This is a genomic window from Pedobacter sp. HMWF019, from assembly GCF_003061025.1.
Lineage (GTDB): Bacteria > Bacteroidota > Bacteroidia > Sphingobacteriales > Sphingobacteriaceae > Pedobacter.
Window position 1 is genome coordinate 15,059 of sequence record NZ_QAIL01000141.1, and the last position, 57,671, is coordinate 72,729.

At 41.5% G+C, this 57,671-nt stretch carries 40 protein-coding genes and 2 tRNA genes (1 of these 42 cut by a window edge); 20 read left to right on the forward strand and 22 right to left on the reverse strand.

All coding sequences use genetic code 11. The features are described from left to right. Nucleotides 1-285: 285 nt before the first annotated feature. Nucleotides 286-747: a type I restriction enzyme HsdR N-terminal domain-containing protein gene (locus DBR11_RS09000; RefSeq protein WP_108551775.1), complete on the reverse strand. Its 462-nt coding sequence runs from the start codon at nucleotides 745-747 to the stop codon at nucleotides 286-288. Nucleotides 748-803: 56 nt separating this feature from the next. Here DBR11_RS09000 and holA point away from each other — a divergent pair, with 56 nt between their 5' ends. Together holA and DBR11_RS09010 are read left to right on the forward strand one after the other, a co-directional pair. Continuing rightward, complete coding sequence (holA, locus tag DBR11_RS09005) at nucleotides 804-1,829, forward strand: DNA polymerase III subunit delta (RefSeq protein ID WP_108551777.1); 1,026 nt, start codon at nucleotides 804-806, stop codon at nucleotides 1,827-1,829. Between the two features lie 101 nt (nucleotides 1,830-1,930). Beyond that, a complete protein-coding gene (locus DBR11_RS09010) occupies nucleotides 1,931-4,471 on the forward strand; it encodes a zinc-dependent metalloprotease (protein ID WP_108551779.1) in 2,541 nt (846 codons plus the stop codon). A gap of 80 nt (nucleotides 4,472-4,551) precedes the next feature. Here the strand turns inward: DBR11_RS09010 and DBR11_RS09015 are convergent, their stop codons facing one another. Together DBR11_RS09015 and DBR11_RS09020 are read right to left on the reverse strand one after the other, a co-directional pair. After that, nucleotides 4,552-6,342 (reverse strand): right-handed parallel beta-helix repeat-containing protein, encoded by a 1,791-nt coding sequence (locus tag DBR11_RS09015; protein ID WP_158275248.1) that lies wholly within the window; start codon nucleotides 6,340-6,342, stop codon nucleotides 4,552-4,554. Nucleotides 6,343-6,358: 16 nt separating this feature from the next. Beyond that, nucleotides 6,359-10,411 (reverse strand): two-component regulator propeller domain-containing protein, encoded by a 4,053-nt coding sequence (locus DBR11_RS09020; RefSeq protein WP_108551783.1) that lies wholly within the window; start codon nucleotides 10,409-10,411, stop codon nucleotides 6,359-6,361. Between the two features lie 187 nt (nucleotides 10,412-10,598). Between DBR11_RS09020 and DBR11_RS09025 the strand changes: the two genes are divergently transcribed. The 7 genes from DBR11_RS09025 to DBR11_RS09060 all read left to right on the forward strand — a co-directional run bounded on the left by DBR11_RS09025 (nucleotide 10,599) and on the right by DBR11_RS09060 (nucleotide 25,330). Beyond that, nucleotides 10,599-13,271, forward strand: coding sequence for a glycoside hydrolase family 2 TIM barrel-domain containing protein (locus tag DBR11_RS09025; protein ID WP_108551785.1), 2,673 nt, complete (start codon nucleotides 10,599-10,601; stop codon nucleotides 13,269-13,271). Between the two features lie 16 nt (nucleotides 13,272-13,287). After that, the gene (locus DBR11_RS09030; protein WP_108551787.1) at nucleotides 13,288-15,042 is read left to right on the forward strand and encodes a right-handed parallel beta-helix repeat-containing protein; all 1,755 of its coding nucleotides are present in this window, start codon (nucleotides 13,288-13,290) and stop codon (nucleotides 15,040-15,042) included. Between the two features lie 240 nt (nucleotides 15,043-15,282). Further along, nucleotides 15,283-18,249: a gliding motility-associated C-terminal domain-containing protein gene (locus tag DBR11_RS09040; RefSeq protein ID WP_108551791.1), complete on the forward strand. Its 2,967-nt coding sequence runs from the start codon at nucleotides 15,283-15,285 to the stop codon at nucleotides 18,247-18,249. A 2-nt stretch (nucleotides 18,250-18,251) separates the two neighbouring features. Further along, nucleotides 18,252-19,127, forward strand: a complete 876-nt coding sequence (locus DBR11_RS09045) for a PorP/SprF family type IX secretion system membrane protein (protein WP_108551793.1) — start codon at nucleotides 18,252-18,254, stop codon at nucleotides 19,125-19,127. A gap of 128 nt (nucleotides 19,128-19,255) precedes the next feature. After that, nucleotides 19,256-22,423, forward strand: coding sequence for a TonB-dependent receptor (locus DBR11_RS09050; protein ID WP_108551795.1), 3,168 nt, complete (start codon nucleotides 19,256-19,258; stop codon nucleotides 22,421-22,423). Between the two features lie 10 nt (nucleotides 22,424-22,433). Beyond that, nucleotides 22,434-24,251: a RagB/SusD family nutrient uptake outer membrane protein gene (locus DBR11_RS09055; protein ID WP_108551854.1), complete on the forward strand. Its 1,818-nt coding sequence runs from the start codon at nucleotides 22,434-22,436 to the stop codon at nucleotides 24,249-24,251. Between the two features lie 14 nt (nucleotides 24,252-24,265). Then, complete coding sequence (locus tag DBR11_RS09060; RefSeq protein WP_108551797.1) at nucleotides 24,266-25,330, forward strand: DUF5013 domain-containing protein; 1,065 nt, start codon at nucleotides 24,266-24,268, stop codon at nucleotides 25,328-25,330. Nucleotides 25,331-25,621: 291 nt separating this feature from the next. On the opposite strand, the gene DBR11_RS29535 is transcribed toward DBR11_RS09060, so the two are convergent. Continuing rightward, entirely contained in the window at nucleotides 25,622-25,801 is a 180-nt protein-coding gene (locus tag DBR11_RS29535) for a hypothetical protein (RefSeq protein WP_158275249.1), read from the reverse strand. A 189-nt stretch (nucleotides 25,802-25,990) separates the two neighbouring features. Between DBR11_RS29535 and DBR11_RS09070 the strand changes: the two genes are divergently transcribed. Both DBR11_RS09070 and DBR11_RS09075 read left to right on the forward strand, forming a co-directional pair. After that, nucleotides 25,991-26,404 (forward strand): EVE domain-containing protein, encoded by a 414-nt coding sequence (locus tag DBR11_RS09070; RefSeq protein ID WP_108551799.1) that lies wholly within the window; start codon nucleotides 25,991-25,993, stop codon nucleotides 26,402-26,404. A gap of 80 nt (nucleotides 26,405-26,484) precedes the next feature. After that, on the forward strand, nucleotides 26,485-27,057 hold the full coding sequence (locus DBR11_RS09075) for a hypothetical protein (protein WP_146186495.1): 573 nt from the start codon (nucleotides 26,485-26,487) through the stop codon (nucleotides 27,055-27,057). Nucleotides 27,058-27,061: 4 nt separating this feature from the next. On the opposite strand, the gene DBR11_RS09080 is transcribed toward DBR11_RS09075, so the two are convergent. Both DBR11_RS09080 and DBR11_RS09085 read right to left on the reverse strand, forming a co-directional pair. Continuing rightward, nucleotides 27,062-28,249: a sodium:proton antiporter gene (locus tag DBR11_RS09080; RefSeq protein ID WP_108551803.1), complete on the reverse strand. Its 1,188-nt coding sequence runs from the start codon at nucleotides 28,247-28,249 to the stop codon at nucleotides 27,062-27,064. Nucleotides 28,250-28,265: 16 nt separating this feature from the next. Then, nucleotides 28,266-28,787, reverse strand: coding sequence for an acyl-CoA thioesterase (locus tag DBR11_RS09085; protein ID WP_108551856.1), 522 nt, complete (start codon nucleotides 28,785-28,787; stop codon nucleotides 28,266-28,268). Between the two features lie 80 nt (nucleotides 28,788-28,867). Here DBR11_RS09085 and DBR11_RS09090 point away from each other — a divergent pair, with 80 nt between their 5' ends. After that, entirely contained in the window at nucleotides 28,868-30,358 is a 1,491-nt protein-coding gene (locus DBR11_RS09090; RefSeq protein WP_108551805.1) for an alpha-amylase, read from the forward strand. On the opposite strand, the gene DBR11_RS09095 is transcribed toward DBR11_RS09090, so the two are convergent. Both DBR11_RS09095 and DBR11_RS09100 read right to left on the reverse strand, forming a co-directional pair. Beyond that, nucleotides 30,355-31,590, reverse strand: a complete 1,236-nt coding sequence (locus DBR11_RS09095; protein WP_233260699.1) for a DUF5103 domain-containing protein — start codon at nucleotides 31,588-31,590, stop codon at nucleotides 30,355-30,357. The two genes, DBR11_RS09090 and DBR11_RS09095, sit on opposite strands and share 4 nt — an antisense overlap. A gap of 29 nt (nucleotides 31,591-31,619) precedes the next feature. Then, a complete protein-coding gene (locus DBR11_RS09100; RefSeq protein ID WP_108551809.1) occupies nucleotides 31,620-33,539 on the reverse strand; it encodes an ABC-F family ATP-binding cassette domain-containing protein in 1,920 nt (639 codons plus the stop codon). 145 nt (nucleotides 33,540-33,684) lie between these two features. Between DBR11_RS09100 and DBR11_RS09105 the strand changes: the two genes are divergently transcribed. After that, nucleotides 33,685-34,713: a quinone-dependent dihydroorotate dehydrogenase gene (locus tag DBR11_RS09105; protein WP_108551811.1), complete on the forward strand. Its 1,029-nt coding sequence runs from the start codon at nucleotides 33,685-33,687 to the stop codon at nucleotides 34,711-34,713. A 129-nt stretch (nucleotides 34,714-34,842) separates the two neighbouring features. On the opposite strand, the gene DBR11_RS09110 is transcribed toward DBR11_RS09105, so the two are convergent. From DBR11_RS09110 to DBR11_RS09120, 3 genes are all read right to left on the reverse strand, one after another. Next, the gene (locus DBR11_RS09110; RefSeq protein WP_108551813.1) at nucleotides 34,843-35,019 is read right to left on the reverse strand and encodes a spore protein; all 177 of its coding nucleotides are present in this window, start codon (nucleotides 35,017-35,019) and stop codon (nucleotides 34,843-34,845) included. Between the two features lie 35 nt (nucleotides 35,020-35,054). Continuing rightward, nucleotides 35,055-35,128 (reverse strand) — tRNA-Cys (locus tag DBR11_RS09115). A gap of 49 nt (nucleotides 35,129-35,177) precedes the next feature. Then, a complete protein-coding gene (locus tag DBR11_RS09120) occupies nucleotides 35,178-35,927 on the reverse strand; it encodes an RNA methyltransferase (protein ID WP_108551815.1) in 750 nt (249 codons plus the stop codon). On the opposite strand from DBR11_RS09120, the gene DBR11_RS09125 reads away from it, so the two are divergent. Then, nucleotides 35,912-38,287 (forward strand): BamA/TamA family outer membrane protein, encoded by a 2,376-nt coding sequence (locus DBR11_RS09125; protein ID WP_233260700.1) that lies wholly within the window; start codon nucleotides 35,912-35,914, stop codon nucleotides 38,285-38,287. The genes DBR11_RS09120 and DBR11_RS09125 overlap by 16 nt on opposite strands. On the opposite strand, the gene DBR11_RS09130 is transcribed toward DBR11_RS09125, so the two are convergent. The 4 genes from DBR11_RS09130 to DBR11_RS09145 form a co-directional block, all read right to left on the reverse strand. Then, nucleotides 38,284-38,814 (reverse strand): hypothetical protein, encoded by a 531-nt coding sequence (locus DBR11_RS09130; protein ID WP_108551817.1) that lies wholly within the window; start codon nucleotides 38,812-38,814, stop codon nucleotides 38,284-38,286. The two genes, DBR11_RS09125 and DBR11_RS09130, sit on opposite strands and share 4 nt — an antisense overlap. Continuing rightward, nucleotides 38,811-41,129, reverse strand: coding sequence for a patatin-like phospholipase family protein (locus DBR11_RS09135; RefSeq protein WP_233260701.1), 2,319 nt, complete (start codon nucleotides 41,127-41,129; stop codon nucleotides 38,811-38,813). Before DBR11_RS09135 ends, DBR11_RS09130 begins: the two co-directional genes overlap by 4 nt. Nucleotides 41,130-41,172: 43 nt before the next feature. Continuing rightward, entirely contained in the window at nucleotides 41,173-41,661 is a 489-nt protein-coding gene (locus DBR11_RS09140) for a TspO/MBR family protein (RefSeq protein WP_108551862.1), read from the reverse strand. A gap of 66 nt (nucleotides 41,662-41,727) precedes the next feature. Continuing rightward, nucleotides 41,728-41,799, reverse strand: a tRNA-Arg gene (locus tag DBR11_RS09145). A 216-nt stretch (nucleotides 41,800-42,015) separates the two neighbouring features. Between DBR11_RS09145 and DBR11_RS09150 the strand changes: the two genes are divergently transcribed. The 4 genes from DBR11_RS09150 to mgtE all read left to right on the forward strand — a co-directional run bounded on the left by DBR11_RS09150 (nucleotide 42,016) and on the right by mgtE (nucleotide 45,774). Next, complete coding sequence (locus DBR11_RS09150) at nucleotides 42,016-43,065, forward strand: sensor histidine kinase (RefSeq protein ID WP_108551819.1); 1,050 nt, start codon at nucleotides 42,016-42,018, stop codon at nucleotides 43,063-43,065. Nucleotides 43,066-43,080: 15 nt separating this feature from the next. Beyond that, nucleotides 43,081-43,845: a LytTR family DNA-binding domain-containing protein gene (locus tag DBR11_RS09155; protein WP_108551821.1), complete on the forward strand. Its 765-nt coding sequence runs from the start codon at nucleotides 43,081-43,083 to the stop codon at nucleotides 43,843-43,845. A 125-nt stretch (nucleotides 43,846-43,970) separates the two neighbouring features. Further along, nucleotides 43,971-44,210 carry a hypothetical protein gene (locus DBR11_RS09160; protein ID WP_146186496.1) on the forward strand — a complete coding sequence of 80 codons (240 nt, stop codon included), beginning with the start codon at nucleotides 43,971-43,973 and terminating at the stop codon, nucleotides 44,208-44,210. A gap of 187 nt (nucleotides 44,211-44,397) precedes the next feature. Next, nucleotides 44,398-45,774, forward strand: a complete 1,377-nt coding sequence (gene mgtE / locus DBR11_RS09165) for a magnesium transporter (RefSeq protein ID WP_108551825.1) — start codon at nucleotides 44,398-44,400, stop codon at nucleotides 45,772-45,774. A 57-nt stretch (nucleotides 45,775-45,831) separates the two neighbouring features. Here mgtE and ychF read toward each other — a convergent pair whose 3' ends face one another. Then, entirely contained in the window at nucleotides 45,832-46,926 is a 1,095-nt protein-coding gene (ychF, locus tag DBR11_RS09170; protein ID WP_108551864.1) for a redox-regulated ATPase YchF, read from the reverse strand. 127 nt (nucleotides 46,927-47,053) lie between these two features. Between ychF and DBR11_RS09175 the strand changes: the two genes are divergently transcribed. Then, nucleotides 47,054-47,569: a DUF5362 family protein gene (locus tag DBR11_RS09175; protein WP_108551827.1), complete on the forward strand. Its 516-nt coding sequence runs from the start codon at nucleotides 47,054-47,056 to the stop codon at nucleotides 47,567-47,569. Nucleotides 47,570-47,614: 45 nt separating this feature from the next. Here the strand turns inward: DBR11_RS09175 and DBR11_RS09180 are convergent, their stop codons facing one another. From DBR11_RS09180 to DBR11_RS09205, 6 genes are all read right to left on the reverse strand, one after another. After that, nucleotides 47,615-48,316, reverse strand: a complete 702-nt coding sequence (locus DBR11_RS09180) for an SRPBCC family protein (RefSeq protein WP_108551829.1) — start codon at nucleotides 48,314-48,316, stop codon at nucleotides 47,615-47,617. A gap of 157 nt (nucleotides 48,317-48,473) precedes the next feature. Further along, nucleotides 48,474-51,614 carry an efflux RND transporter permease subunit gene (locus DBR11_RS09185; RefSeq protein WP_108551831.1) on the reverse strand — a complete coding sequence of 1,047 codons (3,141 nt, stop codon included), beginning with the start codon at nucleotides 51,612-51,614 and terminating at the stop codon, nucleotides 48,474-48,476. Between the two features lie 28 nt (nucleotides 51,615-51,642). Then, nucleotides 51,643-52,740 (reverse strand): efflux RND transporter periplasmic adaptor subunit, encoded by a 1,098-nt coding sequence (locus tag DBR11_RS09190; protein ID WP_108551833.1) that lies wholly within the window; start codon nucleotides 52,738-52,740, stop codon nucleotides 51,643-51,645. A gap of 7 nt (nucleotides 52,741-52,747) precedes the next feature. Then, nucleotides 52,748-54,022 carry a TolC family protein gene (locus DBR11_RS09195; RefSeq protein WP_108551835.1) on the reverse strand — a complete coding sequence of 425 codons (1,275 nt, stop codon included), beginning with the start codon at nucleotides 54,020-54,022 and terminating at the stop codon, nucleotides 52,748-52,750. A gap of 82 nt (nucleotides 54,023-54,104) precedes the next feature. Further along, entirely contained in the window at nucleotides 54,105-55,466 is a 1,362-nt protein-coding gene (locus DBR11_RS09200) for a HAMP domain-containing sensor histidine kinase (RefSeq protein ID WP_108551837.1), read from the reverse strand. Beyond that, a complete protein-coding gene (locus DBR11_RS09205; protein WP_108551839.1) occupies nucleotides 55,463-56,143 on the reverse strand; it encodes a response regulator transcription factor in 681 nt (226 codons plus the stop codon). Before DBR11_RS09205 ends, DBR11_RS09200 begins: the two co-directional genes overlap by 4 nt. Before the next feature lie 108 nt (nucleotides 56,144-56,251). Between DBR11_RS09205 and DBR11_RS09210 the strand changes: the two genes are divergently transcribed. Beyond that, a protein-coding gene (locus DBR11_RS09210) for a glycoside hydrolase N-terminal domain-containing protein (protein ID WP_108551841.1) crosses the window boundary here: on the forward strand, nucleotides 56,252-57,671 show its 5' portion. The gene runs 1,022 nt beyond the window's last position; only the first 1,420 of its 2,442 coding nucleotides appear in the window; its start codon is at nucleotides 56,252-56,254; the stop codon falls past the right edge of the window.

Genomic DNA, 57,671 nt, shown 5'->3' on the forward strand with positions numbered 1-57,671 from the left:
TCAATGCCTTCTCGCAGACACAGTAGATTTTGCTTGCGCCATAAGCAGGGGGGAGATCCAGGTAGGATGCAGAGAAGGAAATGGTGTTTGTGCTGTTTTTTAATATGAATAGGATTTGCGAATTGCAGGTATGAAACTTTGCAAAAAAAAGAGGAATGCTGTTGAGAGGCCTTGGCGGGTTTGCGCCCCCTTCAGGGCGCCTAAGCCGGCGCAGCCTTGAAACAGCATTCCTCTTTTTTTCTATTCTTTAAGCAAAGCCAATTGTATTTTTTTATCAACGCCAGTTTACAGGGCAGGATACAAAGGCAACTCTTCTACGAAGAGAAAACGGCTTTCCAGGTGGTTGATCAGTGCGTAGCAATGCTTCAATCCATTGGTAACGACAAGCCATTTGGCCTTGTGTACAGAATTGTATCTGGCGGCCTGGTCAAAGACAGCTTGGGAGATTTTAACGGAGGGCGCTTTACACTCGATAACCATGATGCGTTCGCCGTTTGTGTTGTAGATTACGATGTCTGTTCTTTTTTGTAGTTTGTTCAGTGTTAAGCCGCCTTCAATCTGGATGAGTGATTTTGGGAACTTTCTCTCTAGGATCAGGAACTGGATAAAGTGCTGGCGTACCCATTCTTCTGGCGTCAGCACAAGATGCTTTTTGCGGATTTCGTCGAAAATATAGAGCTGTTCTTCCTTCCTGGTAATTTTGAAAGGATAGGCAGGAAGATTAAGCGGAACAAGGTTAAATGCCATTTGTGCAAAAATAACCTTTAATATTTAGTTTTTAGCCGTTACATTTGGATAATTATATGACTGCTTCAGATATTATAAAAGACCTCAAAGCCAAAAAGTTTAAACCTGTTTATTTATTGCATGGTGAAGAACCCTATTATATAGACCAGATTATTCATTACATGGAAGAACATGTGCTGAATGATATGGAAAAAGGGTTCAACCAAACTGTGCTATACGGCAAGGACACCGATATGGCTACGATACTGAATGCAGCGAAGAGATATCCCATGATGTCTGATTACCAATTGGTGGTGATTAAAGAAGCACAGGATCTAAAATGGGGAAAAGAAACAGAAGGCAGCAGTAAAGAAGCAGAATTTGTACAAAGCTATTTTGAAAAGCCCCTGACTTCAACCATTCTGGTGCTGGGGTACAAATATGCCAATTTCGATAAACGGAAAAAGCTTTTTAAATCAATATCAAAGTCAGGTCTGGTTTTTCAGTCGGATCCGGTAAGAGATTATAAACTGGCACAGTGGATAGAGGAACTGGTTAAAGAAAAAGGCTATAAAATAGCTCCTCAGGCTGCTGCTTTAATGGCTGAATATCTGGGTACAGACCTTTCCAAGATCGCTAACGAGGTGGAGAAACTCATGCTCAACATCAGCAGGGAAACCACTATAGATACCGATCTGGTACAAAGAAACATCGGGATCAGTAAAGAATACAATGTATTTGAACTGCAGAAGGCGCTGGCCGTAAGAGATGTTTTGAAATGCAACCAGATTATAAATTATTTTGCCAATAACCCCAAAGCCAATCCAATGGTGATGGTGATGGCCAATTTGAATTCTTACTTTTCTAAAATACTTAAATATCATTACCTGCCCAATAAGAGTGATGCGGCTAAAGAACTGGGTGTAAATCCATATTTTGTGAAAGATTATGAAACCGCGGCCAGAACTTTTAGTCTCAATAAAACCTTTGATATTATTGCCTTGCTTAGGGAATATGATTTGAAAAGCAAGGGGGTAGACAGCAGCGGCAATACAACAGATGGTGAACTGTTAAAAGAATTGTTGTTTAAAATGATTCATTAATTTATCGCTTTGTAACTGCAAAGTTATAAAGGGAGTATGCTTGAATACCGTTAAAGCCGCTTATCTTTGCAGGGAACATTCAAATAACCCTAACTGAATTCATGAAAAAAACCTTATTAATACCGGCCATGGTAATGGCGGGTATATGCTCTGTTTATGCCCAAACCAAACCGGTTATACCTCCGGTGGTGGCAGATTCTACAAAAAAAGGCCCAGGTGCTTTTGGTGATCCGAAAGCTAAATCAGGACCGAAACCCTATGCTACGGTGATTACCGACAAGGCAGTTACCCGTAAAGGGATGATCACGGTTCATAAACTGGACGATAAATTTTTCTTTGAACTGGCAGATTCCACGCTTGGAAGAGAAATTCTTGTCGTAAGCCGGATTTCAAAAGCAGGGGCAGAAGTGCGTTCTGCATCCGGATATGCAGGAGATCAGATCGGTAGCAGTGTGATCCGCTTTGACAAGGGACCTAACAATAAGATTTTTATGCGGAAGCTGTCTTTCAGGACATATGGCCCTGATAGTACTACTGCAATGTACCAGTCTCTGCAAAATTCCAATATTCAGGCAATTGCCGCTTCTTTCAACATCGCTGCCTATACAACAGATAAAAAAGGTAGTGTTATTGATGTGACGGATTATATCAACAGTGATAATGAGATCTTCAATTTTGGTTCTCCAATGGCTAAAACCCAGTTCCGCATCGGAATGCTGAATGCGGATAGAAGTTATATCCAGAATGTGCGCAGTTTTCCCAAAAATGTAGAGATCAGTACGGTTAAAACTTATTCTCTTGCAGCAGCACCAGGTCCGGGCGGCCCTCCTTCAGGCGGTGCTTCGGGGTCTACAACCATGGAACTGAACACTTCACTGGTGATCTTACCTAAGGTTCCTATGAAAGCCAGGTATTTTGATCCGCGTGTGGGTTATTTTGCTGTGGGGTATACCGATTTCGATCTGAATCCGCAGGGTGTAAAAGAAGTTCAGATCATCAAAAGATGGAGATTGGAACCTAAGCCTTCGGATATGGCTAAATACAAAAGAGGGGAGTTGGTAGAGCCGGTTAAACCGATTATTTTCTATATTGATCCTGCTACACCAAAAAAATGGGTGCCTTATCTGATGGCTGGCGTTAATGACTGGCAGAAGGCTTTTGAACAGGCTGGTTTTAAAAATGCCGTGCAGGCAAAACTGGCACCTACTGCCAAACAGGATTCTACCTGGAGCCTGGATGATGCAACGCATTCTGCGATTGTGTATAAACCATCTGAAATCGCTAACGCCAGCGGACCTAGTATTGCTGATCCAAGAAGTGGAGAAATTATTGAAAGCCATATCAACTGGTATCATAATGTGATGAAGCTGGTACACGACTGGTATATGATCCAGGCGGCAGCGATCGATCCAAGAGCACGTAAAATGGAATTCAGCGACGAATTGATGGGAGACCTGATCCGTTTTGTATCCTCACACGAAGTGGGACATACCCTTGGTTTACGCCACAATTATGGATCAAGCTCCACAGTTCCGGTAGAAAAACTGCGCGATAAAGCTTTTGTGGAAGCCAATGGACATACGCCGTCTATTATGGATTATGCGCGTTTTAACTATGTGGCGCAGCCTGAAGATAAAATTTCTCCTAAAGGAATCTATCCGAGAATAGGTGACTATGATAAATGGGCTATTGAGTGGGGCTATAAATTGTTGCCAGAAGCTAAAACTCCAGTTGCTGAAGTTCCTGTACTGAATAAGGTTGCTGTAGAGAGATTGAAAAACAAACGTTTGTGGTTTGGTACGGAAATGAATCCAGATGATCCGCGCTCACAGAATGAGGATTTGGGAGATAACGCTATGATTGCAAGTACCTACGGGATCAAGAACCTGAAAGTGATCCTGGCAAAATTACCGGAATGGACCAGAAGTTCAAATGAAGGTTATGACAATCTTGACAATATGTATGGCCAGCTGACTAGCCAGTTTAGCCGCTATATGGGCCATGTGGCAAAGAATGTTGGCGGTATTTATGAAACGCCAAAAACAGTAGAACAAACTGGAACGGTTTACCAAAGAACACCGGCAGCCTTGCAGAAAGACGCAATTGCATTTTTAGATCAGAATCTGTTCCATACGCCTTCTTGGTTATTGAACCAGGATATTCTAAACAATACCGGGGCAGATCCGGTAGAATTGATCAATAAGTTGCAGGCACCAGTATTGGGTAGGTTATTAAGTTCGGCAACTTTATCGAAGTTAATTTCGGCAGAGGCTGCAGATGGAGAGTCTGCATACAAGATAACAGATTTGTTTACTGATCTTCAGGGCAGTGTATTTACTGAACTGAAAACCAATAGTAATATCGACGTTTATCGCCGTAACCTGCAGAAAGCTTATGTAGAAAATCTGATTGCGGTATTGAAACCGACGCCTGCGCCTGCCCCTTCCGGACCTTTATCTATGGGAGGAATGGACAGAAGAATGAGTCCTTCCAGGAACGATGTGGTTTCTGTGGTTAAGGCGCAGTTAAGATCGCTAAATTCGGCGATTAAATCTGCAACTACACAGGCATCTGGTTTGAGTAAGTATCATTTGCAGGATCTTTCTGAAAGGATTGATAGCGCATTGGAGCCAAAGGGTTAATCTGCTTTGAAGGTATATTAAGAAAAGCATCCTGAATTCTCAGGATGCTTTTCTTTTAACAGGATGAATGATACTTAGCCTTAAAATTTCAAATCTTGTCTAAGTTCACCGTTTTCCATGTTGATTAGCGAGATGTTTTTGAGCTTAAAGTCATCAGGTAATTCGTTTCTCCTGATTTGCACCTGTTTGCAGGCATCCAGCAAGAATGGCGGATGCTTGGAGAAGGAGTGATAGGTATTGGTTTTGTAAACTTTATTATTGGTAAAGGAAAGATTTTGAACGGATCTTGCAAACAGCAAAGCCCGATCAAAATGCCTGAAGATGTTGTTCCGGATCTTAATGTTCTGATGGTATGGGAACTGATGTTTCGCTTTAATCGATGGTGTAATGGTAATCACTGCTTCACCCCATTCGGGGCCCGAGGTCAGGCAGTCTTCAAAGACATTATTGCGGATCAGGACATTCCTGTTTGCTCCGGACTCAAACCAGTAATTCAGGTCTCCTTCGATCAGAATTGCAGCTCCAGCGGTATTAAAATAATTGTTTTCGATAATTACATCCTTTGGTGTGGTGACCAAAATGCCTCTTGCCCTGTGTTTTTTCAGGATTCTGCAGTTCCTTAGTTCCAGACTTGCGGTCCAGGTTTTGTTTTCCAGGTAATGACCTTCTCCAATATTTTCAGGGATATTTTTATCCATCGTCAGTTCGTAACTGGTTACGGTTCCTTGATTTCGTAACGTATCGATCTTGACAATTTTGGCTGACCAGTTTCTTTGCATGCTTGCGCTGTCTACAAAGAACAGTTCATCGCCAACCTCACTTAGCCGGAAGGCGGATCTTCCTCTTGCGGATACTTCGATGTTGCGGCTGTCTGTTCTGCGGAGAATCTTAAAATAAGCACCATGGACATTGATAAAGTCGTCACCCATTCCGCTATGTGTGCAGCCATCGATGATAATTTTTCCCTTGCAGTTGACGAAGTGGGAAGCATCGGCAACGATACTGAAAACCCGGCCTTTGTCTTCGTTGACAGTCATGCTGGAGTTGAGCATGGAAATGTTTTCGCTTCTTTCTCCAAGTACGCCATGGCTGAGTGCATGGTAAATCTTTACTTTTTCAATAGTCGTATTTTTACTGTAGGAAATTTCAATTCCAGGGATAATGTATCGTCCATGATATAGCGTTACAATAGTGCCATTTTCGGGTTTTAAGGGCGTTTTTCCACAGAATCTTATCGTGTTTTTTGCAATGATTTCGGCTTTGCCCAAAAATATATTTCCCAATGGGTTGTCTCTGGTTTGGTAGAGGATCTCCCTTTTATCTTTATCATATAAGGTGTGGAGATTTGTAAATTCCGATCTGAGCTGGTTTTCCCAGCCCTCGCCTATAAAAGTGAGTATGCCGTTCTCCATATGGTATGGATATTTTACGGAATCGATCTTCAGATCGATAAACGCATGGCTGGTCTTTATAATTTCTCCCTGAGAAATGTAAGGCCGGTCCCAATCAATGCTAAAATCCTTAAGTTTGACATTGGTGCTGCCCTTAATCAGAAAGGGACGCATTTTTCCATGGAAGACAAACGCCGAACCATGGCCATCAATCAACACATTTTTTAGATTTTTTAATTCGAAACCGTTAATTGAGGTCATCTTGGTTACTGAATCAATGGGCGTAAAATCGTATCTTCCTTTTTGAAAATGCAGTTCTATTGAGAGGTCTTTTGCGTGCTTCTCAAAAATCTTTTTTAGAACCGGGACCATATTTTTTCCATCGGAGGGTTGGATGCCCCAATCACTTAACCTGATTATAACCGGGCACTGGGCCTGAACTGAGAATGCTATGTAGAGCAACAAAAAGGCTGCAACCATAGATTTTTTTGTTTTGTTATGCATTTTCAATAACTCCCGAAGTTTTAATGTATTCTTTTGGAGAAATGCCGTACATCTCCTTAAAATATCTGTTAAAGTGTGCGTTGCTTGATATGCCGATTTCGAACATAACTTCTGAAATTCTTCTTGAACCGCTGGCTAAAAGCTGACCAGCTCTTTTCATGCGGATCTCTCTGATGAACTCTGATGCGGTTTTGCCGATAATGGCGTGTAACCTGCGGTGAAGGTTCATCCGGCTCATTCCAATATGATCGCACATTTTTTCTACGCTGAGGTTATTGTCGGCCATATTTTCTTCCACGTAAGCGACAATCTTGCTCAGCAATTCTTTGTCCGGCGACGGAATGCAGACTTCTGAAGGATTTGTCAGGTCTTGTTTATGAATATTCAGCACGAGTTGGTTTTTCGATTTCAGGATGTTGTTGACTTTCAGGGTGAGCATGGTATAATCGTATGGTTTGGCAATGAAATCATCGGCCCCTGCCAATAAAGCATTTTTTACGCTTTGGGTTGTATTGTTGATGCTGTGCACGATGACCGGGATGTGGCTGGTTTTTGCATTTGATTTTACCCGCCTGCAAACATCGGTACCATCCAGCGAAGGCATCATCAGATCCGTAATAACAATGTCCGGCAGGCTTTTTTGAGCGATTTCTATGCCGTCAATACCGTTGCTGGCCTCTAGAACATGAAAATGTGGCAAGAGACATTCTTTTAAGTAAGCACGCTGGTCTTCATTGTCTTCAACGATCAGTATTGTTTTTTTTGACAGGTTAATTTCATCTTTAACCGGTTTTGACATGTTCCGTGGAACTGCATCTTTTTTAAGCTCACTTTCCTGGATGTTTTCCGCCTTATACCGGGCTTTACTGATGGGAAATGTGATCGTAAATTTAGAGCCGGTATCCAATGCGGTTTCCAGCTCAATTCCACCACCATGCATTTCGATGAGTTTTTTGGAGATGGATAAACCTATTCCTGTACCGGAATTGTAATGTGAAGTACTTTGGTAATACATTTCAAAAATCCTGTCTTTCTCTTCCTCATGGATGCCTATTCCGCTGTCCTGGATCGTAATAATGGCCAGTTCGGCCTCAATTTCCAGCGCAACGGCAATTTTTCCTCCAGAGGGGGTGTACTTAAAGGCATTCGAAATGAGATTGAAGACGACTTTTTCCACTTTATCACGGTCAAACCAGGCCTTTTGTGTTCTTGGGCTCTGGAAATCGAAGCGGATATTGTTTTGATTTGCCTGCCAGTCAAAAGATTCCTTGACATTAAGCAGCGTCTGAACCAGATCTGATTCTCTAACGATTAATTTTTCGGCATCGGATGCTATTTTTCTCAAATCCAGTACCTGGTTGATCAGGGCATGCAGTTTTAAGGAATTTCTGTGTATGATCTTTAACCGCATGGCCGTAAAGTGGTCATATACAGTGGAAACACTGAGCAGGTCTTGCAATGGGCTTAGGATGAGGTTGAGCGGTGTTCTGATTTCATGAGTAATTGTGGTGAAGAAACTGAGCTTGATGTCATTGAGTTCGGTTACTTTCTCTTTTTCCAGTTTTTCTTTGAAAATTTCGTTCTTGAACCGGTTTTTTGTCCTGAAATAATTAATTAAAAGGGAAACGGATACCGCAAAAACCAGAAAATAAAATGTTTTTGCCCACCAGGTTGCCCATGGGGCTGGTGTGATCTCAAAGTCGATGCTCCGGATTTCCTTTGGGAAGGTACCATCATTGTTCGATGAACTGAGCAAGAACCTGTAATGTCCTGGATCAAGGTTGGAATACGCTGCAATTCTTTGATCATAGCCTGTTGTGATCCAGTCTTTGTCGTAACCTTCAAGTTTATAGCGGAATCTGTTGTTTTCGGGTGCAACGAAGTGTAGTGAAGAGAAAGCGAGTGCAAAATCTTTGTGCCTGTAAGAAAGCACAATATTTTTGGTGTAATTGATATCTGCGGATAATATGGCCTCTCCATCAATTTTTTCATTGATTTTTACCTTTTTATTGGAAACTCTGAATTCTGTAAATGCCGTACTGGTCGTGAATGGGTTGTTCCTGATCGTTTTGGGCTGGAAATAGTTCAATCCATTGATCCCGCCAAAATACATGATGCCCAATTTGTTTTTATAGGCGGCCTCGGTCAGGGTATTGCTCTGCAGGCCATCCTGATAGGTATATCTTTTTGCGGTATTGTGGTCAATACTGTATTTGAACAGCCCCTGGCTGCTGCTTAACCAGAGGTTTTTTACATCATCTTCTAATATTGCCATAATCTTCTGGTCGCTCAAAAGTGGTGTATTGACCGTTCTGTAATTGTTGATCTTACCTGTTTTATCCAGTGACAATGCATTTAAACCAGCGTCGGTACCGATCCAAAGGATGTTGCGCTGGTCGCGGTAGATGGACCAAACATGGTTGCTGCTTAAGCTATTGATGTTGTTTTCCATGTGCTTGTACACCAAGATTTTTATGTTTTCCGTACTGTCGTAACGGATGGCGTTCAGGCCGCCGCCAATAGTACCGATCCATATGATCGGGACGTAGGGATCCTGGTAAACTGCATAGACCGAGTTAGATGAAATGCCGTTTGCAAGGGTAAGGGTGGTAAACTGGTTGTTTTTGGGGTTATATTTATACAGCCCTGTAAAACTTGCTATCCACAGATTTCCAAAATTGTCTTCACAAATGGACCGTGCAATAAAACCACTTTTAACGGCCAGTATTTTTTTTCGGCCGCTTGAAGCAATGTTTAAGACCTTATACAGGCCATCGTTACCGCCGATCCAGATGGTTTTGTCTTTGCTCTGCTGGATACTGCAGATCGATGGTGAACTGATTTCGCTTTTGTAAGAATCGATCTGTCGGGTGGCTTTATCATAGATATAAAGGCCCTCATTGAAGGTTCCTATCCAGAGGTCCCGGTCGGTTTCTGCCAATGCAGAAACATATTTACCCTGATAGCCGAATATGCCTTCCCTGTTTTTCATCAAAGGGAAAAAGGAATAGAAATTCTTTGAGGAGAGATCGGTATAGTTTATTCCACTCTGATAGGTACCTACCCAAAGGGTATTCGAGCGGTCTATAAAAAGTGTGTTTGCTGCGTTTTCTGAGAGGTTACAGAACAGCTTTTCAGTGGTGTATTGATTGATCTGCCCGATGTTGGACCGGCTATCCAGGTTGACCTTAAAAATTCCATCTACTTTTGAACCTACCCATAGGTCGCCGTTCAAATCCTGCCGAAGCGAGGTTATCTCTGCCGTTTTGGGCAAAGTATAGGTATAGGGTATTTCTTTAAAATTACTGCTAATCCGGTATAGCTGATGGACTGAACCTACCCAGATATGGCCATTATGATCTTGGAACAGGGAAGAGATCCAGGCATTTTCGATGATCGTTTCCGGTCTGCTTCTTTTGACATCTTTTAGTGCAGCTGTTTTAAATATATAGAGGCCTTTATCTGTTGCGACCCAGATATTTCCTTTTTTATCCGTCAACAGGGATTTGATGTTCCTGTTTTTCAGATCAGCAGGAAAAAAAACCTGCTTCGCTCCTGTAGTTTTCCCTTTAATAATGGCCAGGCCTTTGATCGTTCCCGCCCAGATGTTGCCGGCCTGATCGGTGGTGATGGTCTGCACGGTATTGCTGGCGATGTCGTTCGTTTTGATATCAAAATGTGTCATGCTGTCCAAACGCGGATCAAGTACATTGATGCCCCCGCCATCGGTACCGATCAGGATCTGTTCCTGTTGATTTTCATAAAGGCTCAGTACACGGTTATCTGACAGACTGTTCCTGTTATTGGAAATATGGCGTTTGGTCTGTACCGAAAATCCGTCAAAACGGTTTAATCCGTCATAAGTCCCAATCCAGATAAATCCCTTTTTATCCTGGATGATGGCTGTAATGGAGTTCTGTGACAACCCGTTATTTACAGATAGATATCTAAAGGAATAATTCTGAGAAAAGTCCATTCCATAGGGTTCGGTGCTCTTGCCTGAAAATGGAAACAACAATAGGGAGAGGATAAAGAAAAATCTCATAAAGGATATTTGGTACACAATTGTAACTATTTATCGCGTATAAATAAATCTTTAAGGAGCTATTGTTACATAAGCTCATTTTTTTGTTACGTGTGTAATCTTGGAAGTGGAATTATCGCAATAACATTGTATGTCTGATTTTATGATCTAAATCAGCTTACTGTTAAACACACTAACCAAATATATAATGAAATACAAAAAATCTGCTTATCCTAAGGTACTTCTACTCGCCCTGATGTCTTTATCGATGTCGGCGCCCAAAGTGGTAATGGGGCAAAAAACAGTTGGTCCGAAACCGGCATTTTCAGTGGCCGGATTCTATCCCCAAAGCGATAGTCCACGCAAGGTCTATAATTTTAATCCTGGCTGGCGTTTTTTTAAAGGCAATATAAAAGGGGCTGAACAGGTAGGGTTTAACGATTCGGCCTGGGCGCAGGTTTCGCTGCCGGATGGTCTGGAAATTTTGCCTGAAAATGCAAGTGGAATGCGCAATTACCAGGGGCCGGCCTGGTACCGGAAAACTTTTAAAACCGCATCAACCAATGGAAAAAGCTTTATTTACTTTGAGGGGGTGATGGGGAAGGCTGTTGTTTATCTTAACGGTATAAAGGTAAAAGAGCACTTTGGAGGTTATCTGCCATTTGTGGTAGACATCGATAATTCTACATTGACCAAAAATGGGAACAATGTTATTGCTGTTCTTGCGGATAACTCAAACGATGAATCTTATCCTCCGGGGAAAGCGCAGGACAATCTGGATTTTGCTTATCTGGGCGGGATCTACAGGGATGTTTATTGGATTGAAACACCATCTCTTCATCTCAGCTTTCCTGAGCTGAGTAAAACCATAGCTGGGGGTGGGGTATTTGTAGCGGTAAAAGATGTAAATGGAAACAGTGCCAATATTGAGGTAAGGACGGAGGTACAGAATGAAGGTAATGCAGATGTAAAGCTTTCGGTCCGTTCTACACTTGAGGATAGGGATGGAAAAGTGATATTGACCAAAACTGGTACTTTAAAGGTAATTAAAGGAGGCTCGCAACAGATGATTCAGCAACTGGATGTGAAGAACGTACACCTGTGGCATCCGGATGATCCTTATCTGCATTTTATAAAAACAGAGGTGCTTGAAAATGGCAAAGTGGTAGACAGCTACCGCACACGTTTTGGTATCCGCTTGTTCGAAATGCGTGGCGACGATGGCTTTTTTGTAAATAAAAAATATATTGGTCATAAACTTTCTGGGGTAAATCGTCATCAGGATTATGTGTATGTTGGAAATGCTGTTCCAAATACGAGCCAGTACCGCGATGCAAAACTGCTGAGGGAGGCTGGATCTACCATTGTACGTGCTGCGCACTACCCCTTGGATCCTGCTTTTATGGATGCCTGTGATGAACTTGGACTTCTGGTTACCTCGGCAAATCCGGGCTGGCAGTTTTACAATGACAAAGATCCCCGTTTTGAGAAGTTTCTTGCTGAAGATACCCATAATCTGGTTAGAAGGGACCGCAACCGTGCCGCATTGTTACTTTGGGAAACTGCCATCAATGAGACGCCTTGGCAGCCTGCATCGGTGATGAATAACCTTCACCGTATTGTCCATCAGGAATTTCCTTATCCTGGAGCCTTTACGGCGGCAGATGTAGATGAAGCTAAAAAGGCGGGTTTTGATTTTTATTATCACGGCGGGATGCAGGAAGAAAAAAATTCCTTTACCCGTGAGTATGGTGATGGAGGAGAGGTGGATAATTTCTATTCACAGAATGCAATGAGCAGGGTAAAAAGGGAATGGGGCGAACTTGCGCTGCTCAATCAGGCCAATATCAGGGCTCAGGGGCTGAACGAAATCTTCAATACGCCCCCAAAAAGGATTGGCGCAGCCTTATGGGCAGGTATCGATCACCAGCGAGGTTACCACCCCGACCCATTTTTGGGTGGCTTGCTCGATGTTTACCGCATGCCTAGATATTCTTTCTATTTGTTTAAAAGTCAATACGATCCCTCTTTTAAGCTTCCGGGTATAGAGACAGGACCAATGGTGTATATTGCCCATGAATTGACCCAGGTATCGGGCGGGGACATTACTGTTTTCAGCAACTGTGAAGAGGTGAGGCTGACCTGGCTAGGTAAGGTGATTGGCACTGTCAGACCCGACAGCACGATGAAAAATATGCCGCATGCACCATTTGTATTTAAAAATGTGTTCAATTTCCATGAGATCAGTACAAACTGGAGAAATAAGACGAAGGAGATCAATCTGATTGCAGAAGGCCTGATTGGCGGGAAAGTAGTAGTGAGTTCGGTAAAAAAATATCCGGAAAGAACAACTGGAATTAAGCTGGATATTGACAGCGCCGGATTGGGACTATATGCAGATGGTTCTGATTTTATCCCTGTTCGGGCCACCATAGTGGATAATAATGGTGTAGCCAAAGTTCTGGCTTCGGAAAATGTCCATTTTGAGGTAGAAGGAGAAGGAACGGTTATTGGAAGTGAAGAAAACCAGGCCAATCCGATGAAAACACAGTTTGGTACGGCGACTGTCCTGGTTAGGGCAACAACAAGGGCGGGCAAAATCAAAGTAAAGGCTTATGTAAATGGTTTGAAGGCCGACGAAATCACATTTAATTCTATACCTGCCGCGCTTCCGCTACTCTTTTCAGATCAGTCTAAACCCATAGCAAAAAATCCTGGCCCAATAAGTAAACTTGGCCAGGATACAGGAAACCAAAAAAAATCTGCTGAAATGGGTGAGGTAAAGGACCTTAAAGACAGGATTAAACGCCTGGAGCTTGAGGTGACCAGTCGTGATCAGGATATTATGGAATTGAGAAGCAAAAAAGACAGTAAACATTAATGACGCCCATTTGAACATGAAATTATTTTTAATGAAATTAATGGCTACCCTGGTCTGCAGCCTGATTATTTTTACAGCAAAGGCAGAGGATAAAACGGTGGATATTGCCGATTTTGCGAAATACAGGAGGGCCGATGATGCCGCACCAATGATAAGGGTAGCGATAGCGTATTGCAAACAGATAAGAGCGACCAAACTTATTTTTCCGAAAGCTACTTATTATTTTAAGCGTGATTTAGCTGCTGAGAAATATGTTTTCATGAGTAATAACGATGAAGGCCTGAAGCGTTTTGTTTTCGATCTTTCGGGTATGGAGAACCTGGAGATCGACGGACAGGGTTCGAAGTTTATCCTTACTGGATTTTTGAGTCCATTTTTGCTGGAGAACTGCCGGAATATTTCATTGAGGAATTTCTCGATCGATTATGTGCGTACTTTTCACAGCGAGGCTAAAATCTTAAGTGTAGATAAAAGCGGTATGACGGTACAGTTTGATCGGAAGTTCCCCTACAAACTGGATCATCAGACTTTGATCTTTACCGATAGCGCAGGCGTGGTGTATCCCTGGAGCGATTTACTGGAATTTGATCCTTTAAAAAAGGAAACAGCCTTTATGGCTAATGACCTTTGGGTGGGTTCTAATGTTCCCGTCAAAGAGATAAAACCCGGAACTGTTAAACTTTTATTGCCACAGATTACCGGTATACCCGGAAACGTAATGGTTTTTGCCTCAGCATTTCGTCTGGTTCCTGCCTTCAATATCTCCGGTAGTGTTAATATTAGTTTCAGCGGCATCGATATTTTTCATTGTGGAGGAATGGGGATTGTTGCACAGAACAGCCGGGATCTTTTTTTGGATCATGTCAGGGTAACGCCATCGCCAGGCAGTGGTCGTATTGTGAGCATTACGGCGGATGCAACACACTTTTCAAATTGTTCTGGAAAAATTACAATAGAGAACTGTCTTTTTGAGAACCAAAAGGATGATGCTACCAATATCCATGGCATTTATAGCAAGATCACCAGAATTAATACTCCCTACGAGATTGAGGTAGAACTGGTCCATAAACAACAGTTTGGTTTTGAGTATCTGAAGCCGGATATGAAGGTGGAATTTGCTGATGCTACAAGTATTGTCACCTATGCCAATAACTCGGTAAAAAGCACCGAAAGGATAAATAAAGAGTTTACCAGAGTGGTTTTTGCGGACCCCATTTCGCCCAATACAAAACTGGGTGATGTCATTGCCTGTTCGACGGATTATCCGGAGGTTCTGATCAGAAATTGTGTGATCCGGGGGAACCGGGCGCGTGGAATTTTGTTAAACTCAAGGGGGAAAACAGTTGTAGAGCACAATACTTTTCATGTGCCCGGAGCGGCCATTTTATTTGAAGGTGATGCGAGTTTCTGGTTTGAACAATCGGGTGTAAATGGTGTGACTATCCGGAACAATACTTTTGATAACTGCAATTATGGGGTATGGGGAAATGCCTGTATCCAGGTCGGATCGGGAATCCTGAAGCGTGTTCGTTCGAAAAGCCGTTACCATAAAGATATCAGTATTGTTGGTAATACTTTTAAGATTTTTGATCCACGGATTATTAATGCCTACTGTGTGGATGGATTGATCTTTAAGGATAATAAAATAGAGCAAAGCGAAGCTTACCGTTCGAATTTTTCAGATGGTAAAGCTTTTGTGATCGACGCCTGTTCGAACGTGTCCATTGATGGATATGACATTAGGAATGCGGTAGATCATGTTAAAAAGTAATTCATTAAACCAACCAAATATAATTAATTATGAAAAAAATCTACTCCATTTTTTATCCGATAGAAAACCAATTTCTAATTTATTACGGGCGTTGGAAATCGAGTTCAAAAGAATTCGGAGCTACAGATTGATTTTGCCGGGGATAAGGGGCAGATCCGGACTGCTCCGTTATTTCCAGCTTGGTGTACTGTAGCAGATTGCACGGTAAATTTTATCAAGAACCAACCAAAATTTAAAATTATGAGATTTATTTACATGAGGTTAATCCTGTTTACAGGGTTAATGGGATTCTTTTTGCCTGTCTGGGCCCAGGATATTACCTCTGGTATTGATGCCTGGTATAAGTTTGATTATCAGCCGAACGATACTTATCTAAAAGATTATTCGGGCAACAACAGGCGTATTACAGCTATTAAAGCCGGACAGCAACAGGATTTCGGCAGCAATTTCCAGTGGAATGCGGTAACTATTAATGGTACTCCGCAAAATTCAGTATATTTTCCGGCAGGACGAGATGGAGCTGTCATCTTATCGAATGCAACCGGTAATACCTGGCTGGGCCAATCAGGAGCTGCGGCAAGAACTTTTTGTGCATGGGTAAAAATAGACCCCGGAGCAGACGAGAATGCAGGCCGGATTTTATTTGCTTATGGTGATGACAGCCAGCCCGGTGGAAGATTCGAAATTGACTTAAAAGGACACAAAATCGAATTTGAAAATGCGGTAAATACAGCATCGAACGGGTGGAAAAACAGGAGTGTTGCGCAGCTTAACAACACAGATCATCCTCAGGGTCAATGGTTACATATTGGCCTGGTCTACGATGGGATAGGGAATAGACAAACCGGATTAAAACTGTATGTTAATGGCAAAAGACTGCCTCTGACACCGGTAAGCAATGATGCTGATTTTGCGATCAATACAGCATTGCAATATGCGCCTGAGATTGGTAACTATATGGAGAAGATGGCTATGGCAGATGTTCGTTTTTACAACAGGGCATTAACGAAGGCAGATATCAATGTGATCTGCCCCGACAATACCCCTCCAAACCCGCCCTTTTCGATTGCAAGGTTAAGAGAGATCATTCAGACAGCGGTGGATGATCAGGTTGCCGAAGTCACTATTCCCCCTGGAACCTACACGGGAACTGTGGCAGAAACCGCGTTTATTTCTATAAACGGTGCAAATAATTTAAAGATTATTGCCGACGGGGTAACATTGGTTTGCAGCAAAAAGACCAGGGCACTTTCCTTATCTGACTCAAAGAATATAACCATCCAGGGTTTAAAAATTGACTATAATCCTTTGCCATTTACTCAGGGCGATATCATTGCAACAGGATCTGGTTATGTTGATATTAAGATCCATAAGGGATATGATGTTAAGCCCTATAGCCGGATCGATATTATTGATCCGGCCACCCGTTTCCGGAAGAAGGGAAATGTATTTCTCTGGGGTTCAATAGCAGCACTGATCAGTGATTCTGTTGTCCGGGTAACGCAGCCTGCATTGCCAGGTATAGCCGTTGTTGGCGATATGGCCAGTTTAAGCACGGGAAATGATGATGGTATCCCCCATGCTGTTGCTATTGAGGCAAACCGTGGTGGGATCAAACTACAGAATGTTTCTGTGTTTTGTGCGCCGGGTTTTGGAATATTTGAAGCTGGCGGCGAGGGAGGTACGATATTGGATGGCTGTAAGATTGTTCCGGGCCCACTTCCGTCAGGTGCAGCACAGGAACGTTTGCTGTCTTCTTCTTGGGATGCCATTCAGCATTCACTGACCCGTGTTGGCCCAACGGTAGAAAACTGTGAGGTCAAAGATGCAGGCGACGATTCGTGGAGTGTAACCTGGGATGGTGAATATATGGTGAATGCAGTTTCAGGGAATATCCTGACCCTTTCCAGGACTACCCTGCAGGTGGGTGATTCACTGCGTACTTCTTTGATTTCGGATTTTGCTGTGGTCACCGGGAAATCCGGATCGAATGTGACCTTAGACCGTGCTTCGCCATGGGCGGTGGGGGCCAGGTTATATTCTCCAAACAGAAGATGCGAAAACTTTGTCCTGAGGAACAATAATTTCCGGAGTGCAGGGCGGGTGCTTATTAAAGCTGGGCATGGTCTTATTGAAAACAATACTTTTGATACCGGTCATAGCGGGGTGACGGTGAATACGGAGATTGCACCTGGTGCGTCAAGTATTTATAAGCTGATCATCAGGAACAACATCATCCGCTCAACAGGTTATTTCAATCCGGCTCCATGGAGTAACCAGGCCGGTGCGATATCCATAGCCGATGGTGCGGGGTACGATCTCTCCCCGGCAGGTGTATTCGATGACATCGTTATAGAGAAAAATACTTTTGAAGATGTCCTTGGTGTAAACCTGGTGGTTTCATCGGCGAGTAATGTGAAAATTAAGGAAAATAAGTTTTACAGAACAGGGCTGAGCATGTCAAATTCTACCGGGTCGCAGTATGGCATCAACCAGCATACGGTTGTTTTTCTTAAGAACCTTAAAAATATAGTGTTGGACAGCAATGAAGTGATCGTTCAGGGATTGACCTCTTTGCTGGATTCAACAAATTTAAAGGAGTTTACCAAACTGCGGAGGGGAATCTTTATCCGGTCGGAACAGCCCACAGTGATCTCGGTTTTTTTGACCAGTCCAACGGCAAATGCAAAATTTAAGCCTGGCAGCGATGTTCCTTTGCAGGCGGCTATTACCAGTAATGTTAAGATCGCAAAAGTAGAGTTTTATCGCGGCTCAGATAAACTGGGCGAAGTGACCAAAACGCCTTATGTATTTAATTGGCCTAAAGTAGCCAAAGGCAATTACAGAATTACTGCCAGAGCCATTGGTGAGGATAATGTGGCTTCGGTGTCCCAGCAGATCGATATTTCGGTGGAGGATAAAACTGTACTGGAAAAGGACGGGAAACCAGCCCTGAACCCACGCAACCTCTTAACCCCAAATGGCGATGGTAAGAATGACTATTGGGAAATTGAAAACATAGCGCACTATCCCGAATTGAAAGTTACGGTTTTTAACCGGCAGGGACAACAGGTGCTCAGTTCTGAGTCTTTTGAAAGGTGGGATGGGAACTTCAATGGTTCACCTGCTCCGACCGGGATTTATTTCTATTCGATTACAGAAAATGGTAAAATAGTTAAAAGTGGAAGTATCACACTAATCCGATAACCATGAAATATTTATTAGCAGTTCTGATGCTCGCCCTTTTTGGTGAGAAAAGTTTTCCTCAGGTCAGCTCATACAACCATTATTATAATCATCCTTTTATGTATAATCCTGCATTTGCAGGTATTGAAGATATGGGCCAGCTTACTGCTGTTTCGCGTATGCAATGGGCAGGTTCGGAACGTGTTGTTTCCTCTGCCTTTATCACGGCGGAATTACCACTCAAAAAGAATATAGCCATTGGCGGTCGGTTTTATAGCGATAAGCAGGGATTGATTAACCATAGTGGCGGTCTTTTTACACTTGCTTATCATTTGCCCTTAAGCAGTAACTCAAAACTGAGTTTTGGCATTTCTGCCGGTGCATCAAAGCGGAGCGTCAGCACCGGGAACCTGAATGTGTCCAGTCCGGATGATCCCATAGTTGGGAACCCCGAAAATAATAGGGGAGGTCTTGATGGTGACTTTGGAGTGAATTATAATTATAAGGGGCTGAACCTAGGTGTTGCAATGCCCTCTCTTTTTGGATCGGACAAGGATGACATCCGTTTTGGACAGCAGAAAGGACAGTTGGTTTTACTGTCCGCTGCCTATAAGATCAATACTGATTTTGCATCAATTGTGCCGCAGGTTATTTATAGGAGTAAAAGCGAATTCCAGGGGAAAACGGAAACCATGCTCACCTTGTATTTTAAGCAGAATTTTTGGGGTGGTAGCTTATATCGATTTGGGTATGGGCCGGCATTTTACGGTGGCTTTAAGATCAATCCGCATTTTAGTCTGGGTTATGCTTACGAAACTGGCCCGGGTGGCCGATCGGTGTCCATCAGCGGCACGCATGAAATTTCTCTGAGTTATCAATTTGCCAAAAAAGACACTTAAAATGTCTGTTGTTACAAAAAGACGCTTTTTTGTTACAGTGCAATAGCTGTAAGTGCGTTTTTAACAATAACATTGTTGCTGCCAAACAAACAATACAAACTAACCAATATATAAACCAAATATTTCAAATGATGATTTTTAATTTACGGGCTAATCTTAGGGTCAGGTGTAAGCCGTACAGGCAATTTTCTGCCATCAAAATGTTGGGTCTGCTGTTGCTTTTCATGCTTTTTGTTCCAGACGGAGCGGTATCTGCAAAACTGCAGATGAAAACTACAGTCAGATTGTCCATTGATATAATCAGAGGAAAGATTACTGATGGAAAAGGAGCAGGCTTGCCAGGGGTAAGTGTTAAACTCAAAGGGACAAAAACAGGTGCCGTGACGGATGCGGAGGGAAACTATTCGCTGAAGGTAGAAAAAGCAGAGGGTACCTTGGTCTTCTCTTTTATAGGCTATGAAACCCAGGAGGTTGAACTTAATGGAAAAAGCACGATTGATGTTGTACTGAAAGAGGCTGAAAATACAATGGACGATGTTGTTGTGGTCGGCTTTGGAACACAAAAAAAGAGCACTCTTGTGGGTGCGGTATCAACCGTAAAGGTATCAGATATAAAGATCGCCGCCGGTCGCTCGCTGACCAATACTTTGGCGGGTAAGGTTGCCGGGGTGATCTCGGTACAAAGAAGCGGAGAGCCAGGTAAAGACGATGCGCAGTTTTGGATCCGCGGCATCAGCACTTTTGGTGCGGGCAGGGAGCCTTTGGTACTGGTAGATGGGGTAGAACGGCCAATGAACAATGTAGAGCCAGAGGATGTAGATAATTTTTCGGTACTAAAAGATGCTACGGCAACAGCAATTTATGGTATCCGTGGTGCAAACGGTGTCATCCTGATTACTACGCGCAGGGGTAAAATGGCAAAACCCGCAGTAAATTTTAAATATGAACAGGGAAGATTGCAGGCGACCTCGAAACCAAAATTTGTGGATGCCCCGACTTATTTGACTTTACTCAATGAGGCCAATCTGGCCACAAATCCAAATTATGTTACGCCTTACACCCCTGATGTCATTGAGAAATATCGTTCAGGTGTTGATCCGCTCTTGTATCCGAACGTGGATTGGATGGGGTTGATGATGAAGGACTTTTCCAATAACCAACGGGCAACAATGAATGTTAGCGGAGGGTCGGAAAAGGCAAAATATTATGTTTCCGGAAGTTATTATGATGAATCGGGTATTTGGAGTACGGATGCACTTAAAACATACAATTCGCAGAGCAAACTCCAGCGGATAAATTTCCGTTCGAATATTGATCTGCAGCTGCGTACCGATATGGAACTGAGCTTGGGAATGGGCGGTTATCTGATGCTCAATAATTATCCTGGCGATGGGAATTCTGGCGCGATCTGGTACAATATGATGCTGGCTACTCCGGCAAAATATGCACCTACGGCTCCAGATCCGGAAGATCCGAGAAAGGTGATCTACCTGAACAGCGGGGGATCGGGTAACTTTAATCCTTACCAGTATCTGGTGGATAGGGGTTATACCAACCAATGGGCAAATACGCTTCAGACCGATATTACCTTAAAATATGATGCGGATAAGCTGCTGAAAGGTTTAAAATCCTCTGTTAAGTTTGCTTATGATGCGTATTCCTACAACAACGTGCAGCGTTTAAGGAGCGGGGATAGCTGGACAATCGTTCCTCCCGGAAGAGATCCGGTTACCGGACAACTGGTTTTACAGAAAAGTTATACGGGTTCAAAGGATCTGTCGTATACCAAATCAGCAGGTGGAAACAGGCGTATTTATTTTGTGGGCCAACTGGATTACAACCGTCAGTTTGGAGACCATACGGTTTCGGGTATGATGGCTTACAATCAGCAGGATTACCAGAATGGTGATGCTGCAAACGCAATGGCCGCTCTTCCATTCCGCTTTATGGGATTGGTGAGCAGGGCAACTTATGCATATAAATCCAGGTATTTCTTTGAAGCAAATGCGGGTTATAACGGTTCGGAAAACTTTGCCGCTGGCCATAGGTTTGGCCTGTTTCCTTCAGCAGGTCTGGGCTGGATTGCATCAGAAGAATCCTTCTTTAAGAATCTTATCAGTCAGGATTATGTGAGTTTTTTAAAGTTAAGAGCGTCAATAGGGATGAAAGGTAATGACAACCTGGGGGCCCGCCGTTTTGCTTACTTAACGACAGTTGGTGGCGGATATGGTGCTTATCTTCTTGGGCAGGATGTCAATGTAAACTGGGGAAGTGTTGGAGAGAATGAATGGGGCGCTGATCTGACCTGGGAAAAGGAAAGAGAAGTTAACCTTGGTTTCGAACTGCGTTTTTTAAAGGGATTTTATCTGCAGGCTGATTTCTTTAACCGTCACCGTAAAGGGATCTTTCTGCAAAGGAATTCTATCCCACAAACAGCTGGTTTAAACCAGAAGCCATGGGGCAATATCGGAGAGTTTAAAAACCATGGTATTGATGCAACACTGGAGTATTCTAAAAATATTGGGGAGGTCAATGTTGCGGTTCGTGGTAATTATACTTTTGCAAGGAACAACCTGCTCGACAATGATGAACCTGATTATGTGTATACCTATCAAAATGCAAAAGGTAAACGTTTAGGACAGCCATTTGGTTTGATCGCAGAAGGACTTTTCACTTCTCAGGAAGAAATCAACAGTTCACCAAGACAGACATTTGGTGCGGTCCGTGTAGGGGATATCAAATATAAGGATGTTAACGGCGATGGGGTGATTGATACTTATGATGATGTGGCGATCGGTAACTCGGACGTCCCGGAGGTGGTATACGGCTTTGGAACTTCTGTTTCTTATAAGGGGTTTGACGTTTCTGTATTCTTCCAGGGCGCGGCAAATATGGATTTTATGCTTGGGGGCGATGGATTCTTTCCTTTTACCAGGGGAGAGACGCAGGGGGGTGTAACCTATTATGCAACAGATAGATGGATGCCGGAAAATCCAAGTCAGAATGTTCTTTTTCCGCGCTTAAGTTCTGGGTCTAACCCGAACAACTACCGCAATTCTACCTGGTGGCAAAGAAAGGCAGATTACCTGAGATTGAAAACTGCTGAAATAGGTTACAGTTTGCCAAAAAGATGGACGCAAAAGGCAAAAATATCTGTTTTGAGGGTGTATGCCTCGGGAATGAACCTCTATACCTTTAGCAGTTTTAAATTCTGGGATCCGGAATTGGGGAACGGAAACGGTGCGTCTTATCCCTTACAGAAAACATTTATTCTTGGCGTAAACATTAATTTTTAAGATAATGAAAATGGCTTTAGCAAAAATCAGATATGCAATGCTTATTGTTTTAAGCATGCTGGCATTATCCTCGTGTAAGAAGTTTCTGGACAAACAGCCGGACGATATGCTTACCATAGACGAGGTTTTTAAATCGAGGACGCAGACTCAGGCATACCTGAGCAGTGTATATTCTTTTATCCCCGATATCCTTTCCATGCAGAATAATTATAACACTCTTGGTATTACCGATGAGGGCGATTTTATCTGGGCGGCTTCATGGGCGGGCCAGATGAACAATGGAAACTGGAATCCATCAAGTGGTTATTATGATAAATGGGGCGATTTTTATAAAGGAATCCGTTCTGCATCGATTTTTATCAACCGGGTTGATAAGTGTGATGACCCTACGTTATCTCTTGAAATGAGAAAGAGCTGGAAGCAGGAGGCCAGGGCTTTGCGTGCAATTTATTATTTCTTCCTGGTACGCCAGTATGGACCAGTGGTTATGCTTCCACTGGAAACAACTGATGTGAATGCGAGCAACGAGGAACTGCAGATGCCACGTAAACCTTTTGACGAATGTATGAACTTCATCATCAGCGAATTTGATGCGGTGCTGAATAGTCCAGACCTGCCGGAGCGTTTTGTCAGTGCAAATGATAAAGGCAGGATAGACAAGTTAACAATTATGGGATTTAAGTCTCGTGCACTTTTATTGTCTGCTAGTCCTTTGTTTAATGGAAACCCGGATTATGCCGGTTTTAAGAACCTTGATGGAACAGCTTTGATGAACAGTACTTATGATGCTTCAAAATGGCAGAAAGCAGCTGATGCTGCAAAGGCCCTGATTGATAAAATGCCTGCCGGGCTGTACAAAAAGATCCCGGATGGCCAATCTGTCTTTGATCCTTTCGTCTCTTACCGGGATTTGTTCCTGGACCGCTGGAACAACGAGGTGATCTATGCCCGCCCACAGATGGCATCATCGGGTGCAGATGTTGGCTGGGAACGTCACTGTGCGCCGCGTTTTGTGAACGGGTGGAATGGAGTGGGTATCTCTCAGCAGATGATCGATGCCTACTTTATGGTGAATGGCAAGAAAATCAATGAAGAAGGATCTCAGTATTCTGAAGTGGGCTTTAGTGCTGTGGCGGGAAAATATACAAAGACCAGTACCTTCAATATGTACGTTAACCGGGAACCCCGCTTTTATGTGTCCATTATGTACAATGGAGCAGACTGGATTTATAAACAGGACGGTAAACCGGCCCAGACCGTTGAACTTTTCTTTACTGGAAACAGCGGAAAGCAAGGTTCTCATGACCATTCGGCAACAGGTTATTTAACCAGTAAGAATATCAGTCCGAATTCTAACCTGGTGGAATGGACGGGTGCATTGCGGTCTTTGGTACTTATCCGTTTGGGTGAGATCTATTTGAACTATGCAGAGGCTTTGAATGAGATTTCTGATAATCAGGCCAGCCGTGAACAGGCAGCAGTCTATATTGACAAGATTCGCGAGAGGGCAGGGATTCCGGCACTTACCGCGGATAAAAAGGCTTCACAGAATGCGTTCAGAGAGGCTGTCCGGGATGAAAGGCGTGTTGAGCTCGCATTTGAAGGTTTTAGGGCATGGGATACCAGAAGATGGAAAATTGCAGAGCAAACCGATGGGGCTCCTCTAATGGGGATGAATGTTGATGGAGGCAAAAGCCTGACCGATTTAGAGTTTTATAAAAGGACGGTGATCGAAAAGCGTGTTTTCCTGAAATCATACTATTTATGGCCGATCCCGCAGTTCGATATCGTGCGTAATAAAAAATGTGTTCAAAACCCTGGATGGTAACTAATCCTTAGATCATGACGAAAAATTATTTTAACGGCGCAAAACTTGTGCTGACAATGCTTAGTATAGTATTTTTAAATGCCTGCAAGGTGGATACGCTGGAGCAACTCGGGACACTTGGACAAAAGGTCTCACTTGTACAGGTGACCAGTGGACAACTGCTGCTCAAAACTGATAATATTGTAGTGGATAAACCGAATTTTCTGGTGAGAAGGGCATTTGGTCTTGCCCTTTCCGGATTGGAAGAAAATTCCGGCTTTAGTGCCGATGTACAACTTGATTTTAACGACGTGCCATTAGGTTATGATAAGCTGAACTCAGCGGAGTGCTTTTTATCTGCTTCGGCCAGTTCTAAAGATCCGGTCACTACAGTGAATGTTCCGGCTGGGATGCCACAGGGTGCTTTTTACATCAACATCACCAAAGCGGCGATCGATGCACATGGAGGGCGGCCTGTAGCGGTAAAGGTCGTGTTGTTAAAAACAAGTAAATATACCATTAATACGACTGCCCAATCCGCTTATGTACTGATGAATACCTCGGAATTCGGTACCATTAAAACCAACATTACCGATACGTATTTCAAAAATGCCATTTTTGCCCGTCAACCGGGAACAACCGATAGGTTTGTAAACCTGGCGGACTGGACAGCCAATGATGCGTTGAAAAAGTCCCGTCCGACGGGTGCTGGTTATGATCAGAACGTGGGTTACCTGGGTATTGAGCGGTGGAGCAGTGGCGATAGTCCGATCATCAACGGTAAAATCTATCAGACTTTTACCCTCCCTGCGGGGAATTACACGATCGATGTAGATATGAAAAAGGTTGCTGCTGATAGAGACTCTTATTTCATTGTGAATGAGGGTACAGCCATCCCCGATGCAAATGGGATTTCGGGTGCACTGGTACAAAAAGGGATCACCAATGATTACAACAATAAAATCCTGACGGTCGACTTTAAGCTGACGGCATCAAAGCAGGTATCGATTGGGTTTTTGATCAATATTGATCAGGGAACGCAGAAAATCATACAGGCGAGCGGTATCAAAATGTATAAGATAGAGAACTTGTTTGAATAGGAATTAAGTTTTTGGCCCTGTTCCTGGAATGAGGAGCAGGGCTTTTTTGAAAGTAATATGGAGTACACTGTACAGATATGGAGGCAGTGTCGTTCAGACCCCGAACCGAAGCTTACTGTAGAATGGGCCTCTGAAAAGGAGATATCGAATACAGCAGTTCTATACCTATCTTTCTTGCTGCTGAGCCCATTTGCCACAGCTGCGGTGCTTTATTCAGTAGTTAAAATGGTACATATAACCACCCCATTTTCTTTAAATGCATGTATTGTTTATTGGTCTGATCATCATACTTTATATGGCTGCGGGAGGACTGTGGGCCATTTTGGTGACCGATGTGGTCCAGTTGTCAATGGCGGTTGTTGGTTTAGGCATTACGATTCTGGTATCATGGCAAAGGAGTTTTCGGGCATTGTAATAGCCGTTGGGGTTTTGATATTCCTGCTGTCGATCATAATCTTCTGGAGTATCCACAATCGGGAGAAAAGATCTTTAGGTACGTTGTAATCTTGACCTCTCCTGTTGGTATTCTCATGGCGGGTGCACTTGATTTTAAGGCTGGCCGGTAGAAATATATAAATGGTTTGTTGGAGTTTGTTATTTTTGCACAAATGGATACATCAATCTATTTGTCAACAGAAATATTAAAACATACTTAGGAGCATGTCAAAAGCACAATATTGGTTAGTTAAATCAGAACCTTTCAAATACAGCTGGGAAAAATTTAATCAGGATGGTCTTACCTTTTGGGACGGTGTACGCAATTATCAGGCACGTAATAACCTCAAAGAAATGAAGGAAGGCGATCTTGTCCTTTTTTATCATAGTAATGAAGGTAAGCATGTGGTAGGTGTAGCTAAAGTAGTTAAAGAATTCTATCAGGATCCGACTACCGATGATGCCAATTGGGTAGTAGTGGATCTGGCACCCGTAGAAACTTTAAAGCATCCGGTTACACTGGAGCAGATCAAGGCGGAAGAAAGCTTGAAAGATATATCTCTGGTTAAACAGGGACGGCTGTCTGTGATGAAATTGAAGGCTGAAGAATTTGACAAAATTCTGGAAATGGGAAGTTAGAAATTACTTTTTTTTGACAATTTTAAAACTTTATTTGATTTACCGCGGTTATTTCCTAAATTGGAATAAAATAACTGCTTATGAAAAGACATGTCTGTACCCTTCTCACTTGCCTTTTAATTGTAAGTAAATTAAAGAGCTCTGCGCAGGTTAAGCCCTGCATGGCATTGATCAATACCGGGAAAGAAGTATTTAAAGGTGTTTTATATCAGGTTACTCCAGATAGTATCGGCGTTAAGGGAGATACTTCACTTGTTTTTTTTAAACCAGGAGAGATCAAGAATATAAAACTCAAAGAGATCAAAGCCTTTGAGTATAAGAAGTACCTGAACTACGAACCCAAAAGTTACGATAAATTTTCAACCAAAATGGTTCCCGTACGTAAATGGGGCGAAAAAGATCCAACCATAGAAGAAGAACTCAGCGGCAGGATCATCACCAGCTTTTACAATACTGCACTTAACAGTTTAACCTCGTCCTGGGGCTTTATGAATAAAAGTCTGGCTAATATTAAGGTAAATTACGACGAACGTATTTATAAAGAAGAACTTAAAGATCTTACTTATCGTTCGCTGGCTTATCAGCTGGATCCGGAGCACAATACTACTGCACCAGAGGAACTGAGGGCTGCTTTAAGTATTAAAGACAACTAGACGGTCATTCCTCAATGGCTTTTACCTTTTTCTTGGAGGCAAGAAGGCCTATACTCATGATCAAACTTGATCCAAGTACAACCATAAATAAGAATGCGGGTCCTACCTGGGGCATTTTTAACGATGCTGGCAGATTAAAATAAAGCAGGATACTGATTAAGCCTCTTGGTGCTATAAATGCTTCAGCCCCACTATTATCTTTCCTGAACAGTTTTAAATAGGTAAACCTGATCACGAATATGGAGCCTAGTATAAATAATCCGTTGGCAATGATGTCAAAATTGTTCAGATCGTAGATATTCATGGTGAAACCAAAGATCACAAAGAAAAATGTCCGTATAATAAAGGCACTTTCTGCCGAGAGCTGGTAGAGTTGTGTCAAGTCATTAGAAAGATTCTTATAGATAAATATTCCTCTGAACCAGGCATGTTCTATGGCGTCAGCATTATTCAGGAACAATCCAAAAGACAAGATGAGTACCAGGGAAGATAAGTGATAAGATTGCCCGATGGCATAGACCAGGATCAGAATGGAAATGATCAGGAAGAATTTGATATGATGGGATAATTTTCCCATCAGGTAAAGCAATAATATACAGGATATCGCCGAAAAAATAATAATCAGAGCGGTATTCATGGCCAGTCCTGTAAAAGAAGAGATAGAGATGTTTGGATTGGAAATGGCAAAGTTAAACAGGATAATCCCCAGTATATCTGAAAAAGAGGATTCATAAATAATGAACTCTTTGCCTTTACCAGTGAGTGCCGCTGCCGAAGGAATGGCTATGGCAGAACTGATAACGCTAAAAGGAATGGCATTGGTAAAACAAACGTATAATTCTCTGCCGGTGATCTGATAGATGATAAAGGTAATGATGCTTACTGTGGCAAAGAGAATAACCAGGGCCGAAAGAAAAGCCCCTTTGATCAGTTTGTTTTTGTGCCGGTCATATTTAAGTTCCAGCGAGCCCTCAAATACGATGAGAATCAAACCAACAGTTCCCAGTGCTGGCAGGATACCCATAAAATTATAGGGATGGACATTCAGTTTGTCTACCAGCAGTCTTAAACCAATTCCTAAAAGGAGTAGTAAAAGAACCGAGGGCAGTTTTGTTTTACTTGCTACCAGGTCAAACAGATATGAAAATATGACCAGGCCGCTTAAAATGATAAGTGTTGTATAGGTGGTCATAATTAAGTGCTGTTAGTTATTCCTTAAAAAATAGAGCTTTGAGTTCAAGGGCGTCATTTGCTTTCATTTTTCCGCCAAGAATAAGACGAAGCTGTCTGCGTCGTAAAGCACCTTCAAATAATTCAACTTCATCGGTTGTTTCTGGAACAAGTTCCGGTACAGGGATCGTTCTGCCACTTTGATCAACCGCGACAAAAGTGTAATAGGCTTCATTGGATTTTACACGGCTTCCTGAAGGAATGTTTTCCGCCCATACATCCAGACGAACTTCAACAGAGGTATTAAAGGCTCTGGTAACTTTCGCTTCAATTGTAATTACATCTCCAAGCTTTATGGCCTGCTTAAAGGAAACGTTGTCTACAGATGCGGTCACGACGATCCGGTTGCAATGTTTTTGTGCGGATATGGCTGCTGCAATATCCATCCAGTGAAGTAATCTTCCCCCCATCAGATTGTTTAATGTATTGGTATCGTTTGGCAATACCAGTTCATTCATGATGGTGAATGAATCCTTAGGGGTTTTAACTTTTATACTCATAATCTCAGCAAAAATAAACAAATTGTGCAACTTCATGTTATGGTATTGCATAAGCATCAAAAAAGCACCACAATTACAGCATGACCAATCAACTATTGATCCAGTATTTTCACTGGTATTATAATGAAAATGAACAACTTTGGGAGAAAACTGCGCGGGAAGCCAGAAATTTAAGTGCTCTTGGTGTTACCGGTGCCTGGTTGCCTCCAGCCTATAAGGCCACATCAGGCGGATATTCAGTAGGTTACGATTGTTATGATCTGTTTGATCTTGGTGAGTTTGACCAGAAAGGCAGCATACCTACTAAATATGGTACTAAAGAAACTTATCTTAAGGCAGTTAAAGCCTTAAACGATGCTGGAGTTTCTACGATAGCAGATATGGTCTTTAACCATAAAGCAGGTGCCGATGAGCTGGAGACTATAAAAGTACGGAAGGTGGATCCGGATAACCGTTTGGAGTTTATTTCTGATGTGATGGACATCGAAGCCTGGACCAAATTTACTTTTCCGGGAAGAAAGGGTTTGTATTCAGACTTTGTTTGGGACCACCAGTGTTTTAGTGGTATTGACCGTTCTGAGAATCCGCCGGAAGATGGTATTTTTTCCATTCAAAATGAATATGGAGAAGGTTGGGAAGAGGTACCCTCAACAGAATATGGTAATTATGATTACCTGATGTTCAATGATATTGAATTCAGAAATCCTGCAGTGCGGGAAGAATTGAAGCGTTGGGGGGAGTGGTATTATGAGACCTGTGGTATGGATGGTTTTAGGCTGGATGCGGTAAAACATATATCTGCTGATTTTCTGAATGAATGGCTGGACCATATGAAAAGTACTTTTAAAAGGGAATTTTTTGTTGTAGCTGAAAACTGGATTATAGAAGGTGTGGAAGAACTGGATGCTTACCTGCAGCGTACAGATGGAAGGATGCAGTTGTTTGATTCTATTCTGCATCATAACCTTTATCTGGCTGGTAAAGAGGGAGAAGATTATGACCTCAGTAAAATCTTTGAAGGAACATTGGTGGCCTATCATCCGGAATTATCGGTCACTTTTGTAGATAATCATGATTCGCAACCACTTCAGGCGCTGGAATCTTATGTGGATTTTTGGTTCAGGCCCATGGCTTATGCGTTGATTCTGTTGCGTGAACAGGGAATTCCCTGTTTATTCTATCCTGATCTATATGGTTGTAAGTATACGGATAAGAATGAAGAGGGGGAGGATGTAGAGGTGGAGCTTGTTGCCCTTGAAGAATTACCTTTACTTTGTCAGATCAGGAAAGAGCGTGCTTTTGGTGTGCAGCGGGATTATCTTGATTATCCAAGTTGCATTGGCTGGACCAGGGAAGGAGTGGATGAAATGCCCGGCTCAGGTTTTGCAGTGGTGATGAGCAACAGCAACGAGGGGTTTAAAGATATGGAGATTGGCACGAGGCATGCTGGCCAGGTATTTATAGATGCACTAGGACGTATGGCAGAAGAGGTAGTGATCAATGAAGAAGGATGGGCACAGTTTGCCTGCATAGCAGGGAACATTTCTGTCTGGATATTGAAAGAGGATTAGCGCTTTACTGAATCTATATTGGTATAGCCAACCAGCTCGTCCCAGCGGCTACCAGGTCTGCGGTAATAGACAAATACCTGATAAGTATTTTCTGTTTCAAAGAAAGAACCTTCAAAAACAGTATTATTTATTTTACCGGTTTGTTGGTCTTTCCAGATGTATTTGAAGTCGTATAAACCTTGTTTGACAAGGATATGTCCATAATATCTTCTTTTTCCAGGATCGTAGTTTAATTTATTTTGTTCTGTAAGATTATAGTTGTTGAATCTTCCAACAACATATACATCACCTTTAGGACTTGGGAGCTGTGTGTTTAAGGTGAATAATACCTGGACATAATCACTTTCTGTATTGTCATCTCTCCCGTCCTGGTTCCTGATGAAGAAGTTGCCATTTTCGTCAAACTGACTGGTGTATTTTTGGGTAGTGGCTACAATGTCAGGGAATAAAATTGCATTGTAGATGCTGTCTTTAAAGATTTGTTGCACATGATCTCCCGGATATCTTAAGCTTCTGAGGTCAAACTTTCTGAATTCGTTTCCGCCTTTAAAATCATTGGTGGTCACGTCGTTATATATCAAATTATCTGGTTTGACAAATGAGGGTTTGGTATTGATGATGGCTGTTTCCGGATCCAGGTTTTGCATGACAACCGCCTTAATATCTGTGTACGGGTTTTGTACAGTTAGTCCTTTATGGAAAATAGACAGGTTAAGTTTTTGATTGTAAGGTCTTTCTGGAGTTTGAAGGCTGGGGGTAATTTCAATTCCTGCATTTACACGGTTATCCGTCACGTAGAACCTTTGTGTAACCACCAGTTTTTTCGGGTCTCCATCTTCATAGACCTTAAGCAGATAATTACCAGAGATTTTTAATTTGATCTGGTCGTTTGGAAGATTAAGGCTGTAATGGGTGAATTTTTGAAGCGTTGCAAAGGAATATTTGTAATCTATAATCCGGTCTTCGGCAAAAGATTCTACATAATCGAGTGTCGATATTCTGGAAGATTTCCAGTCTGAGGTACAATGTTCAACGGAATACCAATAGTTTTTACTGCCTCCGTTGAGGTCGTCAAAAGAGAAAAGAAGCTGCTCTCCCGATTTCAGGCCGATAACAGGGGCAGATTGTTCTTTTTGTTTATTATAACACTGTGTGGTTTTAATTTGAGGTAAATAAACCTTGTTATCATAGACAAGTGTTTGCTGTGCAAGAGCCAACTGGACACTTATCATTAAAAAAAAGAACAATCTGCCTGTTTTTATCATTTGCCTTCCATTTCCATAATTTCAGATGCCAGGTCTTCCCATGTATTTTGTGCAGTGTCGAGCAGGTGCTTGGCATCCAGATATTTTTTATTGGCTGCAGCTAACTTAACCGGGTCTGCGTAAACCTGGTCGCTGGCCAGTTCTTCTTCAATGTTTTTTACGTTTTTTTCCAGTTCAGCAATTTCAGTTTCTGCTTTTTGAAGCTGATCATTCAACTTCTTAAGTTGCTGTTGTGTATTTGGTGCTGCTGCTTTCTTTTCCTCAACTTTTGGTTTGGTTTCTTTCTCTTGTTTATAAGGAATACTTGTAGCCGCCACAGGTGGTCTTTTGGCATTCCATTCTTCGTATTCTGCGTAGGTTCCGGGATACTCTTTAATGTCCCTGTCTTCAATGAACCATATTTTGTTGGCTACATTATCCAGGAAGTACCTGTCGTGGGAAACGGCAATGAATGTACCTTCATATTGTGTCAGGGCCTGGATCAGAATGTTTACAGACTGGATGTCCAGGTGGTTGGTTGGCTCATCCAGAATCAGGAAGTTGGAATCTGTAGTCAGCGATTTTGCTAAAGCTACCCTTGACTTTTCTCCTCCGGATAATACCCGGATCTTTTTAAATACATCATCACCCGTAAACAGGAAACAACCAAGTATAGAGCGAAGTTCTGTATCGGTATGTTTAGGTGCAAAGGCCTGCAGTTCTTCCAGAATGGTATTGTCCAGGTGCAGGGATTCCAGCTGGTGCTGGGCAAAGAAAGTGGTGGTCACATTATGACCCGTTTCACACTTACCATCAAAGCCTTCTGCACCGGCAATGATTCTCAATAAGGTCGATTTACCTTTACCGTTTGCTCCGATAAGTGCAATTTTATCTCCTTTTTCGATTACGCCCTCTGCATTTTCTAATATATGTACATTCGGATAGCTTTTATTGGCTTCCTCAATCCTAATGACGTGGCGGCCTGAAGGCTTGGTGAACTTGAAGCTGAAGTTAACTGTTGGGTTATCATCATCGACATCTTCTACGCGTTCCATTTTGTCGAGGGCTTTCATACGTGACTGGGCCATTTTTGCTTTACTGGCTTTGGCTCTAAAGCGTTCAATCAGGCGTTCTTCCTGTTTGATTTTGGCCTGTTGGTTTTTATATTCTCCTTTTTGGATTTCCCCTCTTAATGCTTTTTCTTCCAGGTAGAATGAATAGTTTCCGGCGTAGGCGGTGAGTTTTCCTTTGCGGGATTCTACAGTACGGTTGACCACTTTATCCAGGAAATACCTATCATGAGAAACGATCACAATGGCACCTTCAAAACTCATTAAATAGGTTTCCAGCCATTTAATAGAAGGTAAGTCCATGTGGTTGGTCGGCTCATCCAGTAAGAGGATGTCTGGGGTTTGCAAGAGGATCTTAGCCAGCATAACGCGCATTCTCCATCCTCCGGAAAAAGTGTTCAGTGGTCTGTGCTGATCTTCGGTGCTAAAACCAAGACCGGCAAGGATCTCATTGGCCCTATATTCAATATTGTAACCATCCAGGGCTTCGAATTCCTGTTGTTTATCACTTAACTTATTTAAAACGTCTTCAGAATAGTCTGTTTCAATTTTTTTAAGCAGCGCTTCAATTTCATCATGAAGCTGGTTTTGACGTTCGAACGCTTCCATCGCCACGTGCAGGATGCTATGGTGGGAATCGTAAGAAAGAAGATCCTGGTTCAGATAACCTATCTTAAGATCTTTAGACATGGAAATCGAACCTGAAGAAGGTGCGTATTCTCCAACAATTATTTTTAAAAGGGTAGATTTTCCGGTTCCATTGGCGCCAATAAGGCCCACTCTGTCCCCGGGTTTAATATGCCAGTTTGCTTCATCATATAAAGCTCTGGAGCCTATAAGGAATGTTAAGTCGTTTATCGAAATCATGTGGCTGCAAAAATACGATTTTTACCTACATTAATTTGTTGTGAGGAGGTAAGAATACGCTTATTTATAGCTTTTTATTGGCAGATTCTTTAAAAAGTTAACTGAATGGCTTTGTGATCGGTAAAAACGTTCCTATCTTCGCTGCATGTATCGCATAATAAAACCTGTTTTCTTTCAGTTTGATCCGGAAAAAGTACACCACTTTGTGGTTAAAAGGCTAAAATGGTTTAATGATTATTTTCCTCTTGGGAAAACCATTTTGAGAAGTAGTTTTGATGTGAATATAAAAGGGCTGGAGCGTGAGGTTTTTGGAATCAAGTTTAAAAACCCTGTTGGATTGGCGGCTGGTTTTGATAAAAACGGAGAATATATTGAGGCCTTGAGCAATCTTGGTTTTGGATTTATTGAAGTGGGAACGGTAACACCCATGCCTCAGCCAGGAAATGATAAACCAAGAATGTTCCGCCTGGAAGAAGATCAGGCGATCATTAACCGGATGGGCTTTAATAATAAAGGTGTTGATACGCTTGCAGAACGATTAAGAATTTTAAAGAAAAAGGATTCCAGTATTGTTATTGGTGGAAATATCGGAAAGAATAAAACGACACCTAACGAAGAGGCGGTTAACGACTATATTAAGTGCTTTGACCGTCTTTTTGATGTAGTAGATTATTTTGTGGTGAATGTAAGTTCTCCTAATACACCAGGCTTAAGGGAACTCCAGGAAAAGGAACCTTTAACCAATTTGTTGAAAACCTTACAGGATCGGAACGCTAAAAATGGTGTAAGCAGACCTATCTTGCTGAAGATTGCTCCGGATCTGACCAATGATCAATTGAATGATATTGTTGAGATTGTACAAACCACTGGAATAGCTGGTGTGATCGCGACCAATACCACCATTGACAGAAATGGATTATATGCTTCTGAAACGATTACTAAGGAAACAGGAGGTTTAAGTGGCAAGCCCTTAACCAGCCGCTCTACTGAAGTGATTCGTTATCTTTCGCAGCAATCTAAAGGTTCATTTCCGATCATCGGAGTGGGAGGGATACATTCACCGGAAGATGCAAAAGAAAAACTGGATGCGGGTGCTTCTCTGATCCAGCTTTATACCGGTTTTATTTATGAAGGTCCGGGAATCATTAAAAGAATTTGTAAAGGACTATTGTAATAGTCGCTATCGACAGCCCTTGGCAAAGAACGTTAGGGAGCTGCGGATAACGATAGGCTTAAACAAAAAAGAGGGTGAATCTTATGATTCACCCTCTTTTTTGTTTCTTTAGAAGACTTAAAGAACTACTTATGCCTGAGCAGTAAGTTTAGCGATAACAGCGTTATTGATTGCTAATTGATCTTTAGTAGACTGTTTTGAACGGCTTCCTAATTCAAGATTTGTAGCCAATTTCAAATGTTTTACTTCTAAACGTGAAGTAGTTTTATTTTTTCTGTCTTTTCTTTTTAATCTTGTAACTGCCATGGTTGTAACCTTTATGTTTTTAATTTAAATAAATCTGGAGGTCGAGAGCGGATTCGAACCGCTGTACGAGGTTTTGCAGACCTCTGCCTAGCCACTCGGCCACTCGACCCTGTTAAATTTCAGGTTGCAAAAATAGCAATTATAAGTTAGTATGCAATTTATTTCTTAAAATTTCTTGAAATATCTGAGCATAAAATCCCAGCAGAAATCGCAACATTCAAAGACTCAGCTAGTCCCACTCTTGGAATCGTAACAGGAAATTGAATAAATTTTTTCACTTCCGTTGTAATTCCTTGTCCTTCGTTTCCTAAAATGAGAATTCCTTCGTTTCCCCATTCCATTTCATAGCTGCTTTTACCCTCCAGTAATGCGCCAAATATAGGAATATTTACCTTTTCCAGCAACTCAGAAACGTTTTGATAAAAAATATTTACCCGACAGAGCGAACCCATTGTTGCCTGTATAGTTTTTGGATTGTAAACTTCAACCGTATTTAAAGAACAAATCACATTTTTAAAACCAAACCAATCCGCTGTTCTGATGATGGTTCCCAGGTTTCCCGGATCTTGTACACCATCTAGCAAGATGGAAAATGTATTTTGTAGCACTTTGTCATTTACTGGCACACTTTTGGGTATGTGGACCAGTGCCAGTATGCCTTGGGGAGCTTGTAAAGTACTAATCTTGTCCAGTTCGGCATTGTTTACTTCAAATAACTTTATATTTGAAGGTAAATTGGGCAGTAAAGACTTATATTCAGCAAGATAATAAATGCTGTGTATATGGTAAGCTGATGGAACGAACTCTATTATTGATTTTATGCCTTCAATAATAAAAATTCCATTTTCTTTACGGAACTTTTTTTGATGTAATGATTTAATAAAACCTATCTGTGATTTTGAAAGCATACTCTATTTATAAAACGAAGATCCAGTTTCCTGCAATATTACTATTTATTATTCTTTTTGTTACTGCATGTTCTTCTACAAAATACATACAGGATTATCAATCCGTTGTAAAAGAGGTGCATATAGATAGTTTACCTCCAAAACTTCAGGAAGAAGCTTTCAGTTATGTACAGAAAGATATCAGGCCGGCTCCTAAATTGGGCATTAACGTAGGCTTATACAATTTGTTTTATACTTTATTTAAAACAAAGTCTGTTGGAAATCCGGCGCCTCTGCTGGACAGTACACTGGTTGAGATTTCCCGTAACCAGATTGAAAAGTTTTTAAATAGTAAAGGTTATTTTAATGCAAAAGTAAGTTCAGACATTACGGTCAAAAGGCAGCGGGCAAAGGTGTATTTTAAAGCCAATCCCGGCCCGGCATTCTTTGTTAAGAAATTAAGTTATGATATCGAAGATGCCAAAATGAAAGATATTTATTTCAATAGCAAACAGAAATTTACCCATTTAAGGGAAGGAATGCAATATGATGATGATTCTCTTGCTTATGAAAGGGATCAGATTTATGAATTGATGAAGCATCATGGTTATTTCGACTTTGCCAGACCTTATATTAAATTTACGGTGGATTCGAATTCTAACAATGGCCAGACAAAGGTGATGCTGATTGTAGACAATCCCGAGGGCAAGACAGAACATGCACAATTTAAAATTGGAGAAACTAATGTCATTGTAGCGCCAAGTACTGAAGGATTTCCTGATTCTATACGGTTTAATCCTAAAATCATTAGGGGGACAAGGTTTACAGACCTGTCCGGACATTTCAGACGCAACCCTATTTTGCGGTATAATTTTATCCGGCAAGGCGAGTTGTATGACAATAAAAACGAAACCCTGACCTACGACAGGCTTTATGAGTTGAATGTCTTTAAAAATGTAAAGATTGATTACATCAAGCCTGCAGATAGTGTGAATACGGTAAACCCGGTTATCCGGTTGATACCGCAAAAGCGGATGAGCAACAGGGTGGAGGGAGAGCTGCCTTTTAATGCGGGTACTGTGGGCTTTACACTCAGTAACACTTATATTAACAATAATATGTTCAGAGGTGCTGAACGCTTTGAATTTCAAATCAAAGGTGGTTTGCAATCCAGGCTTGGTCAGGGTAAATCGGTCTTTAATGATGTGTATCAACGGGATTTCTCTTTAAGTACAAGCCTGGCTATTCCAAGACTTATGGTTCCTTTTCATGTCCCTGTGATGGGTAAAAATGGAATGCCTTTCACTTCATTTGGTATTAGTTATGTGTACGGGCTTCAGAAAGATGTCTTTTCAAGAAAAGTATTCCAAACCTCTATAACCTACGACTGGTATGAAACAAAATTTAAGGTGCATTCCTTTACACCTTTGAACTTTGAATACCGGTTGGGATCATTGTTACTGGATACGGTAAATAATCCGGATAATGCTGCGCTGGTTAAAGACAATGCTTATAATCTGATGTTGCTGAACAGGAAAGACATTACCCTTGGTATGAAATATAGCTATACCTTGAACCAGGCGAAACTTTTGATTCCCGGCACCTTTGTTTACTTTAGAGGGAGCATGGATATCGCAGGGAATATGTTACAGGGAATAACCCGTTTGTTTGGAAGTGTGCATCATGCTTCAGAAGGGGATTATTCTGAAATCCTTGGGTTGCCTTATAATCAATATGTACGACCTGAAATTGATTTGAGGTGGTATAAAAATCTTGGTGGTGTAAGACAGTTTGTAGCAAGAATAAATGCCGGAATTGCTGTTGCTTATGGAAATTCTATTGCAATACCCTTTGAAAAAAAGTTCTTTGCTGGGGGATCCAGTGGGGTAAGGGCTTGGCAAGCCAGAACATTAGGCCCAGGGAATTATAACCGGGACGTTCTGACTCAGGATCAGCGTACAATTTTGTATGGGCTGGATCAGCTGGGCGATATGCATATTGAAACCAATCTGGAGTACAGGTATAAAATGCTCAATAAGTTTTTTGGTGCGCAGCTTAAAGGAGCAGTTTTTCTGGATGCGGGTAACGTATGGAACGTTTCATCGGGACAACCTGCAGAAACTTATTTTAAATTTCAGAAATTATTTGATCAGATTGCAATTGGAACGGGTGTGGGTTTAAGGTATGATGTAGATTATTTTGTATTCAGATTTGATATTGGATTAAAACTTAAAGATCCTCAGTTCAGTGGCTCTGACCAATGGGTTATTGCTAAGTATCTGAGTGGAGCAAAAGACTTTAAAAATGAGTATAACACTACTCATGCACCGGATACTTATCGTTTTGTACAGTATAATTTCGGAATAGGGATGCCTTTTTAAAAGAGCTTCTTCAGGCCGTCAAATACTGTTTCAAAAAAAGTTGGTATACTCAAACCGTTACTGTGGTTAAAGTAGAAGAAGATCAACAGGAGAATGACAGCAAAGATGAGAAATTTCCTGAACGCAAAGGCCAGCAGAACAATGATGAGCGGGATTAGCACCAGCCACATACTATTAAATGCATAAGGGCTTAGGTCTCCGTCTTTTTTATATACATAAACCAGTTTGCTGTGCGTACCCTTATCATTGATATGTTTAATATAGACAAAAGAGGAGCGTTCCAGTTGAAGAGGCAATATAGCAACACCATCATTGAATTTTAATGATTGGGTGAAACCACTTACACTGAAGGTGTAGATCCCGTTGATCTGCTCCTGGGGCTTGTCCAGGGAGTCGGCGGCAATAATAGCGAGTTTGCTGTTTTTTAACAAACTCTCTTTTACAATAAAGTTATTGATATCCGAACGTTGTGCAAAACCGGTACTGGTTAGGAATAACAAAAGGAAAAATAAGTAAGCTGGTCTCATTCTAATGATCGTTTATTGTAAATTAAATATCCCAAATGTAGTAAAACGCCGTTTCTTTTTGTGTGGTCATCGTATAAATTATAACTAAAGCTGATTGGACCTACAGGGGTATGGTACACAAGGCCTGCTGTTCCTGCATAATGCCATTTGCTAAATGCTTTGTTGTTGTCTACATCCTGGAATCCTTCCTGCTGAATTTCTTTGTAAGGAAGAAAAACATAGGCTTCTACCCTAAGGTCAAGGTTCCGTTTTAAGGTATAGACGTTTTTAAGCCCTCCGGCCAGATAGCTCGCTGCCCTGAATTTTTCCAGGAAAAGTGATCTGCTGTCCTGTAATGGGTAAAATGCCGGGGCAACCAGTAATGTGGAGTAGTAATTTGAAAACAAGGGTAGATTGGAAAGTACAGCTTCTGCCAGATAACCAAGGCTATAATAGTTCTTGTGAAAAAAGTAATTTTCATCGCTGACTTTGACACTGCCCCAGTTTTTGTTATGACTCTGTACATCCAACTGGTTATAGAAGGAGGCGTTTCTTGCAATATTTCCCGGGGTGTAGTTTTCTTTTCCGGTATAGTAATTAACACTTAAAGTGAAGTTTCTTCCTTTGTTGGCATACTGTTTCCGGTTAAATGTGTTTTGCTCAAAAGTAAGGTTCGGCCTGAATCCATTAAATGTAGTGCGATCAAGTATGTCACCTACATTAAAGGTATTGGTTGGGCTGTAATGGTCGGAATTGTTGAATGCGGCAGCGCTGAGCGTTATTTTGGTTCCTCTGTTCAAAGGGATCCCAAATTTAAAGTCTATTTTTCTGTCCGTTTGTTCTATATAAGTTGGGCTTGGATTTTCAATAAAAATGGAGCTGGTACTGTAATAATTAAAATGGTTAAAGGTCATCTCAGCAGCCAGAAACATGGGTAGGCTGGTTGGGAAGTCAACCCGCGCATTTAGCTGGGCCGCCTCGTAGAACCTGCCGGAATAGAAATTTACACCAAAGGTGTAGGCTTTTCTGTTTAGATAGTTGTATTGCACGCCTAAATAAACATTGCTGATGGGGCGAGTCGAGATATTGCCACCCAGATCTATTTTAAAGCTTCTTTTTGGTCTGGCTACGATTTCAAAGGTATAGCTGTCTGATGGTTGGTTATAGGATATTTTCGGGTAAACGGTTTCAAAAGTTTCATCTGCAACCAATTTATAATAGCCTTGTTTAATGTCGGAGAGATTGAATGTTGCTTTATCTTTCTTAAACAAACGCTCTATATATTTTTTTTGCTGGTCATTAACACCGCTTACGCTGATGGAGCTGAAAAAGAGGTCTGGCTTTTTATTGTTGAAATTGTTCCTTTTGATGCTAAGATCTTCAGGGTTTGTTCTTCTGGTAACTGCTTTTTTGATTTGGGCCATATTTGCCATTGCTGCATCATAACCTTGTTTGATCAGTTCTGCTACTGGATAAAAATTCGTAGAGGTATAGTCAGTAAGATTGGGCTGGATGTAAATTCCATTTTCTCCTATCATTGTAGAATCAGATTTGGCCAGGAACATATAGATCAGCGATCGGTTGAGTAAGCGGTCACCATTGTCTTTAGGATACTCCTTAAATGTTTTGGAAGATACGTTTACCCCAATAACATAGTCTGGTTTAAATTCCTTTTTCATAATGTCTACAGGGAAATTGTTATAAATTCCTCCATCAAAAACATATTTTCCGTCTACCCGTATAGGTCTGTAGACAAAGGGAACGGTCATGGTAGCCCTTACCGCTTCTGCAAGACTTCCGCTTTTCAGGGTAATACTGTTTTGCAGCAGTACATCAGAAACCATGCAACGGTAGGGGATAAATAAATTATCAAAATTATCTTTGGCAACGGCTGATGCCTGGGAAAAAAGTTCGAGCAGTGCAAAATTTAAAGGAATATCATTTACAAGGTTGGATCTGAAACTGAGCCGGAGGCTAGTGTCTATACTCAGTTTTGCAGATAGGGCAGAAGCATTTACATTGTTTTTTTGGAAAAAGAGGCTATAATCGCTGGTGTATTTTCCGCTAACCCAGTCTTGAAAGTCCTTGCTCAGCGCTATTTTTTCCATTTGTGCGGGTGTATAGCCTGCGGCATACATGGCGCCAACAATCCCCCCCATTGAAGTTCCTGTAATATAATCTACTGGAATGTTGTTTTCTTCCAGGGCTTTGAGTGTGCCTATATGGGCAAGTCCTTTTGCTCCGCCACCACTTAAAACCAGGCCAACTTTTTGCGCATGGCCATATAATGCACAAAAAGTGAATAAAAATGGTAAGAGGTATCTATAAGCTATCACATCCTAAAAATAGGATTTTCGATGATCAAATCCTTGATTTGTTTTAATTTAAGCTATAAATGCTATAGGTGAGTAGGGCTGCGAAACTTACCCATAGTATATAGGGAATGAAAAGTAGTCCGGCTATTTTGTCGATCTTGTAAAATACTCTGGCATTGGTGATGATAACGGCCAGTAAAATGAAAATCTCTATCAGTGCAATTCCTATTTCCCTGGCGTAGAAAAAGATAAAAGACCACATTAAGTTCAAGATGAGTTGTATGAAATAAAGGGCCAGTGTTCGGGGGAAGTGGACAATTTGTTCTCTTTTTCTCCAGACCAGGTAAGCTGAGATACCGATCAGAATAAAGAGAAACGTCCATACCGGTGGAAAAATGGTATTGGGCGGATTAAATGAAGGCTTAGTTAATGTGGGATACCATGTTTTTACAGAAGTAGCTGTCAATAAACCACCTAGAGATCCAATGGCAATAGGGATGGCCAGATTAAGAAGAAAAGCGCCTATATGAAAAGGTTTGTTCTGTGCAGCCATGGGGACAAGTTTAAATCCTGTATAATCAACAAAAGCTGTCAGGATTGACAGCTTTTGTAAGAAATGTGCCCCTGGAGGGATTCGAACCCCCATCGATGGTACCGGAAACCATAATTCTATCCATTGAACTACAGGGACAATTTGCGCAAAGATATAAAAAAAACACAATTGTAAATCTAAATTATAAAGTATTGCAAAAGACAATCATTTTTTGTCTGTTTTAGCGTTCTGTTGGCACGCGGAATTACAAAGAATTTAAGATTTCAGGGCTTGTTTTGTCCGTTTGAACGGGAGTTGCTGTGGAAAAATGCCGGATAGTCTTGATATTTGGAAAGCGTTCTATATTTGTAACCTATGATGTCAAAAAAACTTATAGATAACCTGATCAGGGCAAGCAGTTGGTTTTCGATTGGTTTGGGTGTTTTTGTGTTCAGTGCAGTTTTAATGGAAGTTGGCAGTGCTACAGATGCGCTGGGAAGAGCAGTTTTTACCCTGTCGTCTTTATTTACGGCATGTATGTGTAACCTAATGGTGATCTGGTTGTTTGAGCGAATGAAGCTTACGGAAGCTCCTCAGTTTACCATTTGCCGGTATGCAGTGAGTATGATTCTTATGCTTCTTGTTTCAAGCGGTTTCAATATTCTGTATATAGAGCTAAACAGGATCGGCTGGCTGCCTCAAACACCTCTGCTTAGGTTTTCACAGACCAAGTTCTATCTGTACACCGTTGTTCAGACAGCAATGATGAGCGGAATCATCTGGATTCTTCATGGTTATATTCTGGAACAGGATGCTAAGGTAAGGGCTGAATTGGAAAACTCCCGTTTGATGGCCAGCAGAACAGAAGCTGCTTATCAGATGCTGTTGCAGCAGATCCACCCTCATTTTCTATTTAACGCTCTTAATACGCTTAAATCTATGATCAGAAAATATCCTGACCAGGCGGAAGATTATTTGATTCGTTTGTCCGATTTCCTGCGTGCTTCTTTATCTACAGGTAATCAGGAAATCAGCAGCCTAAAAGATGAGTTGAAACTTTGCGAAGATTATCTCGAAATGCAGCGCATCAGGTTAGGAAGCGCTTTACAAGTCAGAATCGACATAGGAGAAAATGAGCCAGCCGATAGGATGCTGCCCGTTTTTTCTTTACAACCCTTGCTGGAGAATGCCATTAAACATAATGAACTTACCGAAGAATCTCCTTTACATATCGATATTTCAGTTGAAGATGACTGGATCACCATTCAGAATAATGTTAAACTGAAAACGATCACAGAAAATTCGACAGGAAGCGGGCTGGCTAATATTTCTGAACGCCATAAACTACTTACTGGTCTAAATATCAGGATTAAAGATACAGGACCTGAATTTTCGGTAAGCCTCAAAATGCTTAAACAAATTTAAACAGCAAAGCTTTATATGAAGATTGTAATTATAGAGGATGAGAAATTAACTGCTGAACACCTGGCAGATATCATACAACTGGTTGATCCCGAAATAGAGATTGTTGCTTATTTACGTTCGGTAAAACAGGCTGTAGATTATTTTATGCAAAACCCTGATCCTGATCTGATTTTCAGCGATATTCAATTAGGAGATGGGCTGAGCTTTGAGATCTATGAAGCTACGGATATACAGGTGCCGGTTATTTTTTGCACGGCTTATGATGAATATGCTTTAAATGCTTTCCAGGTAAACGGGATTGATTATATTCTAAAACCCTTCAATAGAGATTCTATTGCGAAAGCACTGCAAAAATATCAATTGCTTAAACAGAGTTTTTCGAATAAGCAAATTTCTTACGAGGGTATTATGGAATTGTTTTCCAGGCAAACGGCTCCCAAAGCTTCGAGTATACTGGTCCATTACAAAGATAAGATCGTTCCAGTTAAAATGGAGGGGATCGCTTTATTTTACATTGAACATGAAGAGCCCCGTTTGCTGACACTTAACCAGGAAATCTATCCGGCAGGGAAAAATCTGGAGGAACTGGAGAAATTAACCGGTTCTGGTTTTTTTAGGGTAAACCGTCAGTTCCTGGTCAACAGGAAAGCCATAAAAGATGCAGCTCATTTTTTTTCCAGAAAACTGATTCTGAATCTGAATATTCCTTTTGACCAGCAGATAACTGTGAGTAAGGAAAAAACACCTTCATTTTTAGACTGGCTTTCCCGTAGTCATTAGCTGCGGGATTCAGATGCATTTTTGTCCGGTTCAGTCCATATTCGCTGGTTTTATCTTTTTATAAAGCTGATCTTTAAATTCCCCGGAAATAATAAGATTATGTTAGACGAAGAAGCGCATAAAGAATGATGTACATTACTATTTTTAAGACCTCGGTACCAGACAGGGAAAGTCTGGTGAGGATTGAGCCGGCCCTGGATTCGGCTTTCGGGAAAGGAAACTGGTCTTTTGCCTTTGAAGATACAGACAAAATATTCCGCGTAGTAAGCAATAGTCCGTGTACGGAAACAGCGTTACACTTGTTGTCGGAGTACGGATTTCTAGGTGAAGAGCTTCCTTATTCCCTCGACGAATTTAAGGTGTAATCCGGCCTTTTTTTCTTTTGTTGCACTCAGGCACTAAAATTCCTGACCCTTATGAGCAATTGTTAATAATTAACTGTAAGGTTGGAATGAATTTTGGGTAATAAAAATGGCATTATTGAAAATAAAACCTCACTTTTGCAATCCTGATAAAGCAACAGAAGCATGTAAAAAATAGTCGAATTATTTTATGGAAGAATTAATTGTTGAAGAAGTAGTTGAGCTGATTGAGAAGGGCGACGATGCACAATTAAAAGTTTATTTGGATGATCTGAACATTTCAGATGTAGAACATCTGATAGACGAGCTTCCCCAGCATGCAGTAAAATTTATAGATACTTTATCTATAAAAAGGGCAGTAAACGTTTTCAGGATTCTGGACTTTCCTACACAGGAAAGGATTCTTAAGAAACTTTCTGGTGTTAAACTGGCGGAGCTGATTAATCTGATGCCACCGGATGACCGGACTGCCTTATTTAGTGAACTTAAAGGCGATGCAGTAGCGAAGCTGATTAAGTTGCTCCCGGCAAAAGACCGTGTAGAGGCGCTTTCTCTGTTGGGGTATAAAGAAGACAGTGTTGGCCGTTTGATGACGCCGGATTATGTTGCTGTGAAAAAGGACTGGACAGTAACCCGGGTATTGGAACATATCAGACGTTTTGGAAAAGATTCTGAGACGATCGATGTGATTTATGTTATTGATAAAGGCGGTGTTCTTTTAGATGATATACGGATCAGAGAGATTCTCCTGGCAGATCCGGAAGCAAAAATTGGAGATTTGGCGGATAACCGTTCTATTGCGTTAAATGTAAACGATCCTCAGGAGGATGCGATCAATGTGTTCAGAATGAACAACCGTGTGGCTTTACCTGTGGTTGACGATAGCGATGTATTACTCGGTATTGTAACTGTAGATGATATTCTATGGATTGCAAATGAAGAATATACAGAGGATATGCATAAGATAGGGGGTACCGAGGCCTTGGATGAACCTTACCTGGATATGCCTATCATAAAACTTGTTAAAAAGCGGGCAAGTTGGCTTATCGTATTGTTTTTAGGAGAAATGCTGACTGCAACAGCGATGCAGCATTTTGAGATCGAACTTCAAAAAGCGATAGTTTTATCACTCTTTATTCCTTTGATTATGAGTAGTGGCGGGAATAGCGGTTCACAGGCATCGACATTAATTATTCAGGCAATGGCGCTTGGAGAAGTTACTATTGCCGAATGGTGGAAAGTCATGAGGAGAGAGATTATATCTGGACTTGCCCTTGGTGTGATTCTGGGAAGCATAGGTTTGCTGAGGATTATCATTTGGCAAAACCTTCATTTTTATGATTATGGTACGCATTGGTTTCTCATTGCGATTACCATATTCTTTACCCTTATTGGGATTGTGCTCTGGGGAAGCTTAATTGGTTCAATGATGCCTATTATTATGAAGAAACTTAAGCTGGACCCTGCAACTTCATCAGCTCCATTTGTTGCTACCATGGTGGATGTGACGGGTATAGTGATTTATTTCAGCGTTGCTGTTATTGTATTAAAAGGCATATTGCTATAATAAAAAAAGGCAGTTCCATATGGAACTGCCTTTTTTTAAGTGTTCTTAATTCTATGTTTAAACATTGAAACGGAAGTGCATGATATCACCATCTTCCACAACATAAGTTTTTCCTTCTACGCCTAATTTACCGGCATCTTTACAAGCATTTTCAGAACCCAGGGTTACAAAATCATTGTATTTAATTACCTCTGCACGGATAAATCCTTTTTCAAAGTCTGTGTGGATTACTCCTGCAGCCTGTGGAGCTGTAAAACCTTTTGTAATGGTCCAGGCCCTTACTTCCTGCACCCCAGCAGTGAAATAGGTATATAGGTCTAATAAGCGGTAAGCTGCACGGATCAATTTATTTACACCTGATTCTGTTAAACCAAGATCTGCCAGGAATTCCTGACGCTCTTCGTAGCTTTCCAGTTCAGCAATTTCAGATTCAATCTTGGCTGAGATCACCAACACTTCTGCGTTTTCATCTTTTACGGCTTCTTTAACCCTGTCTACATAAGCATTTCCATCGATTACGGAGTTCTCATCTACGTTACAAACGTACATTACAGGTTTTTGCGTCAATAAGCCCAGATCTTGAATAAATTCAAAATCATCAGCATCAACTGCTGCTGAACGAACAGATTTTCCAGATTCCAGATGGGTTTTAATAACACTGAGTACATCAAAAGTTCTTTTGGCATCTTTATCTGTTTTTGCCATCTTTTCTACTTTCTGGATGCGTTTAGTTACCGTATCCAGATCTTTTAACTGTAATTCAGTATCGATAATCTCTTTATCACGGATCGGGTCAACAGAACCATCTACGTGGATCACATTTCCATCATCAAAACAACGCAGCACGTGAATAATGGCATTGGTTGCCCTAATATTTCCAAGAAACTGGTTACCCAGGCCTTCGCCTTTGGATGCCCCTTTTACCAAACCGGCAATATCTACGATTTCAATAGTGTTGGGAACAACACGGTTTGGCTTTACCAGCTCTTCCAGTTTGGTAAGCCTGTCGTCGGGAACAGTGATTACGCCAATATTAGGCTCTATAGTACAAAAAGGAAAGTTTGCTGCCTGAGCTTTTGCGTTCGATAAACAGTTAAATAAGGTAGATTTCCCAACATTCGGTAAACCTACTATACCACATTGTAATGCCATGAATAGTTTTGTCTTAATTTGGCGCAAAGGTACCAATTTTTTTGAAATCAGACACTCAATAAACTTGCAGGGAAGGTAAATAATAATTATGTTTATAAAACTGAAAATATAAATTAACATTATCACTATGGAAAATTTCGAAGAAACTGAAGATACGAACGCATTGCCTGAGAACGAGACTCCTGTTGAACAGCCACAGATCAAACTCATTGTAACTGAAGATATTCGCAGTTATCTATATGATATGGCAAAATGGACCAAGTTCCTGGGGATATTTGGATTTGTTATTTCAGCCTTGCTGGTGATGTGTGCATTTGGAGCAACTGCCTTTATTGCTGTTCTTTCAAAATACAGTCCAGGAACTCAGATGGGGTCTTTAGGGGCCGGATTTATTATGGTCTATTTCATATTCCTGGCACTTTTATATTTCTATCCTAGCCTGATGTTGTTCAAGCATGCTTCTGCAGCTCAGAAAGCAGTTTTATTTGGTGATCAGCTTAGTCTGAGTGCTTCGATGAGCAATCTGAAGTCTTTTTTTAAGTTTTGGGGTATCCTGCTGATCGTATTGATCGCGATGTATGTGCTGATTTTTGTCTTTGCTGGTATTGTTGGTATAGCAGGTACAGCCATGGGGGGGCATTAAAATAAAGAGCTAATTTTGAAAAAGGCCGGCCTTTTTTATATCTTGTCAGATAAAAACAGGTGTTCTGTTTTCAATATGATATTTGAAATTTTTAATTTCCTTTTTTAGTAAATGCTCAAAATATGGATTAAGTATCCTGGATAATCCAATTCCAAGCCCACCACCCATTGGCCGGTAGGAGAGCACAATTTTTAACAGCGTATTCTGGCTGCCGGCTAAAGGTTCAAACTCTACCCTGCCTACATGCTGGAACAGGGAGCTACGGTCTGATCTCCATCCGATAAGACGTCCGGGTTCATCTTTGACAATCTCTGCATTCCATTCTACAGAAAACAGGTTGCCAAGTACATTAGACTTCCAGGTGGACAGTTTCTCGTCTACCACTTTCACATCGAGCAGACGTTTAATACCATGAGGAAGATGATTTAAATTTCTCCATTGGGCATAAACTTCTTGTGCCGGCAGATCGATTTCAAATTCTCCTCTAATGTTTACCGCATGAGGTTTATTACTGTCTATGCCAAGGTAATCATAGAAAAAGCATTTTCCTGTTATGCCGCGATAGGCGAGATAAGCTCCATATAGTATCCTGGATTTAAAAGGGTTTTTGAGGGTGCTTCCAATTAATATGCCCCCAAGTAACAAAGAAAACATGCGTTCATTTGCTCCTACGTTCTCGTAGTGCTGTTTTTCAATAGAAAATTTTCCCGAACGGGGTTTGAGGGTGTGTAGTTTTAGCTCAGCCATACCAGAATAGTTTGATTGAGATATAAACAGATAAAACGCATTTGTGTTTGAACACCTAAAAAAAATGTGTTTGACAGGGAGCGTCAAGACCTGCCAATCTTTAACGCCCCTGTGCAAACACGACCTAACCAACCGGAGATCCCGCTCCGGTTATCGTTTATGCCCCTGCTTCAGCAACGGGCTTTATCGTTTCTTTTACTTTTTTCTGGTAAGACCAGTAAAATACTATTGGATAAACAAACAAACAGAATATCGTATTGGTAATTAATCCACCTATCACTACAATAGCTAAGGGTTTAGAGGCTTCAGACCCTATTCCTGTTGACAAGGCCGCTGGCATCAAACCAATTGCAGCCATCATAGCCGTCATAATCACGGGTCTGAGTCTGGCGGCTACACCATCTTTGACCGCATCAGCAAAGGTCCAGGTTGGATGGTGTTTCAATTCTGTAATATTACTCTTAAATCTGGTGATCAGGATCACACCGTTCTGTACACAAATACCAAACAAGGCAATAAAACCTATACCTGCAGAGATGTTAAAGTTTACATGCGTAATTAACAGCGCAAGAATACCACCAATCAAAGCAAACGGTACATTGTTTAATACCAATAGCGAATCTTTAAAATTCCCAAATAATACAAAGAGGATGAAAAAGATCAGCAGTAAACTGATGGGCACCGCTTGAGATAACCTTGCAGTAGCCCTTTGCTGATTTTCAAAATCTCCTGCCCATTCCAGTTTATATTCTTTAGGAAGTTTGATCTGTGCATTAACTTTTGCCTGCGCTTCGGCAATGGTGCTACCCATGTCACGCCCCCTGATGGAGAACTTGATGGCACCATATCTTTGGTGTCTGTCTCTGTAGATAATACTTGGACCTGTAATTTTACTAATGGTAGAGATTTCGCTAAGAGGAACTTTTGCTCCTGAAAGTGTTGGGATTCGAAGGGCGCCGATGGAAGCCTCATCCTTTCTGAAATCTTCGGGGTAGCGGATTCTCAGGTCAAATTTACGCTCACCTTCATAGATCTGCGTAGCCGCTTTACCGCCAATTGCCATTTCAATGATAGAGTTGGCATCATCGGTTCTCACACCATATAAGGCCATTTTACTCTGATCGAGTTTGATCTGCAACTCCGGTTGACCTAAGTTTCTTAAAATCCCTAAATCTTCTATCCCATTCACGGTTTTTAAGATGTCAAATATTTTTTGTTCATGTTTTTCAATGAAATCGTAGTCATTACCAAACATCTTAACCACAATAGAACCCTTTACACCGGATACCGCTTCTTCCACGTTATCTGAGATAGGCTGGGAAAAGTTCAGACTAATACCCGGATAACCCTTTAGTTTTTCCTGCATGCGCTCTACCAGCTGCTCTTTGGTTTCCTTACGTTTCCATTCCGATTTAGGGTATATATCCACCAGGAATTCCATGTTGTAAAATCCAGTGGCATCTGTACCATCATTAGGACGACCTGTTTGCGAGATCACTTGTCTGACTTCTTCGAAACTCAAAAAGATTTTCCTCATTTCATTGGCTAGTTTCTTGGTTTCTGTTAAAGAAACACTTAGCGGAGCACTTGCTCTTACATAAATGGAGCCTTCATCCAGTGTTGGTAAGAATTCTGTTCCAAGAAATTTAAAGCTGAACAAGCCAAGAACAAGAACAATCAGGGCACTAAAAAACACCAGCTTACGTGCTTTAAAGCAAGCATTGTAAATACGCAATACACCACGGGTGAGGTATTCCAGGAAGAGATTATGTTTTTCTTTTACATTTTTTCTAAGCAATACGCTGGCCATCGCCGGAACCAAGGTGAAAGTAAGCAATAATGCGCCCAGTAAGGCAAAACTCAGTGTCCAGGCTAGGGGAGAGAACATTTTACCTTCTACTTTCTCAAAAGTGAAAATAGGCATTAAGCCGGTAATGATGATCAGTTTCGCAAAGAAGATTCCTTTTCCGTTTTCAAGACAGGCTTTTTTAATGATACCAAGTTTACTCATCCGGTTGAATTTCTCCATTCCGTTTTTATGGGAGTTGTAGTCAAGGGCAACAAAGATCCCTTCCACCATCACCACCGCACCATCAATAATGATCCCAAAATCTATAGCACCCATAGACAGCAGGTTGGCCGACATCCCTTTTAATTTTAAACAGATAAAGGCAAAAAGGAGTGCCAGAGGAATAATCAGAGATACAATCAGTGTTGTTCTCCAGTCTGCCATAAACAGGAATACAATCAGTGTCACAAAAATGATTCCTTCCAGCATATTGTGCATAACGGTGTGCGTAGCGAAGTTCACCAGGTCCTCACGGTCATAAAAGGCATTGATCTTCACATCACCCGGTAGGATGTTATCGTTCACGTCCTTGATCTTTTCCTTAAGATTATGGATCACTTCGCTTGGGTTTTCACCTTTTCGCATCACCACTATACCTTCCACAACATCGGGATCACGGTCACGGCCAACTTGTCCAAGTCTTGGTAAAGCTGATTCTGTTACCTCAGCAATGGTTTTTACGTAAACAGGAGTCCCGTTAAAATTATCAACAATAATGTTTTTGATGTTGTCAATATTGTTTAATACACCAATACCACGAACCACATAGGCTTGTCCACTTTGTTCAATGACGTCGCCACCCACATTAATATTACTCTTGGACACGGCATCAAAAAGTTCGGTTGCCGTAACACCATATTGTATAGATTTTTGAGGATCAACAGTGATCTGATAGGTTTTTACTTCACCACCAAAGCTCACGACATCCGCAACTCCGGGAACAGAAAGCAACTCTCGTTGCACCACCCAGTCCTGAAGGGTTTTTAATTCTCTGACCGACTTTTTATCACTCTTTAAGGTATAACGGAAAATTTCTCCGGTAGGGCCGTATGGGGGTTCAACCTCTGGTTTGGCACCAGAAGGAAGATCCGCCTCATCGAGGTGATTGTTTACCTGTACTCTTGCAAACTGGTAATCTACATTGTCTTCAAATGTAATTTTAACCACAGATAAACCAAAAAGGGAGGAAGAGCGGATACTGGTTCTTCTTTCGGTTGGGTTCATGGCAATTTCCAATGGCCTGGTTACAAACTTTTCTACCTCCTCGGCGCTGCGGCCGGGCCATTGGGTAATGATGGTAATATTTGTATTAGTTACATCAGGAAACGCCTCAATAGTGGTGTTTTTAAAACTCAGGTACCCGGCCAGAACCAGAATGAAAGTGGCAAAGAATATGAAATACTTATTCTTTAGTGCAAAATTTATGATAGACTTAATGAATTTATTCATTATAGTAATATTAAGTGATAAGGAAAGGTTAAGGTTTTAGGCTGTCGTAAAGGAACAACTGCTTGGAAGCCACGACACGGTCTCCTGCTTTTAATCCTTTACTGATGTAGGCCTTATCTTCAAACTTTCTGCCGAGTTCAACTTCCTGTATGCGCACTTTTTTTACCGGATCGAGTATCACCACATAATATTTGTTGTTGTCGAAAATGAGGCAATCTGCACTAACCACTGGCAAACTAGCACCGTTCGTTGTGGAAATCTGCACAGTTGCCATCATTCCCGGTTTCAACAAATACCCAGTATTTTTAATCACCACACGGGCATTCATAACTTTGCTGTCATTATCCATTACATTGTAGATCTTACTGATCTTACCCTTAAATGATTTATCCGGATAAGAAAGAATCGAGATGTTCACTTCATCTCCCTCTTTGATCTTGGAAATGTCCGATTCATAGATATTGATTAGTGCCCAAACATCCGAAAGATCAGCTACAGTAAATAAATTCTGGCTATTGTCTGGTCTCACCTGCATATTGGTGGTCACATTTTTATCTACCACGAATCCCGAGATGGGAGACCTCAAAGTATATGCGCCATTTTTGCTGCCGCCATTTAAAGAAAGGATGGATCTGGTGCGGCGGTCTTCAGCCTGCTTAACCATCAGGTCATTTTTAGCCTGTTCCAAATCTCTCGCAGAGGCCAGACCGCTTTTATACATGTCTTCAGTGAGTTTGGCATTTCGTTGTGCATTCCGCAAGTCTGCAGATGAACTGATACTTTCTTTATCAAAACCCGCCATTTCTGCACTGGTCATGGTGGCCAGTACCTGACCTTTGCTCACAGCATCTCCTAATTTTACCGGTGCACTTTGTACACGACCGCTCACCATAGGATAGATTTTAGCCATTTTTTCTTCGTTGGCTGTGATCTTGGCAGAGAAATTCAGGTCAGCCTGATTATTTGCTCCCTGAACGGTGTCAATTTCCAGTCTTTTAATCAGAGAGTCTGTTACTATAAATTTGTCTTCTTTGGGCGCTTCTTTTTTCTGTTCTGAGCAGGCAGATAAAATAAGGACGGCGGAGATGGCAGTCAGTGCGCCGATGTTTTGGATAATCTTTTGCATGTGTGCGTTATTTGAAAATGTTAGATCCGGTCACAAAATTGATTTCTTCTTTAGCGTTCATACGCTGGTATTTCAGGGTATTCATTTGAAGTGTACTGGCCTTGTAAGAATCATAGAAATCCAGGAATTCAATTAAGCTGATGTTCCTGTTTTTAAAGTTCTTGATCACCTCACTGATCAGTTTGTCAAAGTCAGCATTGAAATTCTTATCAAAGCCGTGGTAAAGATTTTCTGTGCGCAAGGCCGACGCGTAACTGTTGTACACTTCATTCTCCAGAATGGCATCTTGCTGATTTAAACTGGCCTTTCCTGCATCGATGGCAATTTTAGCCTTTTTAATTTCCCCCTGGTTGCGGTTGAATAAGGGAATAGGTAATTTTACACCAATCCCGGTATATTTTGTTGGATAGCTACCCTGCAGATCATAGGTTAATGAAAGTTCTACATCAGGTATGGCATTGGCTTTCTGGAGCTTTAAATTATTCTCTGCATATACAATTCCGGTTTTTGCCAGTTGAAGATCCGCGCGATTGTTGCGTGCTGAATCCAGTAAGTTGGTATAAACCTGTTTGTCCAGCTGATAATTTTCTTCCTCTTCAGGAGACACGACCAGGGCAAGTTTTGCATCTGGTTTGATATTGGTCAGGAGCTTAATCTGGGTTTGAAGGTCTTCAATATCATTCATCAGACTGCTGTATTCTCCCTGTAAACTATATAACAAAGATTTTATCCGGATGATATCTTTCATAGCCACATTTCCCATCTTTAACTGCTGCTCATTTGCGCTTAACAGGAGCTTTAATGAATTGATCTGCTGTTCATAGACTTTAGCTGATTGCTGGTCATAATAAGTTTTATAGAAGGTAGAAGTCAGGCTGAAGCGGAGTGTCCGCATAAGGTCAAAGTACTGGTATTCGCTCAATTTTACCCCGGCTGTGGCCAGCTGTATATTTTTATTGCGCTTACCGGCAAGTTTAATGACCTGCGACAAGGCTGCCTGATATTCTCCGGTTGTACTGTTAGTTTGCAGAAACTTTTTGGTTTCATGGTTATACAACTGGTTTTCGTAGCTGATTTCCGGGTTGTCAAATAAACGTGCGGTAATGACATCAGCTTTAGCCTGGTCAGTCTGGTATTGCTGGGCAATCAGCTGGTAGTTGTTTTTAACAAAGAGCTTTTCGGCCTCAGGCAAACTTAATTTCAGTGAGTCGGTGTTTTGTGCCGATGCACCAGCAGCCAGGCATAGCAGTGCAAGGCAGCTTAAAAGTTTTGGGATTCTCATTGGGATCTGGTCATTTATAAAATTATTGACCAAACCTACCCCGGATGCATTAAAGAGAAATTAAAGAGAAATTAAAAAGGAATTAAAATTTAGGAAAAAAGACCTCAAAGATGGTTCCTTTGTCTTTTTGTGACTTTACAGTGATGTTTCCCTTGTACAGGGTCACAATTTTATAAGCCATATATAGCCCCATTCCGTTGCCCGCGTGTGCGGTTTTCGAAGAAGAACTATAGAATGGTTTGAATATATGGTCTAATTGCTGTGGCTCCATACCCACACCCTGATCAACAATAAAAATATGAATGCCGATTTCATTAATTTCCAGAATACATTTTACCGGAAGCTGATCAGAAAACTTAAAGGCATTGGAGATGATGTTGTCCAAGGCGATCTGTAGTAGGGTGGGGTTACAATTTACTGTCAATAATTCTTCCTCCATTGGCAGGTCTTTAACCTCCACCAGGAGCTGGTAATTTCCTGGTTTTTTAGTCCATTCTTCCTGGATGGACCAGATCATTTCATCTATTCTCAATTTAACCAAATTGGTTTCACCGTATTCCAGATCTGTTTGCGCCAGGTTGAGCAAGCTGCTGATGATATTTTCCAGCTTCTCTGCATCTTCCAGAACAGAGTGTAAAGCCCGTTGATAATCTTCTTTGCTTCTTTCCTGGGAAAGGGAAATCTCTGCACCAATAATCATCCTGGTAATAGGGGTTCTGAGTTCGTGTGAAGCATTAGCTACAAAAGTTTTCTGTAAAATAAAAGACTGTTCCAGGTGCTCCATTAAATTGTTGAAATTCTGGGCAAGAAGGTGAATCTCGTCTTTATTGGTACCCTCGCTTACCCTAAAGTGCAGATTGTTTGATTTAATGAGTTTTACCTGTTCAATGAATTCATTTAATGGAAGAAGGATTCGTTTGGCAATCCACCTCACAGAAAGGAGTAAGCCAATAAAAATAGTCAGAAAGGTCACCACCATGATTTTCCATAGTTTTTCTACGCGGTTGATGGTGCTTTGATCTATTGCAGAAGCGAGGATCACGAAGTCACCCTGGTTGTCCTTATAATAAATGCCCACCACCTGCCTGAGACCTTCTCTGAACTGCAGTTTTTTTGCATGCCTTACTTTTTCAATGGTTTCAATGTTCCAATATTGCTGGTCGTCCCCGATAAATGTTGCATCATTTTTATCGTTGTAAATCCGGATTACCTCGCCGTTTAGTTTTTCTAGGTATTGCTCCCGAACCCTGCTCAGCGAGTCGCTCGAAATCTCGTCTGCTTCCAAGTAGAGTTTTGCGGTCACCATAGTCCGGTCTGTAAGCCTGGAAAAAAATTCGGCCTGCATAAATTTCAAGAAAGTAAAATAGACAGCAAACAGTACGCAAAGAAGAATCAAAGTACTGATTAAGGTGAAATACAAGGCTAAACGATCCTTTATCTTCATGCTTCTTTGAGGATATAGCCCATGCCAATCTTTGTGTGGATCAGTCGTTTGTCAAAATCTTTGTCTATTTTCTTTCTCAGGAAGTTTACGTAAACATCTATCACGTTGGTTCCCGTGTCAAAAGTAATGTCCCAGGCATTTTCTGCAATGTACTGACGGGAAAGAAGCCGGTTTGGGTTTTTGAGGAACAATTCGAGCAAGGTATATTCTTTGGCCGTCAGTTCAATCTGTTTGCCTGCTCTTTCCACAGTTTTACTATAGGTATCGATTGTAATATCAGCAAAACTGAGTTGATTTTTTGGAGCGAAATTTTTATGGCTTCTTCTTAAAAGTGCTTCCAGACGGGCCAGTAATTCTTTAAAATGGAAAGGTTTGAGCAGGTAATCATCTGCTCCTGAATTGAGCCCGATCACTTTATCTTCAATAGAGCCCAAAGCGGTAAGGATCAATATAGGAAGATCCTTGTTATTCATTCTGAGCTGACGGCAAACTTCTATGCCATTTAGGCCTGGCATCATAATATCCAGGATAACCAGATCGTAGGGGTTGGCCTGAAATTCGATCAACGCTTCTGTTCCATCAGCAATCGACGTTACATCGTATTGATGTTCTTCCAGACCTGCTTTGATCAGGCTGGCAATTTTAATGTCGTCTTCTGCTAATCCAATTTTGAACATAGCACAAATATATAGATCATTTACGGATTTATCTGCTACGGTTAATCAGGTCAATCGTTTGCGCAAAGAAACATATTTTTATTGTGCATATATTAATTACCTTAAACTATGTTATTAAAACAAACATTATGCTCTTTTTTGCTCCTTTTTATTGGAACAGATCTGTTTGCTCAGCAGGCAGCCAATCACCTCACTTTTAATCGGCCAGCCTCAAGCTATCTTGAAGCTATGCCCCTTGGGAATGGAAGGATAGGTGCTATGGATTTTGGCGGGACGAATAAAAACAGGATCATTTTAAACGAAAAGTCACTTTGGTCGGGCGGAATCCAGGATGCAGACAACGATAGTGCTCATCTGTATTTGCCTGAAATTCAGGATTTGCTGCTCAAAGGAGACAATAAAGCTGCCCAGGAATTGCTGCAGAAAAAATTTGTAAGCAAAGGAACAGGAAGCGGTTATGGGCAGGGGGCTAATGATCATTACGGATGTTATCAGATCCTTGGTGATTTGTGGATCCAATGGCAGGACACTACTTCAAAGATAAGCGATTACCACCGCCAGCTGCAACTGGACAAGGCGCTTGCCACAACCACTTGGAAAAGGGGAGGCGTAGAATTTAGCCAGGAAACCTTTGTGAGTATGGCAGGTAATTTTATGGCCGTAGAAATCAAATCGTCCAAAAAGAATGGAATTGGTTTGTTCCTGAATTTAAGCCGGGCGAAAGATGCTTCTGTCAGCAGAAAACAGAATTTCCTGGTGATGAAGGGACAATTGCTTAATAAGGACAAAAAGGGTATGCGTTATGCTTCTGCTATTTGTCCGGTGGTTAAAGATGGCAGTGTCCGGTTTAGTGAAAAAGGGATAGAAATTAAAAATGCCAGTTCAGTAGTGATTTACTTCAGCGCGGCTACAGACTATAATATTGATGATCCAGGTAAGCCTCTTACAGATCCTTTATCTGTTATAGCCAATACCATTGAAAAGGCGCTCAAACAAACCTTTATAGCTGCAAAGACAGCACATATACAGGCATATTCGCCATTTTATCAAAGAAGTAGTTTTACGCTGAACAATCGGCAGCCGGACATCGAAAAGCTCAGTACTGAGGAGAGACTTGCCGCTTTCTCCAAAGGTAATTCAGATGCTCAATTGCCAGTTTTGTACTATAATTTTGGAAAATATCTGCTGATTTGTTCCTCTCAAAAAGGGACTTTACCAGCTAACCTGCAGGGAATATGGGCACCAGAATACCAAACACCATGGAATGGAGATTACCATTTAAATATTAATCTTCAGATGAATTACTGGCTGGCAGAACCTATGGGACTTGGTGACCTGGCAGACCCACTTTTTGAATACACAGCCAGTTTGGTAGCACCTGGGGAAAAAACGGCAAAAGCCTATTATAATGCTCCGGGGTGGGTGGCACATGTGATTGCAAATCCCTGGAAATACACTTCGCCGGGAGAAGGAGCTGATTGGGGTTCCACATTAACAGGAGGTGCCTGGCTTTGTGAGCATATTTGGG

Coding starts and splice junctions, on each gene's coding strand:
- DBR11_RS09000 (WP_108551775.1), bottom strand. CDS start 747: ATGGCATTTAACCTTGTTCCGCTTAATCTTCCTGCCTATCCTTTCAAA.
- holA (WP_108551777.1), top strand. CDS start 804: ATGACTGCTTCAGATATTATAAAAGACCTCAAAGCCAAAAAGTTTAAA.
- DBR11_RS09010 (WP_108551779.1), top strand. CDS start 1,931: ATGAAAAAAACCTTATTAATACCGGCCATGGTAATGGCGGGTATATGC.
- DBR11_RS09015 (WP_158275248.1), bottom strand. CDS start 6,342: ATGGTTGCAGCCTTTTTGTTGCTCTACATAGCATTCTCAGTTCAGGCC.
- DBR11_RS09020 (WP_108551783.1), bottom strand. CDS start 10,411: ATGAGATTTTTCTTTATCCTCTCCCTATTGTTGTTTCCATTTTCAGGC.
- DBR11_RS09025 (WP_108551785.1), top strand. CDS start 10,599: ATGAAATACAAAAAATCTGCTTATCCTAAGGTACTTCTACTCGCCCTG.
- DBR11_RS09030 (WP_108551787.1), top strand. CDS start 13,288: ATGAAATTATTTTTAATGAAATTAATGGCTACCCTGGTCTGCAGCCTG.
- DBR11_RS09040 (WP_108551791.1), top strand. CDS start 15,283: ATGAGATTTATTTACATGAGGTTAATCCTGTTTACAGGGTTAATGGGA.
- DBR11_RS09045 (WP_108551793.1), top strand. CDS start 18,252: ATGAAATATTTATTAGCAGTTCTGATGCTCGCCCTTTTTGGTGAGAAA.
- DBR11_RS09050 (WP_108551795.1), top strand. CDS start 19,256: ATGATGATTTTTAATTTACGGGCTAATCTTAGGGTCAGGTGTAAGCCG.
- DBR11_RS09055 (WP_108551854.1), top strand. CDS start 22,434: ATGGCTTTAGCAAAAATCAGATATGCAATGCTTATTGTTTTAAGCATG.
- DBR11_RS09060 (WP_108551797.1), top strand. CDS start 24,266: ATGACGAAAAATTATTTTAACGGCGCAAAACTTGTGCTGACAATGCTT.
- DBR11_RS09070 (WP_108551799.1), top strand. CDS start 25,991: ATGTCAAAAGCACAATATTGGTTAGTTAAATCAGAACCTTTCAAATAC.
- DBR11_RS09075 (WP_146186495.1), top strand. CDS start 26,485: ATGAAAAGACATGTCTGTACCCTTCTCACTTGCCTTTTAATTGTAAGT.
- DBR11_RS09080 (WP_108551803.1), bottom strand. CDS start 28,249: ATGACCACCTATACAACACTTATCATTTTAAGCGGCCTGGTCATATTT.
- DBR11_RS09085 (WP_108551856.1), bottom strand. CDS start 28,787: ATGAGTATAAAAGTTAAAACCCCTAAGGATTCATTCACCATCATGAAT.
- DBR11_RS09090 (WP_108551805.1), top strand. CDS start 28,868: ATGACCAATCAACTATTGATCCAGTATTTTCACTGGTATTATAATGAA.
- DBR11_RS09095 (WP_233260699.1), bottom strand. CDS start 31,590: ATGATAAGTGTCCAGTTGGCTCTTGCACAGCAAACACTTGTCTATGAT.
- DBR11_RS09100 (WP_108551809.1), bottom strand. CDS start 33,539: ATGATTTCGATAAACGACTTAACATTCCTTATAGGCTCCAGAGCTTTA.
- DBR11_RS09105 (WP_108551811.1), top strand. CDS start 33,685: ATGTATCGCATAATAAAACCTGTTTTCTTTCAGTTTGATCCGGAAAAA.
- DBR11_RS09110 (WP_108551813.1), bottom strand. CDS start 35,019: ATGGCAGTTACAAGATTAAAAAGAAAAGACAGAAAAAATAAAACTACT.
- DBR11_RS09120 (WP_108551815.1), bottom strand. CDS start 35,927: ATGCTTTCAAAATCACAGATAGGTTTTATTAAATCATTACATCAAAAA.
- DBR11_RS09130 (WP_108551817.1), bottom strand. CDS start 38,814: ATGAGACCAGCTTACTTATTTTTCCTTTTGTTATTCCTAACCAGTACC.
- DBR11_RS09140 (WP_108551862.1), bottom strand. CDS start 41,661: ATGGCTGCACAGAACAAACCTTTTCATATAGGCGCTTTTCTTCTTAAT.
- DBR11_RS09150 (WP_108551819.1), top strand. CDS start 42,016: ATGATGTCAAAAAAACTTATAGATAACCTGATCAGGGCAAGCAGTTGG.
- DBR11_RS09155 (WP_108551821.1), top strand. CDS start 43,081: ATGAAGATTGTAATTATAGAGGATGAGAAATTAACTGCTGAACACCTG.
- DBR11_RS09160 (WP_146186496.1), top strand. CDS start 43,971: ATGATGTACATTACTATTTTTAAGACCTCGGTACCAGACAGGGAAAGT.
- mgtE (WP_108551825.1), top strand. CDS start 44,398: ATGGAAGAATTAATTGTTGAAGAAGTAGTTGAGCTGATTGAGAAGGGC.
- ychF (WP_108551864.1), bottom strand. CDS start 46,926: ATGGCATTACAATGTGGTATAGTAGGTTTACCGAATGTTGGGAAATCT.
- DBR11_RS09175 (WP_108551827.1), top strand. CDS start 47,054: ATGGAAAATTTCGAAGAAACTGAAGATACGAACGCATTGCCTGAGAAC.
- DBR11_RS09180 (WP_108551829.1), bottom strand. CDS start 48,316: ATGGCTGAGCTAAAACTACACACCCTCAAACCCCGTTCGGGAAAATTT.
- DBR11_RS09185 (WP_108551831.1), bottom strand. CDS start 51,614: ATGAATAAATTCATTAAGTCTATCATAAATTTTGCACTAAAGAATAAG.
- DBR11_RS09190 (WP_108551833.1), bottom strand. CDS start 52,740: ATGCAAAAGATTATCCAAAACATCGGCGCACTGACTGCCATCTCCGCC.
- DBR11_RS09195 (WP_108551835.1), bottom strand. CDS start 54,022: ATGAGAATCCCAAAACTTTTAAGCTGCCTTGCACTGCTATGCCTGGCT.
- DBR11_RS09200 (WP_108551837.1), bottom strand. CDS start 55,466: ATGAAGATAAAGGATCGTTTAGCCTTGTATTTCACCTTAATCAGTACT.
- DBR11_RS09205 (WP_108551839.1), bottom strand. CDS start 56,143: ATGTTCAAAATTGGATTAGCAGAAGACGACATTAAAATTGCCAGCCTG.